At 70.8% G+C, this 54131-nt stretch carries 41 protein-coding genes and 2 pseudogenes; 17 read left to right on the top strand and 26 right to left on the bottom strand.

Annotated elements, in window-relative coordinates; all coding sequences use genetic code 11:
- Window positions 1–106: 106 nt before the first annotated feature.
- Complete coding sequence (locus tag ACFXB5_RS13165; protein ID WP_385206346.1) at window positions 107–811, top strand: hypothetical protein; 705 nt, start codon at window positions 107–109, stop codon at window positions 809–811.
- 7 nt (window positions 812–818) lie between these two features.
- Here the strand turns inward: ACFXB5_RS13165 and ACFXB5_RS13170 are convergent, their stop codons facing one another.
- Window positions 819–2162: a nitrous oxide reductase family maturation protein NosD gene (locus ACFXB5_RS13170; RefSeq protein ID WP_385206348.1), complete on the bottom strand. Its 1344-nt coding sequence runs from the start codon at window positions 2160–2162 to the stop codon at window positions 819–821.
- A 100-nt stretch (window positions 2163–2262) separates the two neighbouring features.
- Here ACFXB5_RS13170 and ACFXB5_RS13175 point away from each other — a divergent pair, with 100 nt between their 5' ends.
- Complete coding sequence (locus ACFXB5_RS13175) at window positions 2263–3381, top strand: Dyp-type peroxidase (protein ID WP_385206440.1); 1119 nt, start codon at window positions 2263–2265, stop codon at window positions 3379–3381.
- 36 nt (window positions 3382–3417) lie between these two features.
- Here ACFXB5_RS13175 and ACFXB5_RS13180 read toward each other — a convergent pair whose 3' ends face one another.
- Window positions 3418–5577, bottom strand: coding sequence for a SpoIIE family protein phosphatase (locus tag ACFXB5_RS13180; RefSeq protein WP_385206351.1), 2160 nt, complete (start codon window positions 5575–5577; stop codon window positions 3418–3420).
- A gap of 119 nt (window positions 5578–5696) precedes the next feature.
- Between ACFXB5_RS13180 and aspS the strand changes: the two genes are divergently transcribed.
- Entirely contained in the window at window positions 5697–7505 is a 1809-nt protein-coding gene (aspS, locus tag ACFXB5_RS13185; protein ID WP_385206442.1) for an aspartate--tRNA ligase, read from the top strand.
- Window positions 7506–7864: 359 nt separating this feature from the next.
- Window positions 7865–9085, top strand: a pseudogene (locus ACFXB5_RS13190) (RNA-guided endonuclease InsQ/TnpB family protein).
- Window positions 9086–9119: 34 nt separating this feature from the next.
- On the opposite strand, the gene ACFXB5_RS13195 reads toward ACFXB5_RS13190, so the two are convergent.
- The 3 genes from ACFXB5_RS13195 to ACFXB5_RS13205 all read right to left on the bottom strand — a co-directional run bounded on the left by ACFXB5_RS13195 (window position 9120) and on the right by ACFXB5_RS13205 (window position 13861).
- The gene (locus ACFXB5_RS13195; protein ID WP_385206354.1) at window positions 9120–9515 is read right to left on the bottom strand and encodes a DNA-binding response regulator; all 396 of its coding nucleotides are present in this window, start codon (window positions 9513–9515) and stop codon (window positions 9120–9122) included.
- A gap of 158 nt (window positions 9516–9673) precedes the next feature.
- Complete coding sequence (gene metG / locus ACFXB5_RS13200; RefSeq protein WP_385206357.1) at window positions 9674–11407, bottom strand: methionine--tRNA ligase; 1734 nt, start codon at window positions 11405–11407, stop codon at window positions 9674–9676.
- 147 nt (window positions 11408–11554) lie between these two features.
- Window positions 11555–13861 carry a VWA domain-containing protein gene (locus ACFXB5_RS13205; protein ID WP_385206360.1) on the bottom strand — a complete coding sequence of 769 codons (2307 nt, stop codon included), beginning with the start codon at window positions 13859–13861 and terminating at the stop codon, window positions 11555–11557.
- A 271-nt stretch (window positions 13862–14132) separates the two neighbouring features.
- Here ACFXB5_RS13205 and ACFXB5_RS13210 point away from each other — a divergent pair, with 271 nt between their 5' ends.
- The gene (locus ACFXB5_RS13210) at window positions 14133–16220 is read left to right on the top strand and encodes a PhoX family protein (RefSeq protein WP_385206363.1); all 2088 of its coding nucleotides are present in this window, start codon (window positions 14133–14135) and stop codon (window positions 16218–16220) included.
- 73 nt (window positions 16221–16293) lie between these two features.
- Here ACFXB5_RS13210 and ligD read toward each other — a convergent pair whose 3' ends face one another.
- Window positions 16294–17232 (bottom strand): non-homologous end-joining DNA ligase, encoded by a 939-nt coding sequence (gene ligD, locus ACFXB5_RS13215; RefSeq protein ID WP_385206366.1) that lies wholly within the window; start codon window positions 17230–17232, stop codon window positions 16294–16296.
- 168 nt (window positions 17233–17400) lie between these two features.
- Here ligD and ACFXB5_RS13220 point away from each other — a divergent pair, with 168 nt between their 5' ends.
- Window positions 17401–18438, top strand: coding sequence for a LysR family transcriptional regulator (locus ACFXB5_RS13220; protein ID WP_385206443.1), 1038 nt, complete (start codon window positions 17401–17403; stop codon window positions 18436–18438).
- 32 nt (window positions 18439–18470) lie between these two features.
- On the opposite strand, the gene ACFXB5_RS13225 is transcribed toward ACFXB5_RS13220, so the two are convergent.
- Window positions 18471–19556, bottom strand: coding sequence for an endonuclease/exonuclease/phosphatase family protein (locus ACFXB5_RS13225; protein ID WP_385206368.1), 1086 nt, complete (start codon window positions 19554–19556; stop codon window positions 18471–18473).
- 157 nt (window positions 19557–19713) lie between these two features.
- On the opposite strand from ACFXB5_RS13225, the gene ACFXB5_RS13230 reads away from it, so the two are divergent.
- Window positions 19714–20952, top strand: coding sequence for an alginate lyase family protein (locus ACFXB5_RS13230; protein ID WP_385206371.1), 1239 nt, complete (start codon window positions 19714–19716; stop codon window positions 20950–20952).
- A gap of 74 nt (window positions 20953–21026) precedes the next feature.
- On the opposite strand, the gene ACFXB5_RS13235 is transcribed toward ACFXB5_RS13230, so the two are convergent.
- The 4 genes from ACFXB5_RS13235 to ACFXB5_RS13250 all read right to left on the bottom strand — a co-directional run bounded on the left by ACFXB5_RS13235 (window position 21027) and on the right by ACFXB5_RS13250 (window position 26938).
- On the bottom strand, window positions 21027–22157 hold the full coding sequence (locus ACFXB5_RS13235) for an IS30 family transposase (protein WP_385206445.1): 1131 nt from the start codon (window positions 22155–22157) through the stop codon (window positions 21027–21029).
- A 175-nt stretch (window positions 22158–22332) separates the two neighbouring features.
- Entirely contained in the window at window positions 22333–23229 is an 897-nt protein-coding gene (locus tag ACFXB5_RS13240) for a carbohydrate ABC transporter permease (protein WP_385206374.1), read from the bottom strand.
- 145 nt (window positions 23230–23374) lie between these two features.
- Window positions 23375–24661, bottom strand: a complete 1287-nt coding sequence (locus tag ACFXB5_RS13245) for an LCP family protein (RefSeq protein ID WP_385206377.1) — start codon at window positions 24659–24661, stop codon at window positions 23375–23377.
- Window positions 24662–24805: 144 nt separating this feature from the next.
- On the bottom strand, window positions 24806–26938 hold the full coding sequence (locus ACFXB5_RS13250) for a glycosyltransferase (protein WP_385206380.1): 2133 nt from the start codon (window positions 26936–26938) through the stop codon (window positions 24806–24808).
- 156 nt (window positions 26939–27094) lie between these two features.
- Here ACFXB5_RS13250 and ACFXB5_RS13255 point away from each other — a divergent pair, with 156 nt between their 5' ends.
- Window positions 27095–27880, top strand: coding sequence for a methyltransferase domain-containing protein (locus ACFXB5_RS13255; protein WP_385206383.1), 786 nt, complete (start codon window positions 27095–27097; stop codon window positions 27878–27880).
- A 533-nt stretch (window positions 27881–28413) separates the two neighbouring features.
- On the opposite strand, the gene ACFXB5_RS13260 is transcribed toward ACFXB5_RS13255, so the two are convergent.
- Genes ACFXB5_RS13260 through ACFXB5_RS13275 form a run of 4 tightly spaced genes read right to left on the bottom strand, consistent with a single transcriptional unit; the run spans window position 28414 to window position 32212 of the window.
- A complete protein-coding gene (locus ACFXB5_RS13260; protein WP_385206386.1) occupies window positions 28414–29868 on the bottom strand; it encodes an FAD-dependent monooxygenase in 1455 nt (484 codons plus the stop codon).
- Window positions 29865–30509 carry a TetR family transcriptional regulator gene (locus ACFXB5_RS13265; RefSeq protein WP_385206389.1) on the bottom strand — a complete coding sequence of 215 codons (645 nt, stop codon included), beginning with the start codon at window positions 30507–30509 and terminating at the stop codon, window positions 29865–29867. Before ACFXB5_RS13265 ends, ACFXB5_RS13260 begins: the two co-directional genes overlap by 4 nt.
- A 54-nt stretch (window positions 30510–30563) precedes the next feature.
- Window positions 30564–31754, bottom strand: coding sequence for a methyltransferase domain-containing protein (locus tag ACFXB5_RS13270; RefSeq protein WP_385206392.1), 1191 nt, complete (start codon window positions 31752–31754; stop codon window positions 30564–30566).
- Window positions 31751–32212, bottom strand: coding sequence for an ATP-binding protein (locus tag ACFXB5_RS13275; protein WP_385206395.1), 462 nt, complete (start codon window positions 32210–32212; stop codon window positions 31751–31753). Before ACFXB5_RS13275 ends, ACFXB5_RS13270 begins: the two co-directional genes overlap by 4 nt.
- A gap of 193 nt (window positions 32213–32405) precedes the next feature.
- Between ACFXB5_RS13275 and ACFXB5_RS13280 the strand changes: the two genes are divergently transcribed.
- From ACFXB5_RS13280 to ACFXB5_RS13290, 3 genes are all read left to right on the top strand, one after another.
- Complete coding sequence (locus tag ACFXB5_RS13280; protein WP_385206398.1) at window positions 32406–33287, top strand: helix-turn-helix domain-containing protein; 882 nt, start codon at window positions 32406–32408, stop codon at window positions 33285–33287.
- Between the two features lie 3 nt (window positions 33288–33290).
- Window positions 33291–33467 carry a DUF397 domain-containing protein gene (locus ACFXB5_RS13285; protein ID WP_385206401.1) on the top strand — a complete coding sequence of 59 codons (177 nt, stop codon included), beginning with the start codon at window positions 33291–33293 and terminating at the stop codon, window positions 33465–33467.
- Between the two features lie 81 nt (window positions 33468–33548).
- A complete protein-coding gene (locus ACFXB5_RS13290) occupies window positions 33549–33662 on the top strand; it encodes a DUF397 domain-containing protein (protein ID WP_385206448.1) in 114 nt (37 codons plus the stop codon).
- Here ACFXB5_RS13290 and ACFXB5_RS13295 read toward each other — a convergent pair.
- The gene (locus tag ACFXB5_RS13295) at window positions 33643–34386 is read right to left on the bottom strand and encodes an SDR family oxidoreductase (RefSeq protein ID WP_385206403.1); all 744 of its coding nucleotides are present in this window, start codon (window positions 34384–34386) and stop codon (window positions 33643–33645) included. The two genes, ACFXB5_RS13290 and ACFXB5_RS13295, sit on opposite strands and share 20 nt — an antisense overlap.
- Window positions 34387–34418: 32 nt before the next feature.
- Entirely contained in the window at window positions 34419–35432 is a 1014-nt protein-coding gene (locus ACFXB5_RS13300; protein ID WP_385206406.1) for an alpha/beta fold hydrolase, read from the bottom strand.
- A gap of 109 nt (window positions 35433–35541) precedes the next feature.
- On the opposite strand from ACFXB5_RS13300, the gene ACFXB5_RS13305 reads away from it, so the two are divergent.
- The gene (locus ACFXB5_RS13305; RefSeq protein WP_385206409.1) at window positions 35542–36477 is read left to right on the top strand and encodes a LysR family transcriptional regulator; all 936 of its coding nucleotides are present in this window, start codon (window positions 35542–35544) and stop codon (window positions 36475–36477) included.
- On the opposite strand, the gene pip is transcribed toward ACFXB5_RS13305, so the two are convergent.
- Together pip and ACFXB5_RS13315 are read right to left on the bottom strand one after the other, a co-directional pair.
- Window positions 36464–37438 carry a prolyl aminopeptidase gene (pip, locus tag ACFXB5_RS13310; protein WP_385206412.1) on the bottom strand — a complete coding sequence of 325 codons (975 nt, stop codon included), beginning with the start codon at window positions 37436–37438 and terminating at the stop codon, window positions 36464–36466. The two genes, ACFXB5_RS13305 and pip, sit on opposite strands and share 14 nt — an antisense overlap.
- Window positions 37439–37543: 105 nt before the next feature.
- A complete protein-coding gene (locus tag ACFXB5_RS13315; RefSeq protein WP_385206415.1) occupies window positions 37544–38440 on the bottom strand; it encodes an NmrA/HSCARG family protein in 897 nt (298 codons plus the stop codon).
- 120 nt (window positions 38441–38560) lie between these two features.
- Between ACFXB5_RS13315 and ACFXB5_RS13320 the strand changes: the two genes are divergently transcribed.
- The 3 genes and pseudogenes from ACFXB5_RS13320 to ACFXB5_RS13330 all read left to right on the top strand — a co-directional run.
- Window positions 38561–39379, top strand: coding sequence for a TetR/AcrR family transcriptional regulator (locus tag ACFXB5_RS13320; protein ID WP_385206416.1), 819 nt, complete (start codon window positions 38561–38563; stop codon window positions 39377–39379).
- Between the two features lie 86 nt (window positions 39380–39465).
- Window positions 39466–39774 carry a hypothetical protein gene (locus tag ACFXB5_RS13325; RefSeq protein WP_385206418.1) on the top strand — a complete coding sequence of 103 codons (309 nt, stop codon included), beginning with the start codon at window positions 39466–39468 and terminating at the stop codon, window positions 39772–39774.
- Between the two features lie 376 nt (window positions 39775–40150).
- A pseudogene (locus ACFXB5_RS13330) lies at window positions 40151–40633 on the top strand (TSUP family transporter); the annotation flags it as partial.
- An 85-nt stretch (window positions 40634–40718) separates the two neighbouring features.
- On the opposite strand, the gene ACFXB5_RS13335 reads toward ACFXB5_RS13330, so the two are convergent.
- The 3 genes from ACFXB5_RS13335 to ACFXB5_RS13345 form a co-directional block, all read right to left on the bottom strand.
- Window positions 40719–41636: a carbohydrate ABC transporter permease gene (locus tag ACFXB5_RS13335; protein WP_385206420.1), complete on the bottom strand. Its 918-nt coding sequence runs from the start codon at window positions 41634–41636 to the stop codon at window positions 40719–40721.
- Between the two features lie 16 nt (window positions 41637–41652).
- Window positions 41653–43029 (bottom strand): ABC transporter substrate-binding protein, encoded by a 1377-nt coding sequence (locus ACFXB5_RS13340; RefSeq protein WP_385206422.1) that lies wholly within the window; start codon window positions 43027–43029, stop codon window positions 41653–41655.
- Window positions 43030–43173: 144 nt separating this feature from the next.
- Entirely contained in the window at window positions 43174–44184 is a 1011-nt protein-coding gene (locus tag ACFXB5_RS13345) for a chitinase (protein ID WP_385206424.1), read from the bottom strand.
- A 274-nt stretch (window positions 44185–44458) separates the two neighbouring features.
- Between ACFXB5_RS13345 and ACFXB5_RS13350 the strand changes: the two genes are divergently transcribed.
- Entirely contained in the window at window positions 44459–45478 is a 1020-nt protein-coding gene (locus tag ACFXB5_RS13350; protein WP_385206426.1) for a GlxA family transcriptional regulator, read from the top strand.
- A gap of 60 nt (window positions 45479–45538) precedes the next feature.
- On the opposite strand, the gene ACFXB5_RS13355 is transcribed toward ACFXB5_RS13350, so the two are convergent.
- The 4 genes from ACFXB5_RS13355 to ACFXB5_RS13370 all read right to left on the bottom strand — a co-directional run bounded on the left by ACFXB5_RS13355 (window position 45539) and on the right by ACFXB5_RS13370 (window position 52217).
- Window positions 45539–48271, bottom strand: a complete 2733-nt coding sequence (locus ACFXB5_RS13355) for a multifunctional oxoglutarate decarboxylase/oxoglutarate dehydrogenase thiamine pyrophosphate-binding subunit/dihydrolipoyllysine-residue succinyltransferase subunit (RefSeq protein ID WP_385206428.1) — start codon at window positions 48269–48271, stop codon at window positions 45539–45541.
- Between the two features lie 130 nt (window positions 48272–48401).
- The gene (locus ACFXB5_RS13360; RefSeq protein WP_385206430.1) at window positions 48402–49532 is read right to left on the bottom strand and encodes a TDT family transporter; all 1131 of its coding nucleotides are present in this window, start codon (window positions 49530–49532) and stop codon (window positions 48402–48404) included.
- Window positions 49533–49640: 108 nt separating this feature from the next.
- Complete coding sequence (locus ACFXB5_RS13365) at window positions 49641–50351, bottom strand: response regulator (RefSeq protein WP_385206432.1); 711 nt, start codon at window positions 50349–50351, stop codon at window positions 49641–49643.
- Window positions 50352–50594: 243 nt separating this feature from the next.
- Window positions 50595–52217: an ATP-binding protein gene (locus ACFXB5_RS13370; protein WP_385206434.1), complete on the bottom strand. Its 1623-nt coding sequence runs from the start codon at window positions 52215–52217 to the stop codon at window positions 50595–50597.
- Between the two features lie 163 nt (window positions 52218–52380).
- Here ACFXB5_RS13370 and ACFXB5_RS13375 point away from each other — a divergent pair, with 163 nt between their 5' ends.
- Window positions 52381–53820 carry a cation:dicarboxylate symporter family transporter gene (locus ACFXB5_RS13375; protein WP_385206436.1) on the top strand — a complete coding sequence of 480 codons (1440 nt, stop codon included), beginning with the start codon at window positions 52381–52383 and terminating at the stop codon, window positions 53818–53820.
- The last annotated feature ends 311 nt before the right edge of the window (window positions 53821–54131 follow it).

The raw sequence follows: 54131 nt of genomic DNA on the forward strand, positions 1-54131 counted from the left end.
AGTCTCTGTCTCTCTCTCTCCCGCCTGTCTGTGGCCCGCGCGCCCCCGCGCCCGCGCCCGCGGCCCCCCCCGCGCCGAGCGCGCCCCCCCCCCCCCCGTCGGCGGTGTGGCCGTCGCGGTGGCCACGTTCCTGGTCGCGAGCGGCGGCTCCGACCCCACCGGTCCAAGGGAATTGACCTCGGACCAGGCGGGCCGGCTGGCGGTCACGCGGTTCCTCAACTACCAGGCGGGCGGGCGCGCCGTGACGATCAACGTGCCGGGTACCGCCGGTGGGCTGACCATCACCGGATCCATCGACTACCGCGGCAAGATCGGTTACGGCGCGGTGCGCGGCACCGGGCGCGATACGTCCAGCGACGGGCTGATCCAGTGGACGGCCACCACCGTGTTCGTCCACCCGATGGCGAACACCCCGGCGAAGGCACCGGCACGGCCGCCGGGTTCGGGCTGGTACAGCCGCCCGCTGCAAAGGCACGGCAGTTCGCTGGACAGTTCGCTGGCCATCGCGCTGAAGCTCGGCAGCGACCGGCCGGACAATGCCGAACTGCTGCCGCAGAACGGCGCCGCCTGGGTTGGACAGGACCGGTTGGACGGCCATCGGGTGGACATCATGACTGGGCCGAGCGCCGGGCCGAGCGCCGGTGCCACGTCCGGTCCGGCGGGTGCCGTGCGCTACTGGATCGGCTCGGACGGCACCATGTACCGGGTTCGCGTCGGCGTGGCATCCGCATCGCGGCCGGTGGTCATCGATTTCGACACCCAGAAGTACGTTCCGGTCCGGCCGGTACCCGGAGTCACCCCGACGCGGTAGCCGCCGCTCAGGACGTCCCCACCAGCGCGCCCGCGGCGAGCAGTGACGCCGACGGCAGCCGGATGCCCGCCGTGTCCGGTAGCGCCGGAACGGAGGGAACAGCGGTGGCGCCCGTGGTCGTGGCGTTCGGGAACCGCGGCTGTCGCTTGGGCGCCGCCACCTCGGTGAACGGGATACCGCCAGGTGCCGTCGGCTTCGACCAGGTGCCGGACGGCGAGAGCGACCGGGCGGGACGCGGGCAGGACGCGGTGGTCGCGAGCCGGGCGGGCACCGTCGTTCGTAGATCGTTGCCGCGCAGGCAGTTGCCCCGTCCCTTGGTGGCGGTGGGGAACGTCCAGCCGACGTCAACGCTGTTGGCGGCGAAGGCGTTGTCCAGGATCCGGTTGCCGTTCGGCGGTATGTCGGCGGTCGCGGTGATCACCAGCCCGGCGTTGCTGTTGCCCGTGACCCGGTTGCGGACGAACTGGTTGTCGGTGCCGCCGTCGACGCCGATGCCGATGCCCCACCCGCCATCGGCCTGTTCGGGGGTGGCCGCCTGCTGGTTGGCCGCGATCAGGTTGCCCGCGATGACGGCATCCCGCTGCGGGAGCAACTTCTCCTGGTGGTCGGAGTTGGTGGTGAGCCCGACCCGGTTACCGACAAGGCGGTTACCGACCACGTACATGTCGCCACTGGCGTTGGTGCCTTCGTAACCGACCGCGTTGAGTTCGGCGATGTTGTCCCGCACCACGACGCGACAGGGCTTGCACTGTCCGACATAGATCCCCGAGTCGGCCGAGCCCGACGTGTACGAGTGCTCGATGACACCGTTTTGCGCGGAGAACGCGTAGATGCCGTACAGCCCGTTGCGGGTCGCGGTCACGTGGGAGACCAGGAACGACTTCAGGAAGGTGACGGGCTCATCGCCGGTGTCGTAGCCGCCGGACTGCCCCGGCGATCCGGCGGCCGCCTTCGCCGAGCCGGTGACCAGGACCCCGTTCTGTGTGTTGTTCTCCACGGTCAGGTTCTCCACGGCCACCCCGGGAGCGGCGACGACGATGCCGTTCGGCTGCCGTAAGCGCCCGTCGATGACGACCTTGTCCCGGGACTCGCCGCGCAGGGTGATGCGGGCCGTCGATATCTTCACCGACTCGTGGTACGTGCCCGGCGCGACCAGCACGAGATCGCCGGGCCGGGCCAGAGACACCGCGGCCGAGATCGTCGGGGCATCGGCCGGCACTTTGATCGTCACATTCTCACCGGACGGTCGCCGGCCGTCGTCCGGTCCGTCATCGTCCGCGCCGCAGCCGACCAGTACGGGGGCCAGGGTGCCGAGCACCGCGGCCATCAGGCGAAGACGGAGACGAGGCATGGCCTCATCCTGGCACGGACGCCGACCGGGTCGCAGGCGCCGATACGGATATGGCACAGTTCACACTGTGTGCCAAGCCGACTCCCGCCCGTCACGCCGCATGTTCCTCGGTGCCACCGGCACCGTGACCGCCGTCGGCCTCTCCGCCGGGTGCCAATCGCGTTCCGCCCCGCCGGACCGGGACGATGCCCCCGCGCCGACCCCGCCGGTGTCACCAACGGGCCGGTACCAGGCGGGCATCACGCTTCCACAGCCGGCCCAGCGGAACCTGCTGGCCGTGGTGGCCGACCTCGTTGACACCGGGCCCGTCCGTCCGCTGCTGGCCGAACTCGGCGAGGCCATCCGCACACTCACCGCGGGGACCGACGCACGACTGATGGGCCTGGAGCCGGGCGATCTGACCGTGACGATCGGGGTGGGCCCCCGGCTGGTGCGCGAGGTCGATCCCGCCCTGCCCGGGGCGAAGGACCTCCCGCGGTTCTCCCGCGAACAGATCGCCTCCCGGGCACGCGGCGGCGACCTGCTGATACAGATCTGCGCCGACGACGCCTTGGTGATACCGGCCGTGGCCGCCGCGCTTCTGGAGCAGGCCGGTGACCGGATACGGGAACGCTGGCGGCAGTCCGGAGTCCGTGGTTCGAACGTGCCGGTGGATCACGGCCTCGCCGCGCCCCGAAACCTGTTCGGTTTCGTCGACGGCATCGTGGGCCCCCACACGAGGGCCGAACAACGACGCCACCTGTGGTTGGCCGGGCCGGCTCCGGTCGCCGGCGGCACCCTCGCCGTACTGCGGCGCATGGACCTCGACCTGCCGCGGTTCGCCAAGCTGTCCGTCGCCGAACAGGAAGCGGTCTTCGGCCGCCGCCGGGCCAGTGGCGTGCCCCTTTCCGGTGGCACCATCGCCTCGGGCCCGAACCTCGGCGCCAAAACGCCGGACGGGCGCTACCTCGTCCCGGTGGACGCCCACGCCCGCAGAGCGCACGCCACCGCGGTCGGCGTCGGCCTCATGCTCCGTCGTTCCTACAGCATCGACGGACCGGCCCCCGGGCTGCTCTTCATGAGCTTCCAGAACGACATACGGACATTCACCAACACCCTCACCCGTATGGACGATTCCGACGCCCTGCTGGAATACACGACCACGACCGCCAGTGCGACCTTCCTGATCCTTCCCGGTTTCGACGGGAAGCACCCGCTTGGTTCCCGGCTCTTCCGCTGAACGGCCCGGCCGCCCCGGCGCCATCCCGGCCGAGGGCTAGGCCCCGTCGGGCGAGGGCGAGGCCGCGTCCTCCGGCGCGGCCTCGTACAGCTCGTACCAGATGCACTTGCCGTCGCCGCGCGGATCCACCCCCCAGTTGTCCGCCAGCAGCTCCATCAGCAGCAGCCCGCGCCCGGATGAGGCCAGCTCGCCCGGACGGCGGCGGTGCGGCAGCTCGTCGCTGCTGTCGGCGACGTCCAGCCGCAGCCGCCGGGCCCCGTGCCGCCCGCTGACCTCGGCCACCAGCAGGGCGTCCCCGTCGGTGTGCACCAGCACGTTGGTGACCATCTCGGAGAGCATCAGCACCGCCGACTCCACCTGGTCCGGGTCCGCCCAGTCGTGCAGCATGTCGCGCAGCTGCTGCCGGGCGTCCGCTATCCGCTCCGACTCGGCCTGCGCGACCGTGACCGCCGTACGCCGCACCGGCGCCGAACCGGGCCCGACCAGGCACACCTCCGCGTCCCGGCGGATCAGCAGCAGCGCTATGTCGTCCTCGCGCCGGTCCGCGAGCGGACCGGTGGTGTGGTGGGAGGGCGGCCCGTGCACCGCCTGCACCAGGGAGTCGGCGAGGGCCTCGAGGTCGTCCGGGTCGAGCTCGCCGGATCCGGCGCTGGGGGCGGCGGGCCGCTCGAAGACCTCCCGGATCCGGTCCCAGCCGGTCTCCAGATCGTGCCCGCCGGTCTCGATCAGCCCGTCGGTGCACATCAGCAGCGTCTCACCGGGCTCCAGCACCACCCGGGTGGTCGGATAGTCGGTGTCCGGGTCGATGCCCAGCGGCAGCCCGCCCGCCGTGGGCCGGAGCATCATCGTGCCGTCGGCCAGCCGGACCGCCGGGTCGGGATGGCCCGCGCGGGCGATGTCCAGGGTGCCCGCCACCGGGTCCACCTCCATGTAGAGGCAGGTGGCGAACCTCGGGTCGTAGCGGCCGTCCGGGCCCTCGGGCTCGGCGAGACCGGCCAGGAAGCGGGAGGCGCGGGAGAGCACCGCGTCGGGGTGGTGGCCCTCGGAGGCGTACGCCCGGACCGCGATCCTCAGCTGCCCCATGATCCCCGCGGCGCGCACATCGTGGCCCTGTACATCGCCGATCACCAGCGCCGTGCGCCCCGAGGGCAGCCCGATCACGTCGTACCAGTCGCCGCCGACCTGGAGTCCGCCGCCGGTCGGCACATAGCGCGCGGCCACCGTCAGCCCCGGGATATCGGGCTTGCTGGCGGGCAGCATCGAGCGCTGGAGCCCGTCCGCCAGCTCCCGCTCGGTCTCCTGGAGCGCGGTGCGGGACAGCGCCTGGGCCAGCATCCGCGCGATCGTGGTCAGCACCGAGCGCTCGTCGGGCGAGAACGACACCGGATGGGCGAATCCGGCCATCCACGCGCCGATGGTGCGGCCCGCGACGATCAGCGGCAGAAACGCCCATGATCGGCGCTTGCGGGGCCGGCCCGGCGACCACGCGGCCGGAAACCGGCCGCGGTACTCCTCCGGTGTGGGCAGATAGACCGCCCGGCCGGTGCGCACCACCTCGGCCGCCGGATGGTCGGTGCTCAGCGCGATGTCGTTAAGGGGGCGGTCGGCGCCCGCCCGCGGCCCGTGGTGGCCGATCACCGAGATCCGCTCGCCCTCGACACCGAAGACCGCGAGCCCGTCCGGGGAGAAGCCCGGCATGGACAGCCCCGCCGCCACCCGCAGCACCTCGGAGGTGGACATCGCCTCCGCCAGCGCCCGCCCCGCGTCCAGCAGGAACGCCTCGCGGTTGCGGCGCCAGTCGCCGGTGATCGGCGGGCCGCCGGCCGCGGTGCCCGGCAGCGGGTCGGGGACCTCCTGGAGGGTGCCGAGCAGGTAGTAGCCGTCGTCGCTGCCGCCCCGCGCTATCGGCCGGGAGCGGGTGCGCACGGTCCGCAGTACGGTGCCCTTCTCGTCCACGATGCGCAGCCGGGCCTCGGCCAGGGTGCCCTCGGCCACCGCGAGCTGGACTATCGCCTTGACCTCCAGCCAGTCCGCGGGGTGGAAGCAGGCGCGGGCGGCGGCCTCGGGGAGGGTGACGGCCTCGGCGGGAAGGCCCACCAGCCGGGCGGCCTCCGCGTCATAGGTGACGGCGCCCGAGACACTGGCCCAGCGCCATAGGCCGGTCGCTATGGCGGCCAGTAGGTCCTCGGTGCGCATTGCACTACCTTATGGGGATTTGCCAACGGCTTACCAGCGAGGGTCGCGGCGCCGGTAGGCTTGGCCGGAGCTTCCCGAGGGTTACGTACGCCTCCCGATCGACACGACTTGGATGAATGATGCATCGGTACCGGTCCCACACGTGTGGTCAGCTCCGCGCCGCTGACGTCGGCACCGACGTCCGGCTCTCCGGATGGCTCCACAATCGACGGAACCTGGGCGGCATCCTCTTCATCGATCTCCGCGACCACTATGGCCTGGTCCAGCTGGTGGTGCGACCCGACACTCCCGCCAACGAGGCCCTGAGCTCCATCAGCAAGGAGACCGTCGTCCGCGTGGACGGCCGGGTCATCGAGCGCGGCGCGGACAACGTCAACCCCGAGCTGCCGACCGGCGAGATCGAGGTCGAGGTCACCGACGTCGAGGTGCTCGGCGCCGCCGACCCGCTGCCCTTCACCGTCTTCCCCGAGGACGGGGTCGGCGAGGAGCGGCGGCTGGAGTACCGCTTCCTGGACCTGCGCCGCGAGCGTATGCACCGCAACATCATGCTGCGCTCCGCGGTCATCTCCGCCATCCGGCAGAAGATGACCGCGCAGGGCTTCAACGAGCTGGCGACCCCGATCCTGTCCGCCACCTCGCCCGAGGGCGCCCGGGACTTCCTGGTCCCCTCCCGGCTGCACGCGGGCAAGTTCTACGCGCTGCCGCAGGCCCCGCAGCAGTTCAAGCAGCTGCTGATGATCGCGGGCTTCGACCGCTACTTCCAGATCGCGCCCTGCTTCCGCGACGAGGACGCCCGCGCCGACCGCTCGCCGGGCGAGTTCTACCAGCTCGACGTCGAGATGAGCTTCGTCGAGCAGGAGGACGTCTTCGGCGTCATCGAGAAGGTCATGACCGAGCTCTTCGAGGAGTTCGGCGGCGGCCGCCATGTGACCTCGCCGTTCCTGCGCATCCCGTTCCGCGAGGCCATGCTCAAGTACGGCTCGGACAAGCCGGATCTGCGGGCCCGGTTGGAGCTGCGGGACGTCAGCCACATCTTCGAGGGCTCCGGCTTCAAGGCGTTCGCGGACAAGCACGTGCGCGCGCTGGCCGTGCCGGACACCGCCGAGCAGCCCCGGAAGTTCTTCGACCAGCTCGGTGAGTTCGCCGCTCTGCAGGGCGCCAAGGGGCTGGCCTGGGTCCGGATCGGCGAGGACTCCAAGCTGACCGGCCCGATCGCGAAGTTCCTCACCGACGAGGACGTCGAGAAGCTGATCGCCGAGGTCGAGGGCAAGCCCGGCACGTCGATCTTCTTCGGCGCGGGCGACTTCGACGAGGTCTCCAAGATCATGGGCGCGGTGCGGGTCGAGGCCGCCAAGCGGGCCGGCCACTTCGAGGAGAACGTCTTCCGCTTCTGCTGGATCGTGGACTTCCCGATGTTCGAGCGGAACGAGGACACCGGGCAGATCGAGTTCTCCCACAACCCCTTCTCCATGCCGCAGGGCGGTCTGGAGGCACTCCGGACGAAGGACCCGCTGGACATCCTCGCCTGGCAGTACGACATCGTCTGCAACGGTGTGGAGCTGTCCTCCGGCGCCGTCCGGAACCACGAGCCGGACGTCATGTACGAGGCGTTCGAGATCGCGGGCTACTCCCGGGAAGAGGTCGAGCGCGAATTCGGCGGCATGCTGCGCGCGTTCCACTTCGGCGCCCCGCCGCACGGCGGTATCGCCCCCGGCGTCGACCGCATCGTGATGCTGCTGGCCGATGAGCCCAACATCCGCGAGACCATCGCCTTCCCGCTCAACGGCAACGCCCAGGACCTGCTGATGGGCGCGCCCAGCGAGGTGGACGACACCCGGCTGCGCGAGCTGCACCTGTCGCTGCGGAAGCCGCCGCAGGTCAAGCAGGCCGAGAAGGCGGGCGAGAAGGCCGAGAAGCCCGCCGAGTAGGCGGGGGCCGGACGAGACCCACAGGGCGGGGGGGCGCCCCACCCCCCGCCCCCCCCCCCCCCCCGAGATCAACCCCCACAGAACGGCGCGCCCCCGCCCTGCGTACGAGAGCTCCAGCAGCGGTGGCGGCGGCACTCCGCCCACCGACGCCCCGGCAGGCGCGCCGACCGGCCGCTGGGCGATCCGGCGTCCGCTCGGGGAGCGGTGAGGGCGACCTCGGTGAGGGCGACCTCCAAGAGAGGTGGTGGTTCTCCCGGAGTTGAGGAACCGCCGGCCCGCAGCGGCTTAGACGGTCACCCGTTCGAGTAGTGCTGTCGGAATACGGAGTGGGAACCGAACGATGACGCTACGTTGGCAGCATGACCACGCTAAGTGAAGCCGAGGGAATCGGGTATGCCCGGTACACGTACCGGCTTCGCGTGTCGTCCACCGCCCATACGATGCTGCTGGCGGAATGGGACCGGTGCCGGTGGATCTGGAACGAATGTGTGCCAAGTCCAGAGCCACCCACCTGGACAACAAGACCACGGGTGAGAAGCGGGCGTGTGGCCCGGCGCAGCTCGACGGGATGCTGACAAAGGCGCGGAATCGTACGCCGTGGCTGCGCGAGGGCTCCAGCGTTCCGCAGCAGCAGGTGATCCGGGACTTCGGCAAGTCCCGTGCCAAGGCGCACAAGGACATCCGGGAGCGTGTGCCTCAGCGGCGGCGGGCGGGTATGCCGAGGTGAAAGAAGAAGCGTGAAAGCGTTGCCGACGCTGAACTACACCCGACGCGGGTTCCGGCTGAGGGACGGTCGCCTGCACCTGGCGGGCGGGATCGTGCTGAGGGTGGTGTGGTCGCGGGACCTGCCCGCCGAACCGTCTTCGGTGCGCGTGTATCAGGACAGTGTCGGCCACTGGTACTGCTCGTTCGTGGTCCCTACCCAAATGCGGCCGCTGCCGGAGACCGGCCGAGTGCTGGGTGTGGACTGGGGCGTGAGGGAGACTGCGACCACCACCTCGAACGCCCATGACCTCCCGCACGCGCAGTACGGACGCAAGGCCCAGGCCAGGCTGACGCGGTACGACCGGATGATGGCCCGCCGCAGGCCGAAGAAGGGGCAGGCCGCCTCGCAGGGCTACCGCGAGGCGAAGAAGTGGCGGGCGAAGACCTACGCGAAGATCGCCCGGCAGCGTCAGGACACCGGCCGCAAGTGGGCGAAGAAGGTCGTGACCGACCACGACACCATCGCTGTGGAGGACTTCAAGCCGAAATTCCTGGCCAGGACCAGCATGGCGCGCAAGGCGGCGGACGCCGCGATCGGCGCCACGAAGAAGGCCCTGATCGAGATGGGCCGCAAGCACGGGCGGGACATCCGGCTCGTGCATCCCGCGCACACCACCATGGACTGCGCATTGTACGGAGCGAGAACCAAGCACGCATTCCCGCTGTCCGAACGCACCTACACCTGCACCGCATGCGGATCCGTGTCCTCCAGGGATAAGAACTCCGCCCGCGTGATGCTGGTCCGGGCTGGTCTCGACCCGGCTGGTGCTGAGGGCGTAAGACCTGCGGGAACGCTGCTCCCGCAGGCAGCCTGAGCCAGAAATCCCCTCCCCTGAGGGACGGGAGGATTCAAAGCCTCCGGTCCACGCCGCACGGTGTGGACCGGTCCGCGCGGGCAGCCCGGTGCACGGCGCGCAGCAGCCGCTTCGGCGTGGTCCGGTGCTGCCATAAGACGGCTTGGACGCCGTACTCCATCACCGCCATCAGCTCCGTCTCCCGGAGCTCACCCGCGATCAGCACCACCCGCTGCCGGCCGCCCCGCACCAGACGGCGCAGCTCCGCCCCGGCGCGGTCGTCGAGGCGCTCGGCGAGCATGACGGCGACGGCGCCGCGGGGTTCGTCGCCGAGCGGGCATGGCCGGTCGACCAGCTCGACGCTGGGCTGATGCTGCAGATGACGCACGACCCCGGCCCGGCTGAGCGGGTCGGGGCCGTGGACCGTCACCGTGACACGCGCGTCCGGCACTGTGTTCCTCGATTTCCCGGTGGCTATGGACTCCACAGGGTCATCGAGGGGGCTAAACGAACGGTTGTCGCGCGATCAACACGTGCGTGGGGGGGCTTGCGCGGCGTCGGCGGATGCTGACGCCTGCGGCGGGCGGCACGGTCCGCCGGACACCCTGGCTAGGCTGCGCCGTTCCCGTTCTGCTCATCGCCGCCGAAGCGCTGCCGGAAGGAGTCCAGGTCCTCCTCGGTGATCTTCGCGAAAAGCACCGGGGGAACCGTGAAGGCCGTGCCCGCCGGGACCGACGCCAGCGCCTTCGCCCCCTCCTGGCCGACCCAGACCGCGGTGTCCTCGCCCAGCGCGAACGCCGACCGCATGGCCCGCGCCGAGGCCGGGATGAACGGCTCGGAGACGATCGCGTAGAGGTGGATGAGGTTCATCGCCGTACGGAGGGTGAGGGCCGCGGCCTCCTGGTCGGTCTTGATCTCCAGCCAGGGGGCCTTCTCCTCCAGGTAGGAGTTGCCCGCGCTCCACAGGGCGCGCAGCGCCGCCGCGGCTTTGCGGAACTGGAGCGCGTCCATGTGCTCCTCGTACTCCGCCAGCAGCCGCGCGATCTCCTCGCCCAGGCGCTCCTCCGCCTCCCCGGCGGCCTTTCCGGCCGGGACCTCGTCGCCGAACCGCTTGCGGGAGAAGGACAGCACGCGGTTGACGAAGTTGCCGAGGGTGTCGGCCAGGTCCTTGTTGACGGTGGCGGTGAAGTGCTCCCAGGTGAAGGAGGTGTCGTCGGACTCCGGGGCGTTCGCCATCAGGAAGTAGCGCCAGTAGTCGGCGGGCAGCACCTCGAGCGCGGCGTCGGTGAACACCCCGCGCTTGGCGGAGGTGGAGAACTTCCCGCCGTAGTACGTCAGCCAGTTGAACGCCTTGACGTAGTCGACCTTCTTCCAGGCGTCCCGGGTGCCGAGGAGGGTGGCCGGGAACATCACCGTGTGGAACGGGACGTTGTCCTTGGCCATGAACTCCGTGTAGCGGACCGTCCGGTCCACGTCGTACCACCACGACTTCCAGTCGCGGTTCGCCGGGTCCAGGTCGGCCCACTCCTTCGTGGCTCCGATGTACTCGATCGGCGCGTCGAACCAGACGTAGAAGACCTTGCCCTCGGCCGCCAGGTCCGGCCAGGTGTCGGCCGGCACGGGCACGCCCCAGTCCAGGTCACGGGTGATCGCCCGGTCCTGGAGCCCCTCGTTCAGCCACTTGCGGGCGATCGAGGAGGCCAGCGTCGGCCAGTCCTTGCCGTGCTCGTCGACCCAGGCGGCGACCTCGCCCGCCAGCTTGGACTGGAGGAGGAAGAGGTGCTTGGTCTCCCGGACCTCCAGATCGCTGCTGCCGCTGATCGCGGAGCGGGCGTCGATCAGATCGGTCGGGTCGAGCACCCGGGTGCAGTTCTCGCACTGGTCGCCGCGGGCCCGGTCGTAGCCGCAGTGCGGGCAGGTGCCCTCGATGTAGCGGTCCGGGAGGAAGCGGCCGTCGGCGTTGGAGTACACCTGGCGGATCGAGCGCTCCTCGATGAAGCCGTTCGCCTTGAGCTCCCGTGCGATCGTCTGGGTGATCTGCACGTTCTGCGCGGAGGAGCTGCGGCCGAAGTAGTCGAAGGCGAGGCCGAAGCCGTCGTAGATCGCCTTCTGCGCCTCATGCTGCTGGGCGCAGAACTCGTCGACCGGCAGCCCGGCCTCCTTGGCGGCCAGCTCGGCGGGGGTGCCGTGCTCGTCGGTGGCGCAGATGTAGAGGACGTCATGGCCGCGCTGGCGCATATAGCGGGAGTAGACGTCGGCCGGGAGCATGGACCCCACCATGTTGCCCAGGTGCTTGATCCCGTTGATGTAGGGAAGGGCGCTGGTGATGAGGTGTCGAGCCATTGCAGGCTGCTCCCGAGTCGATACGGTAAGTGACAATTCGCTCTGCTGAGCCGCCCATATCGTATCCGAGTGACGGGGGCCACCCGCGCGGCGTTTTCTCCGCGGCGGATGGCCCCCGTGTTGTGCCCGGTCGGGTGCGGTCGCTGGTCAGCCCTGCGCGCGGGCGGCCAGCCAGCCCGGGAACTTCTTCAGCAGCTCCCGGTACAGGTCGGCGTCGGCGACCGTACGGGGGTCGAGCCCGGCGTGGAAGAAGCCGGTGTTGTCGACCGCCCGCTTCTCCGGGACGGCGAGGGCGGGCGAGGTGTCCAGCTTCCGCAGGAAGTCGAACCCCTTCGCCTCCGGGTCCCCGAACGCCAGGAACTGCCAGAACAGCGGCAGCCCCGCCGCCTCGCACAGCGCCTTCTCGGCGGCGGTCTTGGTGGTGGGCGCGCCGTCCGTCTGGAAGATCACGAACGCGGGGTCGGTGGTGCCGGACGCCTTGTAGTGCTCGATGACGGCGTTGACGGCGGTGTGGTAGTTCGTCCGCCCCATATGCCCCAGCGAGCCGTGCAGCTCCTCGATCCGGCCGGTGTGCTGGTCCAGCTCGAGGTCGGCGGTGCCGTCGATGTCGGTGGAGAAGAACACGACCGGCACGGTGCCGCCGGTGTCGAACTGCGCGGACAGGGCGAGCGCCTGCTCGGCGAGGTGCTGAACGGTGCCGTCCTTGAAGTACCCCCGCATCGACCCGGACCGGTCCAGCACGAGGTAGACGACGGCCCGCTGCCCACCCAGCCCACTCTCCTGAACGGCCTCCCCGGCCGCGCCATACGCCCCGACCAGCCCAGGCGCCCGCGACGTGAGGTCGGCGAGGGGAATGGCGGCCGCGGGTGCGTCGGCCTTGGCGGCGGTGGCGGGTGCGTCGGCCTTGGCCGCGGTGGCGGCGGCCGCCGCCGCCGCCACGGGCTCGGCCTTGGCCTCGGGGTCGGCCTCGGGCTCGCTCGCGGCTGCGGGCTCGTCCTCCGCCTCGGCGGGCTCGTCGGCCACGGTGGCGTCGTCGTCAGCCTCTACCTCCGCCGCGGCGTCGGCCTTGGGCTCGGCGTCGGCACGCGCGTCCGCCACCGGGGCCGCCTTGGAGTCGGCCGTCGGCTCGGTGTCGGCACTTGCCTCCGCCACCGGGGCCGCCGTGGCATCGCCGTCTGCCGAGGGCTCGGGGGCGCTCGCGGCTGCGGGCGTGGCCTCCGCCGTGGACTCCGGTTCGGCTTCCGTCTTGGATTCGGCCTCTGCCTCTGCCTTGGCGGACTTGTCGTCGCTCTTGGCGGCGGGCGCGGCCTCGCCGGCAGCCTCTGCCGCTGCCTCGGCGGAGGCCTTCGGCTCGGCGTCGGCACTCGCGTCCGCCACCGGGGCCGCCGCGGCGTCGTCATCAGCCTCTGCGGCTGCCTCAGCCTCAGCCTTGGGCTTGGACTTGGCCTTGGGCTCGGGCGCCGCAGCGGGCTCCGGCGCGGGGTCCTCCGCAACCTCGGCCTTGGCCGTGGTGTCGGCCTCCGCCACTGGCGCCGTGGCCTCGACCTCGGCCTCGGGGGCGCTCGCGGCTGCGGGTTCGGCCTTCGCCTTGGCGGACTCGTCGCCAGCCTCTGTGGCTGCCTCATCTTCGGGCTCGGCCTTGGCCGTGGGCTCCGGCGCGGGGTCCTCCGCAACCTCGGCCTTGGCCGTGGTGTCGGCCTCTGCCGGAGATGCGTTGGCGGCTTCCGCCACCGGCTCGGCGACCTCCGGGGCGGGAGCGGTTGCGGTTTCGGGCTCAGGCTCGGCTGCAGCCTTCGCTGCGGCGGGCTTGTCGTCGGCCTTGGGCTCGGCGTCGGCACTCGCCTCGGCGGCTGCGGCCGCCTTAGGCGCGGTGGCGGGCTCCGCCTCGGCCTCGGCCGTCGGTTCGACGTCGGCTGCGGGGGCGGGCTGGGCGTCAGCGCCAGCGTCGGACGCGGCCGTGGCCTCCGTCTTGGTGGCGGGCGCTTTCTTCTCGTCGGTCGCTGCCGCTGCCTCAACCGGAGTCTCTTCGACGGACGTTGACGTGCCCCCGTGCGCGGGGGACTTCAGGATCTCGTCGAGGGACTTCAGCGGGGCGGACAGGGCCGGGTCGTGCCCGGATTCGTCGTTCGGGGAGTCCGGGGAGTCCGGGGCCGAGGCCTTGGTGTCCGTGTCCGTGTCCGCGTCCGCGGTCGGCTCGGGCTCCGGCTCAGCCTTCGGCTCAGGCGCAGGCTCCGGCGCGGGCTCGGGCTTGGCGTCCGACCCGGCCTTCCGCTCGGCCTTCTGGTCCACCGTCGGCTTCGCCGACTTGCGCTCCGCCGACTTGCGCTTCGCCGACTCGGCCGACTCCGGCTGGGGGTCCGGGACAACCGCCGCCTCCGGCGCAGCAGAAGAATCGTCCACCCCCGTGGTTCGGGAGCGGCCGAAAACTTTGCGCAGTAGGTCCCGTATGCCCATGGGAGATACCTCTCACGTGTCGAGTGCGGTGCATGGCGGTGCATGTCCGTGGTGCCGAAAGGCTAGCGGGCCATTCGGCGGCCCTCTTCCGCCGATTCCGCTCGCGCTTCGTTCACCTCTGGTTCAGGCGTTCGTCGCCACCATGCGGTTCTACGCCCATAGCTTCGCCGCCAAAGGATCCCGACGTCATGTCGGCCCGGACCGCGTCGGAGTGCTGCCCATGCGGGGCCCGGCGAAGCCCATACGTGAACACCCTTACGGAGGGGAAGACGTGCGCAACCTCCTGCCGCTCATCAGCTCACACCCGGGCGGCCGTTCCGCGCTGACGTGCCGGTACCGCTGTGGCGACGCCTGCCTTCACGAGACGCCGAACACCAGCGACAACGCCTATGTGGGCGATGTCATCGCCGGTGCCGCCTCGCGTCGTGCCCTGCTGCGGGCCGGTGCCGTGGTGACCGTGGCGGCCGCGACCGGTGCGGTGGCGGTGGAGCGGGCGCCGGGGGCGTCCGCCGCGACGGGCGGTGCCGCCGCGGAGCACAAGGCCGCCGCGGAGAGTGCCGCGAAGGGCAAGGCCGCCCGCGGCCTCCGCTTCGCGCCGGTCGCCCCCAACACCGAGGACTCCGTGGTCGTCGCCGACGGCCATGACCAGAACGTGGTGATCCGCTGGGGCGACCCGATCCTGCGCGGCGCGCCCGCGTTCGACCCGGACCGGCAGAGCGCCAAGGCTCAGGCGGGCCAGTTCGGTTACAACAACGACTACATGGCGGTCCTGGACGTCCCCGGTGAGCGCGACCATCAGCTGCTCGTGGTCAACCATGAGTACACGGACGAGGTGCTGATGTTCGCCGGGTACGACCCGGAGAACCCCACCCGCGAGCAGGCCGAGATCGGCTGGGCCGCGCACGGCCTGTCCGTGGTCGTGACGGCCGAGGAGCGCGGTCTGGGCCGGCTCACCGCGCTGTCCCGCCACCGCCTCAACCGCCGTATCACCGCGACCACTCCGTTCGAGGTCACCGGGCCGGCGGCGGGCAGCGAGCTGCTGCGCACCGCCGCCGACCCGACCGGCAAGCGGATCCTCGGCACGCTGAACAACTGCGGCGGCGGCATCACGCCGTGGGGCACGGTGCTCTCCGGCGAGGAGAACTTCAACCAGTACTTCGCCAACGGTGGTTCGGTCGCCGACCCGGCCACCGCGGCCCGCCTCAAGCGTTACGGCATCACCGGCGCCGCCTCCGAGCGCAAGTGGGAACGGTTCGACGACCGTTTCGACGTGGCCAAGGAGCCGAACGAGACCAACCGCTTCGGCTGGGTGATCGAGATCGACCCGTTCGACCCCGAGTCCACCCCGCGCAAGCTCACCGCGCTGGGCCGTTTCAAGCACGAGGCCGCCGAGCCCCGGCTGACCAGCGACGGCCGTCCGGTCCTCTACATGGGCGACGACGAGAAGTTCGACTACTTCTACAAGTTCGTCTCCGCCAAGCGGATGATGAAGGGCAACAGCCGCATCGCCCGCGAGCACAACCGCACGCTGCTGGACGAGGGCACGCTGTACGTCGCCAAGTTCACCGGTGACAGCCCGTCCGCCGAGATCGACGGCTCCGGAAAGCTGCCCAAGGACGGGGAGTTCGACGGCGCCGGTGAGTGGATCCCGCTGGCCTGCGGCGACCGCTCCTTCGTGGAGGGCATGACCGCCGAGGAGGTGTACGTCTTCACGCGTCTCGCCGCCGACAAGGCGGGCGCGACGAAGATGGACCGCCCCGAGGACGTCGAGCCGAGCCCGCGCACCGGCCGGGTCTACATCGCGCTGACCAACAACAGCGACCGCGGCAAGGACGGCAAGGCCCCCGCCGACGAGGCGAACCCGCGCAACAGCAACAAGCACGGCCAGATCCTGGAGCTGACCGAGCGCTGGAACAACGCGGGCTCCACCCGCTTCAACTGGCGGCTGTTCCTGGTCTGCGGCGACCCCGAGGACCCGAGCACCTACTTCGGCGGCTTCCCCAAGGACCAGGTCAGCCCGATCTCCTGCCCGGACAACATCACCTTCGACGCGTACGGCAACCTGTGGATCTCCACGGACGGCAACGCGCTCGGCAACCACGACGGGCTGTTCGGCGTGGCCACGGCGGGCAGCCGCCGCGGTGAGGTCAAGCAGTTCCTGACCGTGCCGAACGGCGCCGAGACCTGCGGCCCGATCGTGCAGGACCGGCGGGTGCTGGTGGCCGTGCAGCACCCGGGCGAGCTCGACGGCGCGAGCGTGGAGAAGCCCGCGTCCACCTGGCCCGACGGCCCGGGCAAGCTGACCCGGCCGTCCGTGATCAGCGTCTGGCGGCGCGACGGCGACGACATAGGCGCCTGAGCGACGGCGGCGCCTGAGCGACGGCGGCATTGGCGCCTGAGCGGCGGCATCGGCGCCTGACCCGCTCCGGCGGTCAGCTCTCGCCCTCCGCGAGCCGCGTCAGCCGCTCGCGGGGGCCGCGCAGCGAACGGCCCCTGGTGTCCGTACGGGCCCAGGGGTCGTCCGCGAGCCGTTCGCCGACCGTTCGCAGGGTCCAGCGGTCGGCCCTCAGCTCCGGGTCGTCCAGCTCCCGCGCGTCGATGGGCGTGGCCACGGGGGCTCCGGGCCGGGCGCGCACCCCGTACGGGCTGACCGCGGTCTGGGCGTAGGCGTTGCGCTGGGTGTCCAGGTAGAGCCGGCCGCGCCGCTTGGCCTTGCGCGGCTCGGTGGTGAGCCGGTCGGGGTGGCGGGCGGCCAGCAGATCGGCGGCGTCGTGGGCGAACGACCGCACGGTGTCGAAGTCGGCGCGGCGGTCCAGCGGGACGATGACATGCAGCCCGCGCGAGCCGGTGGTCATCAGCAGCCCCGGCAGCCCGAGTTCGCCGAGCAGCCCGCAACAGCGGCGGGCCGTCCAGCGCACCTCCTCGAAGCCGGACTCCCCCGACGAGGGCGGGTCGAGGTCGAGGACCAGCCGGTCGGGGTGGTCGGGCCGGTCGGCGCGGGAGAGCCAGCGGTGCGGGGTGACGCACGCCTGGTCGGCGAGGTAGAGGAGGGTCGCGGTGTCGTCGCAGACCACATGGGTGACCTCGCCGCCCTCCTTGGGGAGCACGGCGCGACGCACCCAGTCCGGAAAGGAGTCGGGGGCGTTCTTCTGCATCAGCGGCTTGCCGCCGATTCCGTCCGGATGGCGTTCCATCATCAAAGGGCGGCCGCGCAACTGCGGAATGATGCGCCGGGAGACCGAGCGGTAGTACTCGACGAGGTCCCACTTCGTGATCCCGTCGTCGGGGAAGAGCTCCTTTTCCGGTCGGCTGACTCGTACGGTGTGGCTCCCGGTCCTGACGTTCCGCGCATCGGTCCGCTTCTCGCTCATATCGGACTCGGGTAACCACATGGATCGCTGACTAAACTCTGGAGTCAGGAAAACGGGAGAAGTTGAAAAGCGGGGGAAATCATGGTGAGACCAGGTTCGCTCGGCCCGCCGACGACGGATCGGCGCGGCCGCTGGGCGCAGAGCCCGCTCGCGCTGATGGACACCACGATGGACCAGTTGCGCACCCTGATCATGGTCCATGAGGCCGGTACGGCGCTGGGGGCGGCACGGATTCTGGGCCGCGAACAGTCCAGTGTGCAAAAGCAGATCGACACCATGAACCGGAACTTTCGCGAGCTTTGCGGCGAACCCCTCATATTCAAGCAGGGGCGGGGCAAGGACGTGCTGTTCACCGGCACCGGAGAAGCCCTGGTCGAATTGGCGCGCGGAACTCTCGGGGACTGGCTGGACGGCATCCATGAGTCACGGCGCCGCCTGGGAAAAACGCTGATGGTGGGCACCACCCGATTTACCCTCAGCTATCTGGCGGGTGCCGGGGAGCGGGTGACCGAGGACTTCCGGCAGCGCGGTATCGAGCTCAAGGTCGGCCATGTGCGCACCCGGGACGTGCTGGCCAAGCTGCGCGCCAAGAATGTGGACCTGGTGTGCGGCTCCGTGGTGACCCGGCCCGAGGGCGACGATGAGCTCGCCGCCTTCGATGTGATGGAGTGGCGGCGCAGCGGGGTCTCGCTGCTGACCAATCTCTCCGAGGCCGAGCTGCCCGGCCCCACCGCCCCGACCAGCGCGCTGCGCACCCTGCCGCTGGTGGTCTCGGCGAGCGGGCTGATGGCCGGGGTGCTGCACACCTGGTTCGGCGGCGACTACCGCGGCAAGCTGCGCATCGCCGCCGAGATCGACACCGTCAACTACGGCTTCGAGCTGCTGCGCTCCGGGCTGCTGCGCGGCTGCATGCTGGTCACCAAGGGGGTCGCGGACGCGGCGGGCGATCCGAGGGTGGTGTACGGACGCGGGCTGCGCGCCGTCGAGCTGGTCAATGACACCGGGCCCCGGCTGGAGGTGCTGCTGGGGGCGTTCACCCGGCGCGGGGAGCGCGCGTCCTATGACCCGGCCCATCCGCTCAATCTGCTCTGGGACGCGCTCGCGCAGGAGAACGCGCGCTGGCAGCGGGAGCAGCGCTGGCCCACGGCGGGTCTGGAGCCCGATCCGTTCGAGCTGGCCAACTCCTACGACCCGAGCGAGAGCTGAGACCCCGGCCGGCCCTCGAGCCCGGCCGGCCCTCAGCCCTGTGGCCCGTACAGGTCCAGCTCCACCAGCAGCGCCCGGTGGTCGGTGTGCGGCAGATCCAGGAAGCGGGCCGTGCGCGGCCGCAAGCCCCGGCTGACCAGGACGTGGTCGATCTGCGCCCCCAGGGCCGGGGTCGTGGCGCTCGGCCAGCTGGGGGTGCGGGACACCCCGGTGACCCGTGCGCTGTCCCGCAGCCCGGTGTCCAGGACGGCCCGGAAGGCGGCGTGGTCCTGGGTGGCGTTGAAGTCGCCCGCGATCAGGGTGGGTTCTTCGCCCCGCCCGTCCGCGTAGGCCCGCAGCCGCCCCAGCTCGGTGCGCCAGAGGTCCAGTTTCCCCGGCATCGGCGGCATGGGGTGGGCGACCTGCGTCCGCAGCCGCTGCCCCGCGACCCGGACGACCACGCCCGGCATCCGCAGCGTTCCGCGCACCCCCTCCGCCCGGGTCAGCGGATGGCGGCTGAGGATCGCCGAGCCCGCGGCGGCGCTGTCGCCGAGAACGACGCTCCGGTACGGGTAGGCCCTGCGGACGGCGGCCGAGTCCAGCGCCTCGGCGCACCGCGTATCGCACTCCTGCACCGCGACCAGGTCCGGCCGCTCCCGGCGCAGCGCGCTCAGCAGCCCCTCCCTGGCCTGGCCGAACTCGAGGTTCGCGGTCATCACCCGCAGCCGGGCGAGGACCGGTCCGCGCGGCTCGGGCGGGGAGCCGCCGTCGTACGGCTGGATGAACCACCCGGTGGCCGCCGCTGCCGCCAGCGCCCAGCCGCACCCCAGCGGCCAGCGCGCGGCCGTGCTCAGCAGCAGCCCGAGCGCCGCCGGGACCAGCAGCCAGGGCAGGAAGGCCAGCAGCTGCGGTATGGGGGTGATGCCGTCGGTGTCCGCGGCCCGGCACAGCACCACCGCGCTGACCACGGCCAGGGGCGGCATCGCGCACCAGGCCGCCCACCGCCGTGCCCGTCCGCCGGGGAGCCGTAGCAGCCGGGCGACGGCGCGTAGCAGCCGGGCGACGGCGCCGCGGGCGCCGCGCGGTGCCGGTGGGCGGCCGGGGCCCGCGGCTTGGTCCTCCGCGACTGTCGTCTCCACGCTGGGCCTCTCGATCGGGGCGGGGGCGCACATTCTCCTATGAACGGAAGGTCTAGACCTTGACGTGTTCATGAGCTAACTTCCCGGAACACCACAGGAGTTCATGTCGGCATCCGTTGTTCACACATACGAACTCACCGTCAGGAGAGCCGCCCCCATGCGCACCAGAGCCCTGTATCTCGCCCTCGCCACAGCGCTGGCCGCGCTGTTCGCGGGCATCCTCAGCGGCCCGGCCACGGCCGGGCAGACCCAGCGGTCCACCGCGCCCGAGGCCACCACCGAAGCGGCGCCCAAGGCCACGCCCAAGGCCGCCTTCACCCACCCCGGCGTCCTCGTCAGCCGCGCCCAGCTCGACTTCGTCCGCTCCAAGGTGAACGCCGGTGCCCAACCCTGGAAGGGCGCGTACGACGCGATGCTGGCGAGCCCGTACGCCTCGCTGTCGCGCACCCCCAAGCCCCGCGCGGTCGTCGAATGCGGTCCGTACTCCGACCCCAACATCGGCTGCACCGATGAGCGCCAGGACGCGCTCGCCGCCTACTCGCTCTCGCTGGCCTGGTACATCACCCGCGACAGCCGCTACGCCGACAAGGCCATCCAGATCATGGACGCCTGGTCGGCCACCATCAAGGACCACACCAACAGCAACGCCCCGCTGCAGACCGGCTGGGCCGGATCCTCCTGGCCCCGGGCGGCCGAGATCATCCGCTACAGCTACGACGGCTGGTCCGCCGCCTCGATCGACCGCTTCAAGACCATGCTGCGCACCGTCTACCTGCCGAAGGTCATCGGCGGCTCGAACTCCAACGGCAACTGGGAGCTGGTGATGGTGGAGGCCGCCGCCGGCATCTCCGTCTTCCTGGACGACCGGACCAGCTACGACAAGGCGATCGCGAAGTACCGCGGCCGCGTCCCCGCGTATGTCTACCTGGAGTCCGACGGCTCCCTGCCCAAGACCGCGCCCGGCAGCGGCCTCGACACCCGCGACAAGATCATCAAGTACTGGCAGGGCCAGTCGACCTTCGTCACCGGGCTCACCCAGGAGACCTGCCGCGACTTCACCCACACCGGATACGGCATCGCCTCCATCGCGCACGTCGCCGAGACCAGCCGCATCCAGGGCCAGGACCTCTACCCCGAGGTGGGCGAGCGGCTGCGGCAGGCGCTGGGCTTCCAGTCGAAGTACGAGCTGGGCGAGGCCCCGCCGTCCTGGCTGTGCGGCGGCAGCGTCAAGCGCGGCCTCGGCCCGATCACCGAGGTCGGCTACAACGCCCTCCACAACCGGCTCGGCATCGCCATGGCCAACACCCAGAAGCTCACCGAGCAACAGCGCCCGGCGGGCACCAACAGCCTCTTCCTGGGCTGGGAGACCCTGACCCACGCGGACAACCCGTCCTGAGCCCCGACAGCTCTTGATGCCTGCGGCGGGCTGTTGGCGGTTTCTGGCGGTCGTTGCAACACGTGGTCGGTTGTCTAGGCCGTGAGCAGTTTATGCAGGCGTTCGGCTGGGGTTTCCCAGCCGAGCGTTTTGCGTGGGCGGCGGTTGAGCTGGTCGGCGACGACGATGAGGTGTTCGGGGCTGTGGTGGGACAGGTCGGTGCCCTTGGGGAAGTACTGCCGCAGCAGGCCGTTGGTGTTTTCGTTCGAGCCGCGTTGCCAGGGGCTGGCGGGATCGCAGAAGTAGACCGGGATGTCTGTGGTGAGCGTGAACTCGCCGTGGCGGGCCATCTCGCTGCCCTGGTCCCAGGTCAGGGACCGCATCAGCTGGGCGGGCAGCATCTGGACGGTGGCGGTCAGGGCTCCCAGGACGGCTTGCGCGCTGTGATCGCCGGGCAGGTGCAGGAGCATCACGTAGCGGGTGGCGCGTTCGACCAGGGTGCCGATCGCGGACTTCCCGTCCTTGCCGATGATCAGGTCGCCCTCCCAGTGGCCCGGGACGGCCCGGTCCGCGGCCTCGGCGGGGCGTTCGCTGATCATCACCATGGGTGTGGTGAAGCGTGGCCGGCGGCGGTTGGCCTGCCGCTGGGGCCTGCGGCGGGCGCGTCCGGAGCGCAGGGCGCCGGCCAGCTCGCGCCGCAATTGGCCCCTGCCCTGGACGTAGAGGGCCTGGTAGACGGTCTCGTGGACCACGTGCATCTCCGGCCGGTCGGGAAACCTTGCCCGCAGAGCGTGGCATATCTGTTCCGGGCTCCACTTCTCCTCCAGCATCCCCTGGACCTCATCACGCAGCTCGGGGTTCTCGCTGATCCTGCGGGGCTTGGGGCGGGGACGGCGGGCGTCGGCGCGGGCCTGGGCGGCGTGCGGCCGGTAGTGCCACTGGCCGCGCGTGCCCATGGTGCGGTTGCGGCGGACTTCCCGGCTGACCGTGGACGGACTGCGGCCCAGTTCGGCAGCGATCACACGGATCGTGGCCTTCTCCCGGAGCCGGTCGGCGATGTGGATGCGGTCCGCCTCGCGCAGATACCGGGACGCCCCGGAAGGCGCTGCCACCGCGTTTATCGGTGGCAGTGCCTTCCGGTTCCCGTATGCGTGACGCCCGTTGCGCCACTTCTGGCCGGTCCGCTCGTCGATCCCGACGATCCGGCACGCTTCCCGGTTGCTCACGCCCTGCTGCATGAGCCGGGAGTATCCCTCCCGCTCCCGGGTGAGCTTCTTCCGCCCCTGAGGCTTCGCCCGGTCCTTACGGATCTCGAAGTCCATTGCATCCCCTGAACTGGGGTGTTGCAACGACTCCTAGAACCCAAGAAGACCGGCCGGATACCCCGTGGCGACCGCGCCGTCAGCCCTTGACGGCGCCGCCCAGGGCGAAGCCGCCGCCCAGACGGCGGGAGATCAGGATGTAGAGCAGGAGCACGGGTGTGGAGTAGAGGATCGAGAAGGCGGCCAGCTGGCCGTAGACCACCTGGCCGTAGTTGCCGAAGAAGGTGAAGATCGAGACGGACGCGGGGAGTTGTTCGGGGGAGAGCAGCAGCATGAAGGGGACGAAGAAGTTGCCCCACATCATGATGAAGCTGTAGATCATCACGACCGTGATGCCCGGGCCCATCAGCGGCAGGATCACCCGGATCAGGCTCTGCAGCCAGGACGCGCCGTCGGTCCACGCCGCCTCCTCCAGGATCACCGGCACGCCGTCCATGAAGTTCTTCATCAGCCAGATGGCGAACGGGAGTTGGGAGGCGGCGAGGAAGAGGGCCGTGCCGGACATGGTGTCGATGAGGTCCACCTGGACGAAGAGTCCGTAGACCGGAACCATGATCGCGGTGATCGGCAGACAGGTGGTGAAGAGCACCGTCAGCAGATACGGGCGCACGACGCGGGAGCGGAAGCGGGAGAGCGGGTAGGCGGCGAGGGCCGCGCAGGCGACGGTCAGGACGGTGGCGCCGCCGCACAGGAGCAGGCTGTTGAGCATCGGCGTGAAGGTGATCTCGTCCGTCCACACCGCCGAGAAGTTGTCCATCGTGGGCGAGCCGGGCGCCGAGACCCGCAGGGTGGCATCGTTGTCGATCGAGGCCAGGACCAGCCAGGCGAGCGGGAGCAGGAACGCGGCGGCGATGAGCAGCAGCGCGGCGTCGGCGGCCAGCCGGCGGCGCAGCCGTGGGGACCAGCGGGGGCTGCCGGTACGGCTCTTGGCGGAGCGGGGCCAGGGGCGGGCGGTGCGGGCGGAGAGCGCGGACAACCTCGGACCTCCTCGCGCGCTTGCGAGCGCAGTCGATCAGCGTCCGTCCATGAAACCCGTTGCCAGTCGGCTTGGGGAAGACGCGTGCGCGGTTCGCTCCCTAACGCTTCGCGCCTTAACGCTTCGCGCCTTAACGCTTCGCGCCTTAACGCTTCGCCGCCGGTGCGGGTGGGGCGACAGTCACCGGCTGGTCGTTCCGCAGCTGGTCGAAGAGACGCCGCGCCTGCGTCTCGTTCCACTGCACCGCGCTGCCCTTGGAGGTCCGGAGGTTGGTGTTGGACACCGGGACGTTGAGCTGCTTGCCGTTGCCCGAGGTGACGCCCTTCACCGCCTCGAACAGGGACATCAGGGTGGGCAGGCCCATGTCCTTGTCCACGATCAGCGTGTCCAGACCCGCGCGCACGGTCGGGAAGGCCGCGAACGGGTTGGCCAGGACGCCCGGTGTGGCGGCCTTGCTGGCGAGCGCGGCCAGGAACTTCTGCTGGTTCTGGGTGCGGCCCAGGTCGCCCTTGGCCTCCTGCTTGCGCTGGCGGACGAACGCGAGCGCCTTGGCGCCGTCGAGGGTGTGGCAGCCCTTCTTCAGGTCCAGCCCGGACTTGGGGTCCTTGATGTCGCGGTCCACGCACATCCGTACCCCGCCGACCGCGTCCACGACGTCCACGAACCCGGAGAAGCCGATCTCCGCGTAGTGGTCAATGCGCAGCCCGGTGTTGCGCTCGATGGTCGAGACGAGCAGATCGGGGCCGCCCATCGAATAGGCGGCGTTCAGCTTGTTCTGGGACGGGTTGTAGCGCCTGCCGGTCTCCGGGCGGACGAAACCGGGGACGTTCACCCAGGAGTCGCGCGGCAGGCTCATCATCGTGGTGCCGTTGGAGCCGGTGTGCAGCACCATCATCGAGTCGGTGCGGCGGCCCTCGGCCGAGCCGGTGCGCAGGCTCTTCCTGGCCTCCTCGGAAAGGCCCTCCCGGCTGTCGGAGCCCACGATGAGGTAGTTGGTGCCCTTGCCGGGCGGTGGGCGGTCCGGGGCCCTGCCGAGGTCGACCTCGCGGTTGAGCTGGGTGTCGGCCCAGACGTAGGCGCTGCCGGAGGCGAGGAGCAGCGCGGAGACCGCCACGATGGCCAGCCGGACGATCCGGCGGCGCCTGCTGAGCGGCTCCTTGGGGGCTCGGCGCCGGACGGTGGGGGTGGGCACGGGTGGGGGTACGGGCTCGAGGGTGCCGGTCTCGTCGCCCGTCCGGTAGGGGGCCGGTTTGGTGGGTACGCCGTGGGGTGCGTGGACGCCATGGGGCGCGGGGACACCTTGAGGTCCCGCTGCGGGCATGCCCTGGGCGGCCCCCTGCACGGGGATGCTCTGCGTGTCCGCCGTGGAGATCTCCCAGGCCCGCCCCGACGGCCGGTCCCCGGCGGCCCACCCGTCCAACCGATCGCTCATGGACGGCAGTCTGCCGAGCGGCCGGAGGCGCCCGCCGTCCATTCGTTGAGGTATGACAACTTCGGCGCCGCGTTGAACGCGGACCCGGTCGCCGTACGTTCACCGCGACGTACGGAACCCCTCCGTACGTCACCCCGCCGTACGTCACCTCGGTGTCAGGCTCCGGTGCGCGGGTGCCTCGCCGAGCGCCTGGGCGGCCGTCCCGGAGCGCTGGATGCGGTGCCACCGCAGCCGCGTCCCGAGCAGGAGGGCGACCACGGACTGGATGACCACCAGATACATCAGCTGCCGGTAGACGAAGAGCTGGAACGGCAGGGACCACAGCGCCCGCATCCGCTCCCCGTCCAGCCGCAGCGCGTACCCGGCGCAGACCACCTGGATGGTGAGATAGCCGAACCACACCCCGGCCGCCTCCGCCGGGTCGAGGAAGAGCGCCCCGTACAGGGCGAAGAGGTCGATCACGGGCGCCAGCAGCGGCAGCAGCACCTGGAAGAGCGTGAGATAGCTGAGCCCCCGGCGGCCGAACCGCCCCACCGAGCCCAGCGAGATCACCGCCCGGCGGTGTTTCCACATGGCCTGGAGCGTGCCGTAGCCCCAGCGGTACCGCTGCCGCCACAGCTGGCGCAGCGAGGTGGGCACCTCGGTCCAGGCGACGGCGGTCTCCTCGTACACCACCCGCCAGCCCGCCCGCCACAGCGCCATGGTGAGGTCGGTGTCCTCCGCGAGGGTGTCCTCGCTGACCCCGCCGACGCCCATCACCGCGTCCCGCCGGAAGGCCCCGATGGCGCCGGGCACGGTCGGCATGCACTCCAGCACCTCGAACATCCGCCGGTCGAGGTTGAACCCGAAGACGTACTCCAGGTGCTGCCACCTGCCCAGCAGACTGCGCCGGTTGCCCACCTTGGTGTTGCCGCTGACCGCGCCGATGGCCGGGTGGGCGAGCGGCTGGATGAGCTGATGGATGGCGTCCGGTTCGAAGACGGTGTCGGCGTCGACCATCACCACGATGTCGTGCTTGGTGTGCGCCAGACCGGTGTTGAGGGCGGCCGCCTTGCCCGCGTTGGGCTGGCGGACCACCAGCACCCGGCGGTCCTTGACGCTCGCGGCGATATCGGCCGTACGGTCCGTCGAGCCGTCGTCGATCACGACGATCTGCAGCCGCTGATGGGTGGAGGCGAGCAGCGAGCGGATGGTGGCCTCGATGCCCGCTTCCTCGTTGTACGCGGGGATGAGCACCGTCACCGGCTCGTTCACCTCCCGCAGCCAGGGCGCGCCCGGCCGGAAGCGGGTGAGCCGCCGGACATGGGTGCGCGCGAACAGCACGAGCATCAGCAGCCGCAGCACCCCCAGCGCCCCCGCGATCCCCAGCACCCATGCCATGGTGGACACAAAGCCTCGGCCGATGGCCGCGACCCAGATCAGCGCCTTGCCCTCCCAGCGCTCCATGCCGGAGACCGGGACCTCGACCGGGGGCACGCCGAGCCCGCCGGTCACGGTGGTGAACTTCTTGGCGCGCGGGTCCTTGAGCAGCTTCTCCGTCTCCTGGTACGCGGTGTCCGTCTGGCTGAGCTGCCGGACCATCCCCTGCGAGGGCTTCGTGCCCGACCGGTCGGCGGCCACCAGCGCATAGCCCTCCGCCGCCACGCGCCGCGCCGCCTGCCACTCGTCGCCGCACAGCGTGTCCACATCGGTGGTCAGCGGCAGCCGCAGCAGCCTCGGCTGAACCCCCACCGAGCCCGCCAGCGCGGACTCGGTCAGGGACAGCTCCATCCGGGAGCGACTGGCGGACGCCGTGCCCATGTCGGCGCCGGTGTAGGTGTTCGACCCGATCTCATGGCCCTCGGCGCGGATCCGGCGTACGAGGTCGGGGTACTGGGCCGCCTTGGCACCGGAGACGAAGAACGTGGCCCGCGCGTCGTACCGGCGCAACAAGTCCAGCAGCCGAGGCGTCTGGACCGGGTCCGGCCCGCCGTCGTAGGTCAGCGCCACCGTCCCGGCGGGCATCCCCACGGTCCGCACCCGGCCCCCGTTGATCTGCACCACCGGCCCGCCGTCGGCCAGCGCCCGGGGCACCGGGCTGACGCACGGCCGCCGCGCCTTCGCCGCGTCGACCTCGTGGTTGGTCCAGCCCTGGAACATCAGCAGGCCGAACATGGCCGGAAGGACGAGGAGAAGGAGCAGCCAGTGCGCGCGCGGATCACGGGCCGCCTTGTGCCGACCTCCCCGGGACAGGTGGTGTGGTTCCTGGCGTTTTTTCGACCGGTTGCCCTCAAACATGGTTGGTCGCACCGTAGTTGTCGGGTGCGCGGCGGATCCGGTGAAGCAGCGTGAATGGATAAGAATTCCCGGGACGCTCCCCACCGCGTGGCCGGATCGCGTAGTGGGCCCGCGGAAGGCCCGCCTCCGCGGGGTCGGCTCTGCTTGACTGACGTGGTGACCTCTCCCGTTTCCTCCGTCTTCGAGACCACCAGGCCCGCGTCCGCCGACTACCTCACCCGGTTCGCCGTGAGTGACGCGGGGCGCGACTACAAGGCGCGGATGCTGGACGCCCTCGACCTCCGGGCCGGACTGGCCGTCCTGGACGCGGGCTGCGGCCCGGGGGCCGATCTCCCGGCCCTCGCCGAGGCGGTGGCCCCCGGTGGTACGGTCATCGGGGTCGACCGTGACCAGGAGATGCTGGACGCGGCGGCGCCGCGCACCGCCGCGCATCCATGCGTCGAGCTGCGGCGGGGCGATATCCAGGCCCTCCCTCTGGACGATGATGCGGTGGACCGCGCCCGCACCGACCGGGTGCTGCAGTGGGTGAACGACCCGGCCCGCGCCCTCGCCGAGTTCCACCGGGTCCTGCGGCCTGGCGGGCGGCTGGTGATGGGCGAGCCCGACTGGGACACCCTCGCCGTCGACCACCCCCACCCGGCGCTCTCCCGCGCCTACACCCGCCACATCACCGAGCGGGTGATCCGCAACGCCGCCATCGGCCGCCAGCTCGCCCGTCTCGCCACCGACGCCGGGTTCCGCGTGCCGGAGGTCATTCCGGTCACCCAGGTCTTCCGCGACGTCCGCGCGGCGGACCGGATCTTCGGATTCGAGCGCACCACCCGCCGGGCCGTCGAGGCCGGTTACCTCTCCGACTACCAGGCGACCGTCTGGCTGCACCACCTCGCCCACCGCCCGTTCTTCGCCTCGGCGACGCTGTACGTGGTGGTGGCGGAGGTGTAGCCGACGGGTGGCCGCGCGACAACCCTCGCCAGAGCCTGTCCGGGGGATCGGATGAGCCTTCGGCGATCAGTCACCGGCCGCACAGGTATCCACGCCGCGAAGCGGACCGAGGCACGGCCAGCCCCGGCACGGGCGCCCACCGGCCGCGGTGTGCCCGGTGCCGCGGCGGACCGTACGGCGACTGCCAGGCCGGCCGCTCGGTTCGTCGGTGGAGAATGATGGGTAGGCGGGTGGGCACGACCGCCCAGTTCTTGGACATAGAGATACACCGGTTCCAGTGAGAAGACCGCAGCGAAAAGGAGCACGGCGCACAGGTGCGACGCGCGACGGATCAGCGCTTGGGGGAGCTCACTTGGTGTACAACGGAACGTCCTTGACAGGGTGACTGTGGGCGGGAGCACGGTAACGGCACACGGGAGTGCGGTTCCACTGATTTTCGGGCGGGCGGCGTTGCGCGGCGGTGGGCGCCCAGCCGGATCGCGGCAACGGTGACGGTGACCGTGCCGTGAAAGACGTAGGCAGCCGCGGCGGCCTCAGGTGACCCGGAACCAGGTGGCCAGGGCCTCGTGCAGACCGTCGTTCGTGGTGCCCTGCCAGGCGATGTAGCAGTCGGGGCGGAGCAGCAGGGCGGTGTCGAGGCCGGGGACGGTCGCGGTGTCGACGTGGGCGGACCAGGGGCCCGGGTCGAGGGTGCCGGTGGGGTCCAGGAGGAGGGGGCGGGCGGTGCGGGTCAGGTCGCGGAGGCCCGGGAGGTCCGGCGCCCAGTGGCCGACGAGGGGGCCGGTCGCCGGTCCCATGGCGTAGGTGATGTCCGCGCCGGAGAGCAGCCCCGCGATGTGCCGCCGGGTCGTGGGCTGGCCCAGCAGCTCGCCGAACAGCGCGCGCAGCGCCGTCACATCGCCGCCCGGCCTGGTCAGCAGCGACTGGGCCTGCGTGTGCATGGCTACCCGCCGGGCCGCGGGGTGCCGCTCCGACTCGTATGTGTCGAGCAGCCCCTCCGCCGCGTGGCCACGCACCTCGGCGGCCAGCTTCCAGCCGAGGTTCACCGCGTCCTGGAGGCCCAGGTTGAGCCCCGGGCCGCCGATCGCCGAGTGCACATGCGCGGCGTCGCCGAGCAGCAGGACGCGGCCCGCGCGGTATCGCTCGGCGATGCGGGTGTTGCCGCCGAAGAGCCGCCGCATCAGATGGGGTCCCGGCCCGGTCGGTGGGGAGAGGGCGATGTCCGCGCCGAGCACCCGGCGGGCGCTGGCCCGCAGCTCGTCAAGCGATGCCTCGCCCTCGGCCGGCTGCCCCCATTCCACGGTGGTCAGCTTGTGGGCACCGTCCGGGGACGGCGCCCAGGCGATCAGCCCCTGCTCGGTCCGCAGATGCCGGTACGGCGGTATGACGCCGAAACCGGGCACGGTCAGGCCGCCATCGGCACCGATCGCGTCCGGGGACACGCCCACATGTCCGGTGCGCGACACCGAGTCGTCCGTCGTCACGCCGGGGAACGCGATCCCGGCGAGCTTACGGACCGCGCTGCGCCCGCCATCGGCGCCGACCACGAACTCCGCCTCGATCGGGGCCTGTTCGCGCAGCTCGACCGTCACCGACTTCTCGCCCTGCGTCAGCCCGATGACCTCATGGCCGCGCCGGATGTCGACGCCCAGCTCCGCCGCGCGCTCGGCGAGCATGCGCTCGATCCGGAGCTGCGGCACCAGGAGCGTGTAGAGCGGGTTGTCCGGCAGGTCGCTCAGGTGGAGCGGGAACGCCCCGAAGGTGAAACCGGGCGCTGGTTTCGGGGTGGTGCCGGGCTCGGTCAGCCGCTCGTACAGTCCGCGCCGGTCGAGCATACGGATGACCTGGCCCACAAGGCCGTTCGCGCGCTGCGTGTCGGTTGGTTCGGTGAGGCGCTCCAGGACGACCGGGCGCACACCGGCCAGGGCGAGTTCGCAGGCGAGCATCAGGCCGTTGGGCCCCGCGCCTGCGATGACGACCTCGATCATGAATTCCCCTTCGGGGCAGGTTGGTTGAGGGCATACGGGATGGAAAGCCCCGCCGCGATCTGGGCGAGGGCATCCGTGAGCAGGCGGCGGACCGGCACGGCCGCGTCGGTGCGGAGATGGTGGGCGATGGCGGTGTTGACCGCGCCCATGACCGCCGAGGCGACGAGGTGCGGGTACAGGTCCTGCTCCAGGTCGCCGCCGGTACGTTCCGCGACGGCCGCCGCGATCTCGGCCTCGGCGGTGGCCCCGGCCCGCAACATCTCGCCCCGGAGTGCCGGTTCCGCGATCATCACCCGCACCCCCTCCGTCCACTGCGCCGCGTCGGCGACGGGCGGATGGGCGATCGCCTCCGCGTCCGGCGCGAACTGCCGCAGCACGGAGCCGGTGATCGCGTCCCACAGCGGCTCGCCCGGCCGTTCGCGCACCTCGTCCGCGACGCGCAGACAGCGGTCGAGGTGGCGGAACGCGATCGCCTCGGCCTTGCTCGAGAAGTAGTTGTTGAACGTACGCGGCGAGACCCCGGCGGCCTCGGCGATGTCCTCCACCTTGACCTTGTCGAACCCGCGCTCCACGGTCAGCCGCGCGGCGGCCCAGCTGAGCGCGGCATGCGTCTGGGCCTTCTTCCGCTCTCGCAGTCCCATGCGGTGAGCGTAGCAAAACTTGCGTGCCCCGCAAATGTGCGGGGCCCGCAAGTTTTAGAGTTCGAGAGGCCAGCGATGTTGTCCGTCCGGAATGTGCCACGCGTAGTGGTGACCGTCGGCTTCGCGCGCATAGCCGAAACGGTCCTGAGCGGGGCGGTCGTGGTCGTTCCACCACCGCCAGGCGGCCTCCGCCCGCCGCCACAGGTCGGCGCTCCCGCCGTACGTGACGGTGGTGGTGTGTTCATCGGCGATCGACGCGCGTGCCCATGTGCCGTCGCGCCCCTGGAGCTGGAGCGACATGGCCCCGGTGTCGTCGTCCATGTGATAGACCAGCTCGGCGCCGGGAAGGTGGAAGGCGAGCAGCAGCCGGAACGGGTAGTGCGCGCGGATGTCGGCAGCGGTGAGCGAGGCGGAACGGGCCCCGGCTCGGGGCGCGTAAGGCGCCCGCCCGGGGTGCCGGTAGGCATGCGCGTCACTGCGGGCGGCCATGAACCGGCCGGTTGTGGTGGTGAAGTGGCCCACGGCACGTCCGTCTTCGTCCACGGTCAGGCGGACCAGGCCACCCTCGATGCCCAGGGACACGTCGGCGAGGATCGCGCCGCCGGGTCGCGTCTGCTCGATCCAGGCAGCCGGGATACGGGGGACCGAGCAGGTCGCGATGATCCGGTCGAACGGTGCCGGGTGCCCCGGGAAGCCCTGCTGCCCGTCCCCGGCGGCGAGGTGCGGCCGGTACCCGGTGGAGGCGAGCCGGCCACGGGCGACTTCCACGAGATCGGGGGAGACGTCGACGGAGTACACGAGGCGATCACCCAGCCGGGCGCACAGGAGTGCGGCGTTGTACCCCGTACCGGTGCCGACTTCCAGCACTCGGTGGCCGTCCGCCACGCCCAGGTCCTCCAGCATCTGCGCCATGAGGCTGGGCAGTGTGCTGGAGGATGTCGGAATACCGGTCCACGCTCGCTCGCCGACGCGTTCGGCGGTGTCGGGGTCGAGCGCCGTGACGAGGGTCTGGTCGCTGTAGACAGCGGCTTCCCAGGCATCACGGTCGGCCGCGTCATGTCGGAGCCATACGGTGATGCCCCTGCTGTCGGCCTCCTGCCCGTACCACTCGGGCACGAAGACATGACGCGGCACTTTGGCGAACGCCTCGGCCCAGGCGGCCGAACGGATCGCCCCCGCCCGCCGCAAGTCGTCGACCAGGGAGCGCAGTCGCGCTGGCGCGCCGTCGAGGCGGGGGGTGCTCACGTGGGTACTCCTTTTCCCTGCGACGCGGTCAGGTCCAGCTCGGCCCAGATCTCCTTGCCGACGGTGCGTTCGCGGACGCCCCAGCGGTGGGCGAGGGCGCGGACGATGAGCAGGCCGCGGCCGTGCTTGTCGCGGGGCGACGGGCGGCGGGGCCGGGGGAGTCGCTCGCCCCGGGGGTCGGATACGGCGATGCGCAGGCGGGTTTTGGTGAGGGTGAGCTCCACGCGGAAGAGCCGCCCGGGTACGTGTCCGTGCCGTAAGGCGTTGGTGGCCAGCTCCGACACGATGAGCGCCGTGTCGTCGGCGAGTGCGGGGTGCCCCCACTCGGAGATCAGCCGTGTGGCGTGCTGGCGGGCCCTGGTCACGCTTATCGGTGTCGGGACGTAGTCGACGCGGCCCTCGTTGATGACGGGGTCGCTGGGGTCCGGGATCCGGGGGTCTCGGGGCGCGAATGCCATCGCGTACCTCCAGTGGGCAGGGCAGGGCGGAGTCCATCCGCCAACTGACGTCCCTGTGCGAGCGGTTCATTACGGACCGTAGCCCCGCGATGGTGATCGGTTCAACTCCACTGAGGAAAATTCAACCGATCTCGCTTGCGAGGCGCCCCGCTACGCTCCAGACTGGCGTCACATCACGGAGGAGAGGTACGCGGTGACAGAGGGTCAGTCCACCCAAGGGAACAGCACATCAAGCGTCTTGGGGAGGAGACTGGGCGCCGAGCTGATGAGCCTCCGGACCAGAGCGGGCCTGACGCAGACGCACGCGGCGAAGGCGCTCAGCGCTTCGACGGGCAAGGTCGCGAAGATGGAGGGCGGGTGGGTTCCCATCCGGGACCCGGACATCCGCGCCCTGTGTGCGCTGTACGGCGCCAACGACCCTGCGACGGTGGGTGCGCTGCTGGAGCTGGCGCGTATCGACCGCGAACGCCGTAAGGCGAAGGGCTGGTGGAATGACGTCGCCCTTACGAGGACGATGAGGGAGTACGTGCCGCTTGAGAACGCGGCCACGGCTGTCAAGGCGTGGCAGGTGTCGTTCATTCCCGGCCTGCTCCAGACTCCGGACTACATGCGGTCGTTGCGGCGTACGTGGGTCCCTGAAGATCAGCCTGATCAGGTCGAGGCGTTTGTCACCTCCAGAGCTGCTCGTCAGCAGAGGCTTTCCGGGGACGAGTCGCTCTCCCTTTGGGCCGTCATCTCGGAGGCGGCGCTGCGTGTCCCCGTGGCCGAGCCCGAGATGTTGCGCAAGCAGTTGGCGAGCCTCCTCGATTGGAGCGAGCGCCCCAATGTCACGATTCAGGTGCTCCCCTTTGACGTCGGGATGACACCGGCGCTCGCGGGCTCCTTCAACGTCCTCTCGTTCGCCGAGTCGGGCGCCATGGACGTGGTGTACCTGGAATTGGCGTTCTCCACAGCGTGGGTCGAGGGTGGCGAAGGTGCGGCACAGCACGTAAGACTGTTCGAGGAGACTGCGCGGGGCGCGCTCCCCGAGGCCGAGTCCCGCACCTTCATCGGGACACTCATCAAGGGACTGTGAGCTGTGACAACCTTCGTCTTCCGCAAGTCGAGCTACAGCAACGGCAAAGAAGAGTGCGTGGAGGTGGCCACGAACGTGCCTGGCACCGTCGCGATACGCGACTCCAAGGACCCCGAAGGGCCGATGCTCCGCTTCGCGCCTGCCGCTTGGGCGGCCTTTCACGCCATGCTGATCAAGTAGGCACGAGCCGTGGCCGATTTCGACTTCCGCAAGTCGAGCCATAGCGACCCTGAGCGCGAATGCGTGGAAGTGGCCACGAACGTGCCCAACGCCGTGGCGGTACGCGATTCCAAGGACCCGGAGGGGCGAATACTCCGGTTCACCCCCGCCGCCTGGGCGGCCTTCCAACGTGCCCTCAGAGCATCGAACGGGTGAGGCCGCCGTCCACGGCGATCGTGGTGCCCGTGACGTACGAGGCCAACGGCGTGGCGAGGAAGCAGACGACGGCCGCGAGTTCGTCCGGTGTGCCGAACCGCCCCATGGGGATGTCGTCCGTGGCGTCGGCAGGCACACCGTCCGGGTAGAGCTCGTGCACTCGGGACGTCAGAATCCGGCCGGGTGCCACGCAGTTGACCGCGATGCCGTCCGGCGCCAGTTCGTTGGCCAGCGTCTTCAGGTATCCGGTCAGCCCGGGGCGGATCAGGTTGGACAGCGCGACCAGGGACGTCGGCTCCTTCACCGTGGTCGTCGTCACCGCGACGATCCGGCCGTACGGGCTGTGCCGTAGATGGGGTACGGCGGCGCCGACCATGCGGACCAGGGGCAGCAGCAGGGTGCGGAACGCGTCGTGCGCGGCGCGCTCGTCGATCTCCAGCGCGCTACCCGGACGCGGCCCTCCCGTGTTCCACACCAGGATGTCGATACCGCCGAAGCGGCTGACGGTGTGGTCGACCACCCGGGCCGCCGCACCTTCCTCGGAGAGGTCGGCGACCAGGGGAACGGCGCCGATACGCATCGCCTCCGACTCCAGGCTCTCCCGGCGCCGGGCGACCGCGACGACGTTGGCGCCCTCGCCGGACAGGCGTTCCGCTATGGCCAGCCCCAGCCCGGACGAGGCGCCGCAGACGATCGCGGTCCGGCCTTTGAGCATGAGATCCATGGTTGTCCTTCCACGAGGGTCAGGGGCGAGGATCAGGACGCCGGTGATCGTCGGACGCGGAGTACCTCGCGCAGGGTGGCGCTGGTCTCCTCGGGGCTCTCCAGGGGCCAGAAGTGCCCCCCGGTGACGTAGCGAACCTCGACGCCGGCCGCATGGGGGATGTGCTCGGCGGCGTCGGCGTAGAACTCGCGGGGCTGGCTGCGCGAGTCCCGGCCCTGCATCAAGGTCACCGGAGCGCGCCAGCGTGGGATCAGGTCGGTGCGCCGCTCGATCCACTCCTTCCGGAAGGTGGAGGCCATGTTGTAGCGCGGGACGGCGCGGGTGATCCCGGGATACGAGTACTCCTGGATGACGCGGCGCATGTCCTCGTCGGCCACCGGCAGATTCCCGACGGAGGCGTACGCCCAGACGACGAACCGTTTCGGGTCCTCCATCATCCCGCTCCACGGTGCCTCGGCGAGGAGGTCGTCCTGCGGGGCGAGGTCGGGGTGGAAGTGGTGGAGGTGCTGCTCGCCGCGCACATAGTGGCGGACTCGTCCGGGATGGGCGGCGGCGATGTGGTCGCCCTGTACGGTGCCCCGGTCGTGGGTGACCAGGGTGAACCGATCCACCCCGATCGCGTCGAGCAGCGCGACGAGTTGCCCGGCCGCGCCGGAGTGCCGGTAGTCGCCTCGCCCCTTCTCCGACTGCCCATAGCCTTTGAGGTCGATGGCGATGCAACGGTACGAGTCCGACAGCGCGGCCATCTGGTGGTGCCAGAGGAACCAGGAGTCGGGCATCCCGTGCAGGAACACCACGGGCTCCCCGGTCCCGGTCTCGACGTAGTGCCACCGGACCGTTTCGTGATCGCCCGGGACGTCCTCGAAGCGGTGGGTGAACACGGCCCCGTCGAGCTTCTCGGTGTCCCCGTCGTGATCCGCGGGGCGGGGCCGCAGATCGGCGAAGCGCTCCAGCTGTTGGGCCACGAGGGCGTCGGGCGGAACGAAGCCCTCGATGGCCTGCCGTGCCCGCACGGGCAGCTCGGTGTAGCGCCACTCATGGTCCATCGACGTTTCCTCCGGTGGTCGGCGTTCGAGTCGGCCTGTCCACCCTCACGCGGGTGTGCCCAGCACGTCCAACGATGTCTGCTGCTGGGCACCAGCACGATTGGTGATAATGGAAGGCGTGGAACTGCGCCATCTCGAGTACTTCCTCGCCGTCGCCGACACCGGCAGCTTCACCCGCGCGGCGAAGACGCTGCACGTCGTCCAGTCAGGCGTGTCGGCGACGGTCAGGGCACTGGAACGGGAGTTGGGATCGACCCTGTTCACCCGGAGCCCCCAGGAAGTCACCCTGACGGCGGCCGGACGGGCCTTCCTGCCCCGGGCGCGAGAGACCCTCGACGCCGCGCGCGCCGCCAAGGACGCCGTTCACCGGACGCAGGGCGCCTTGCACGGCACGGTCACGGTCGGCACCCAGACCTCGATCGACCTCGTCGATCTGCCCGGTCTTCTGGCCGCGCTGCGCGCCCGGCATCCCGGTGTCACGGTGCGGCTGCGAGCGGCCATGGCGGGATCGGCGGGCCTGGCGGAGCATCTGCGCGACGGGCGACTCGACGTCGCCTTCCTCTCCCTGCCCGAGCCGCCACCGGCCGATCTCACCACCCGGCTGCTGGCCACCGCACCCATGGTCGTGTACGTGGCCGACTCACATCCGCTGGCCGGGGCGGGCCGGGTGCCACTGGCGCGACTGGCCGAGTTCCCGTTCATCGACTCCCCGCCGGGCTTCGGCAACCGCACCGTGGTCGACCGGGCCTTCGCCGCCGCGGGGGTGGAGAGGGAGGTATCCGTCGAGGTCGCGGACGTCGGCACCGCCGTCAACTACATCCGGGTGGGGCTGGGCATCGGCTTTCTCGGCGATCTCCTGGTCCCCGACCGGACCGGCCTCGACACGGTGGGGGTCGCGGACCACGAACTGCGCTGGCAGTTCACCGTCGCCACCGCGTCGACCCGACGCCCCAGCGCGGCCACCGAGGCGTTCCTGGACCTGCTCGCCGAACGCCATCCCGTACCGCTCCGGGGTGCCTCCACCCAGGGTCTCAACCCGGGGTGACCCGCCCGAAACCGGCGATCGCGTCCAGGACCGCGCCCCGCATCGTCGGACTGCCCGTGTGCCCCGAGTCGTCGATCACCTTCAGCTCCGCGTCCGGCCAGGCCTTGGACAGCTCCCACGCGCTCTTGAGCGGGCTGCCCAGGTCGAGTCGCCCGTGGATCAGCACCGCCGGGATGCCGGACAACCGGTGTGCGTCAGGGAGGAGTTGTCCGTCTTCGAGCCATGCGTCATGGGCGAAGTAGTGGGCGCAGATCCGGACGAAGGCCATCAGCGCGTCGTCAGTCTTGTCGCTGTAGTAGCCCGGACTTCCCAGTGTCTCGTGGGCGATGACCGCGTCCTCCCAAGCGCACCAGTCCCGCGCCGCCTTGACCCTGACCGCCTCGTCCGGGCTGTTCACCAGCCGGTTGTACGCCGCGACGAGACCGCCGCCCCGCTCCGCCTCCGCCTCCGGCACCGCGTCGCGGAACGTCTCCCAGGCGCCGGGCAGCAGGCGTCCGACACCGCGGTAGAGCCAGTCGGTCTCCTCCGGCCGGGTCATGGTGACGCCCGAGATGACGATCTCGGAGACCCGCTCGGGGTGGCGCTCGGCGTAGGCGAGGATCAGCGTCGAGCCCCAGGAGCCGCCGTAGAGGAGCCAGCGGTCGATGCCCAAGTGCTCGCGCAGTTGCTCCATGTCGGCGATGAGGTGGTCGGTGGTGTTGTGGTCGAGGCTGACGGACGGATCGGAGGCGTGCGGCAGGCTTTCACCGCAGCCACGCTGGTCGAACAGGACGATCCGGAAGACCTCGGGATCGAACATGGTGCGACCGCCGCGACGCCCTCCGCTGCCGGGGCCTCCGTGTACGCACAGGGCCGCCTTGCCCTGGGGATTCCCGCTGGTCTCCCAGTAGATCCGGTTTCCGTCGCCGACCTCGAGGAGGCCGTGCGCGTACGGTTCGACGGGCGGGAACGGCTCGGCCACGGCGGTCTCCTCCTGAAGGCGGCGAAGAGCAACCTCGCGAGGCTAGTCCATGGTCGAGACGGCGTCTCCTGATTTGTCCTCAGCTCGTGTGGAACCGCCGGTCGGCTATGTGTTCAGCAGGGCCTTGAGGCGGGCCGCGCCGTGGTGGGTCAGCCAGTCCTCGAAGGTGAACAGGCCGGGGTGGAGAGCGCGCAGGGGCTCGATGTCGACCAAGGGGTAGATGCCGTCGTTGAGGGACTGGATGCCGCGGGCCGCCTCCTCGCTCTGGGCGCGTACGGCGTCGAGGGGGATGTGGACGTACGGGACCTCCTGGCCCGTGGCACGGCTGATGGCGGCGGCGGTCTCCGGTGGGGTGAGGGTGTCGCCCGCCAGGTCGAAGGCGCGGGAGCGGAAGCGGCCGGGGTCGTGGAAGGCGAGAGCGGCGAAGGCCGCGATGTCGGACAGTGCGATGAACTGCTGGCGGGTGTCCGGGTTGTAGGGGGTGGCCAGGGCGCCGTCCCGCAGACCCCAGGTGGGGTGGAGGAGGTTTTCCATGAAGGACGTGGGGCGCAGGACGGTCGCGGGCATGCCGATCGCGTTGATGTGCTCCTCGATGCGCCGCTTGCTCTCCAGAGTCGACAGCCCGCTGTCGCTGTCGGCGCCGAACGCGGAGGTGTAGACGAGGAGTTGGGCCCCGGCGGCCAGCGCGGCGTCCGCCACGTTCCTGCCCCGCCGTACCTCGTCGTCCGGTCCGTATTCCGCGGGCAGGCCCGGCATGCCGGGGGTGGGCTGGACGCTGAACACACCGTGGGCTCCGCGGGCCGCCGCGTCGAGCGAGGCGCGGTCGTCCAGGTCGCCCGCGGCCAATTCGGCGCCTGAGGAGGCGAGGGCGACTGCCGCGGGGCTGGTGGTGTCCCGGGTGAGCGCGCGTACGTGCCAGCCGTCCGCGAGCAGTCGCCTCGCGGTGGCGCCGCCCTGCTGACCGGTCGCGCCGGTCACCAGGATGATGCGTTTCGACGTCATGGGGGTCATGGGGGTCATAGGGGTCATGGCGGAAGGCTCCCGAGTAGAATCGGAACGAGTAACCCGGTTAACGTACCGGAACGACCGACCCGCTTGTCAATCAGGGGGATGTGGACGGAGATGGCGAGGGAAGCGGCGCACGGCGCGGCAGAGGGTGAAGGGCCGCCCCCGGGCGGGCCGCCTCCGGAAGGGCTGCCCTCGCGGGCCGACGCGCGGCGGAACAGGGCGCGGGTACTGGCCGCGGCCAGGGCCTCGTTTGCGGCGGAGGGCGGCATGGCGCCGCTCGGCGCCATCGCCGAGCGGGCCGGGGTGGGCGCCGGGACGGTGTACCGCCACTTCTCCTCCAAGGAGGACCTCTTCGAAGCGGTGATCGCCGACAGCGTGGAGGGGTTCGTCGCCGAGGGGCGGGCGTTGGCCGCGGCCGTGGATCCAGGGGCGGCGTTCTTCGGTTTCCTTGAGCGCGTGGTCAGGGAGGCGTCGCTCAACCGTGCGCTGTGCGAGGCCTTCGCCCGTGAGGCGCCCGGCCGCATCCCCGATGCGGCGGCCGGTGCCAGGCGCGAGTTCGGTGATGTGCTGAGTGTGCTGCTCCGGCGTTCCCAGGAGGCCGGAGCGGTCAGGGCGGATGTCGAAGCGGCGGACGTGCAGGCGCTGGTGGCGGGGTGCGCGGCCATGGAGCAGGGACGCGGCCCCGGCGCCGGGGTGCTGACGGCGGTGGTGTGCGACGGATTGCGAGCGGAGCAAGCCGTAACGAAATTCCGTAACGGAATGGAGGAGGGTGACGGCGGGGCCGCCGGTCCGCGTGACGAAATCGGTCGGTGCGAGATGTGCGGTGACCCGCTGCCCGGCGACCGCACCAGCCGCGCGGGCCGCCCCGCGCGGTTCTGCGGGGCGGCGTGCAGGCAGAAGGCCCACCGGCGGCGCACACGCGACAGTGGCTGACCGCCTGCCCGTGACCGATCGGCCGCGCGGTCGGCTGGGTGACGTACGTCATGTGAACATCGCCGTCCCCGCGGACAGTTGAGGGTGTGACCACAGAAAGGGACATCGGCCTGGCCTCGCGCACAGGACCGTCGGCGAGCGCCACGGCGGCGGTGTGCGCCCTGCTGGTCGCGGCGGTGCTGACGGGGACCGCGCTCACGGCCCCCGGTTCCGGCCTCGGCGTGCGGACGGAGGGTCCCGCCACCACCGCCGAGGGAGCCGCGACCGGGGGACCGGCCAGGTCCATCGCCCCGGCGACCCGGTCATCCGGCGCGCCCAACGGCTCGACCGGGCGGTGGGCCGTATGTGCGACGGTGCACGCCCCGTCGAGCCAGGGCTGGTCGACCTGCCGTTGACCTCACGCCTTGAGGCCGTCCGCGACGGCTAAGCAGGTCAGAGGAAGTCCGCTTCGGTTCGGGCAGCGCCCCGAAGGGGCGCGGGGCCGTGTCGATGTGCGGCTCCGCCGCGCGGGCGCGACCAGCCACGACGGCGCCGCAGTCGGCCGACGACGCATCCCGACAATTCCCGCGGAGCGCTTAGCTGGACCTGGCGCTGGTACGGGGGGCGATGCACGACGTGATCCTCGGCGTCCTGCCCATGGCGCCGGACCACGCCGACGGCGTATCGGACCACGCCCATCGATTTGCCGGTTCGGCAAGGCTATTTCCGGCTCATGGACATGTGCGCGCAGGCTGCGTTCAGAAAGTGCTGGCTCGCACCCCAGAGCCGGTAGCCGCCGCCGCGCATGTGCCCCAAGCCGTCCTCACCATCGCCTTCGCCGCCACAGCCATCCTCTCCGCCGTCAAAATGCTCCGGCCCGCTGACACCGTCCGCTCCGGGAGCGGCGACGTACGGCCGGGCAGGGCGGCCGGGGCCGGTGCCGGCCTGGGCACGCTGACCGGACTGCTCGGTGTGGGCGGCGGCTTTCTCGCCGTGCCCGCCCTGGTCACCGTCCTGGCCTTCGAGATGGAGGCCGCGGTCGGCACCAGCCTGCTGGTCATCACGGTCAACTCACTGGCTTCCCTGGCCACTCGCTCCGGCGCCGCCGCCTCGCTGGACTGGGCGGTGATCGGCTCATTCATCGGAACCGCGATCCTGGGCGCCTGGGACGGCAAGCGCATGGCCGCGAAGGTCTCCGGGCCCCGCCTGCAGCGCGTTTTCGCGGTGGTCCTGCTGGCCGTGGCCGCCTTCATGCTCGCCGACGCCGTGACGTGACGTGTAATGACGGCAGCTCAGGCCGCTCCGGGCCACAGCCCGGACCGTGGCCCCGAGCGGTCTGCGGTGCGGCGGTGCGGCGGGGTCAGACCTCTTCCTTCATCAGCCGCAGATACACCACCGAGAACAGCGCGCCCACCAGCAGCAACAGCAGTGCCACCGCCGTGCCGTAGCCGATCAGGGACTTGTTGAACGCCTGGTCGTACATGAAGACCGGGAGGGTCTGGCTGCGGTTTCCCGGGCCGCCTCGGGTCATGGCCCAGATGAGGCCGAACACCGACAGCGTCTGCAGGGTGTTCAGCATCAGATTGGTGCCGATGGAGCGGCGGATCATCGGCAGGGTGATGTGCCAGAAGCGGCCGAGGCCGCCGGCGCCGTCGACCTCCGCCGCCTCGGTGATCTCCTTGGGGATCTCCGACAGCGCCGCGGAGTAGACGAGCATCGAGAAGGCCGTGCCGCGCCAGACGTTGGCGAAGGAGACGGCGAGGATGGGCAGGGTGTAGAGCCAGTTCTGGGACGGCAGCCCCAGCCAGTCCAGCAGCGCGTTGAGCGTGCCCTCACGGCGGAAGAACGCGTACAGCAGGAAGCCCGCCACGATCTCGGGGACGACCCAGGCCGCGATGACGATCGAGCCGGTCAGTGTGCGCACCGGCCGGGAGGCGCGCTGCATCAGGGCGGCCAGGGCCAGGCCCAGGGTGTTCTGGCCGACGAGGGAGGAGAGGAGGGTGAAGACGAGGGTGAGGACGACCGCGTTGCGGAAGTCGTCGTCCCCGAAGGCGCGCTGGAAGTTGTCCAGGCCCACGAAGTCCGTGGAGGACGCGCCCGTGAGCTGCATATTGGTGAAGGCGATATAGACGCAGTAGGCGATCGGGCCACCGAGGAAGAGCAGCAGCATGACGGTGGCGGGGGCGAGCGGAAGCCAGCGCAGGGGGCGGCCGCGACGGGGGCCCGGCCGGGCCGGGGTCTCCGTCGGGGCCGCCGCCACCTTGGTCGCGGTTGCCATCGGGGGGGGGCGGCCCTCAGCCCTGGCCGCCCGCCGCCACCGTGGCGCCGTCGGCGATGGACTTCAGCTGGTCGTCGTAACCCTTCGCGGCCTTCTCCGGTGAGGCGTCACCCGTGGTCGCCGCCTCCATCGCCTCGCCGATCGCCGTGGACACCTGCGGATAGACGGGGGTGGTGGGGCGGTAGTGGGTGTACTTCACCAGGCCCGTGAAGAAGGTGATCCCGGGCATGGAGGAGGTGTACTTCGGGTCCTGCGCGACGTCCTTGCGGACCGCGATCTGCGCGTCGACGATGTCCCAGGTGACCGCGTTGTCCTTGGTCTGGAGCCGCTCGATGAACTTCCAGGCCAGATCCGGGTTCTTGGACTTCGCGGTGATCGCCCACGTCCAGCCGCCGGACATGCTGACCTTGCCGGGCGCCTGGCCGTTCTGCGTGGGCATCGGGGCCTGACCGAGGGTCTTGGACCACTCGGGCCAGGGCTTGCCGCCGGTCTTCAGCCAGTTCTGGCCGAGCCAGGAGCCGTCGAGGGCGATGGCCAGCTTGCCCTCGGGGAGCCATTCGCTGAAGACGGTGGTGCCGACGTTGGGGTCGAGCGCGTCGGAGATGTCCGGGCCGAGCTTCTCCGAGTAGACGGTCCTGAGGAAGCCGAGGGCGTCGCTGAAGCCCTTGCCGCCAGTGACCCACTTCTTGGCGCCGGGGTCGTAGAGCGGGTTTCCGCCCGCCTCGCCCGTGCCGTACAGCAGCATCTCGAAGCCCTGCATCACGGAGGTCTCGCCCGGGGCCTTGCCGGTGTAGACGTTGAGCGGGGTGACGCCGGGGACCTTCTTCTTGATCGTGCGCGCCGCCTCGAGGATCTCGTTCCAGTTCTTGGGGGACCAGTCGGCGGGCAGCCCGGCCTTGGCGAAGATCTTCTTGTTGAACCACAGGCCGCGGGTGTCGGTGCCGTCCGGGACGCCGTACGTCTTGCCGTCCTCGGCCTTGGCCGCGGCCTTCGCGGTGTCGACGAACTGGCCCCAGGTCTTCCACTTGTCCAGATAGTCGTCGAGGGGGCGCAGATAGCCCGCCTTGATGTCGGAGTTGATCCGGAAGGTGTCCTCGTAGACCAGGTCCGGGGCGGTCTTGGGGGACCGCATCATCTGCTGGACCTTGGTGGCGTAGTCGTTGTCCTGCGCCTGGATCGGGATCAGCTTGACCTTCTTGCCGGGGTTGGCCTTCTCGAACTGCTTCTTGACCTCGGCCAGATGGTTGTCCTTGAAGCGGATCTTGTTGTCGGTGGAGCGGTTGTAGGCGACCTTGACGGTGTCCGGGTCGCTGCCCGAACCGCCACCGCAGGATGTGAGTCCGGCGGTGGCGGCGAGGGTGGCGGCGAGGATCAGTGGGGCGGTGGGGCGCACGGGCACGACCTCCTTGCTGGCCTCTGTGGGCTGCGGGCTGACCGTAAGGTCGGCTTCAACGGAAGGTCAATCCCCGTGACCTGGATGGTCACTTGATCGAACGCCGCCACCTCGCGGGGTGGGTGGATTCGGCTCGGTCCGGGGTCAGCCGTTGTAGCCCGCGAGCGCCTTGGTGAAGTCGTACGTGCCCTGGTCGATACCGCTGCACGCGTCCCCGTCCGTGCCGGAGCCGCACTTGCGGTCGCGGTTGAGCGACCAGAAGCTGACGCGGGCCAGGTGGTGGCTCTTGGCGTAGGAGACCATGTCCTTGAAGTTGTTCAGGGATATGGTCTCGCCCGCGACATCGGTCTTGCCGTTCATCGAGGAGAAGCCGGCCTTGCGGTAGGCGGCGTCGGAGGAGAGGCCGTACGCGCTCGCCACCGTGTTCTTCAGGCCGTCCACCGCGGACTTGGTGGCCGCCGCCATGTCGATCGAGCCCTGGCCGAAGTCGAACGGCATGACCGCCCAGCCGTCCACGTCGAGCCCGGCGGTGGCACCGCGCTTGACCAGGTCCTTCCCGTTGGAGTCGGGGCCGCTCGTGGTGGTGCCGAAGGTGACGTACACCTTGATGCCGCTGTTCTTCTGCTTGACCGTCTTGAGCGCGTCGATCACCCGCTGGCGGACCGTCGCGTTCTCGAACTCGGTCGACTCGATGTCGATGTCGATCGACTTGAGCTTGTAGGCGTCGATGACCTTCTGGTACGCGCCGGCGAGCGCGGACGCGGAGGAGCACTTCTCGCCCAGCTTGTTACCGCTCCAGCCGCCGAAGGAGACGGTGACATCGCCGCCCGCCGAGCGGATGGAGTTGATCGTGGACTGGTCGTTGCCGCCGGTGAGCGCGCGGGAGCCGTCCCACTTGGGGGTGCACCCGCCGTCGGACAGCATGAAGGCCATCGTGAACTGCTGGGTGCCGGTGGCCGACATGACATCCGTGGCCTTGGGCGGAGAGCCCCAACCCAGGTACAGGTAGGGGCCGTTGAGCCCGCTGGGCGCGGCGGCGGTGCGCGCCGTCGACGGCGCCGCCTGGGCGGTGGCCGCCGTGGTGGCGCCCGCGGCGAGCAGGCCGATGGCGGCGGCGAGGGCGAGTCTGCGGTGCGTCGGCTTGGAAAGAGGCATGGCTGATGGAGCCTCCTGGGTGGGGGGTGGGAGGAAGTCGAGCGAGGCTGAACCTAGCGAGGCGGCATGGCCGCGACAAGATGTCGGATAGGAAACTTTCCTATCGGGTTCGCGAGTGCCTGGGAGAATGTGCCTCCCAGCAGGGAGGGCGCCGGTCGTAGTCCCGGTTCTGGCCGAAGGCGGACAATGGACCCAGGGAAGACGAGGAAATCGGCCGGCGCTCAACGGGTCGCCAGCGTCTGCTAGGCCCTTGCGCACGGCCCGGAGGCATCTGATGAACCACAAGCGCCCTGGAACGGGCCCGCTCAGTGTGATCGTGTTCGTCTTCCCGGGGGTGCGGCTACTCGATGTGACCGGTCCGATCGAGGTGTTCGCGTCGGCGAACGAGTTCGGCGGGCGCTATCGGGTGCGGACCGTGTCCGAGGACGGGGCGGAGGTGATCACCTCCGCCGGGACCCGCCTCGGCGCTGACCTGCGTGTCGATGATGTGCGTGAGCCGTGCGACGTTCTGCTGATCCCGGGCGGCCCGGAATGGGAAACGCTGATCAAGGACGACGCGTTCCTGGACGTCGTCCGGCGGCTGGACGAGCGGGCCCGCTGCACGGCATCAGTGTGTACGGGAGCGTTTCTGCTGGCGGCGGCCGGACTGCTGGACGGGCGTCGCGCCGCGACGCACTGGCGGCAGTCGCAGCAGCTGGCCCTGCGTTTCCCGTCCGTGCGGGTCAAACCGGACGCCATCTTCGTGCGGGACGGGCGAATGATGACCTCGGCGGGTGTCAGCGCGGGCATCGACCTCTCCCTGGCGCTCGTCGAAGATCACTACGGTGCGGAGGTCGCTCGCGCGGTTGCCAAGGACATGGTCGTCTTCATGCAACGGCCGGGGAGCCAGTCCCAGTTCAGCGTCCGCTCCCAGGTCCCGCACTCTCATCGGGAGACGCTCCGCCGGGTGCTGGACGAGGTCGCCGAGAACCCCGGGGCCAACCACACCCTGTCGGCCATGGCGCGCAAGGCGGGTGTCAGCGTCCGCCATGTGACCCGGCTCTTCGACGAAGAGGTGGGAACCACTCCGGCCCGGTATGTGGAGCAGGTCCGGTTGGAGGCCGCCCGGGTGCTGCTGGAGACGGGTGATGACGCCATGGCGGTGGTGGCGCGGCGTACCGGGTTCGGCTCGCCGGAGTCGATGCGCAGAGCATTCGTGCGACACCTGGGGGTGACGCCCGGTGCCTACCGGACCAGTTTCCGCACGACCGGCGTGGGCGCGGAGGATGCGGCGTCCGAAGCCGTCTCGCCGTAGCCGAGGCGCGCCGGGCCCTTCTGTTGCGTGGCAGGCCGCGCGGTGTGGCAGGCCGCGCGGTCAGCGGAAAGCGGAGGTCACGAGATCCTTCTGCTCGTCGGCATGCCGCCGGGCGGAGCCCACGGCCGGGGCGGGGGCCGGCGGTCGGCTGACGCATCCGACGGGACGGTTCGCCAGCCGCCGCACATAGGGCTCCACGAAGGACCAGGCGCCTTGGTTCTCCGGCTCCTCCTGCACCCACCGCACCTCGGCGTCGGCGGGGAAACGGGCGAGTTCCGCGCCGAACTCCCGCTCCGGGAACGGGTAGAGACGCTCCACGCGGACGATCGCGGTGTCCGGCAGGTTCGAGCTTCGCCGGTGGGCGTCCAGGTCGTAGAAGACCTTGCCCGAGCACACCAGCACGCGCCCGGTCCGGGCGGCATCGGCCGTCTCATCCGGCAGGACCGCACGGAACGCGCCCGTGGTGAGCTCGGTCAGTGTGGAGGTGGCCGTCTTCAGCCGCAGCATCGACTTGGGAGCGAACACGACCAGTGGCCTTCCGCGCCCGCGCTCGCCGAGCGCTTGCTGCCTGAGCAGGTGGAAGTAGTTGCCGGGCAGGGAGGGCATGGCGACGCTCATGTTCCCCTGCGCGCACAGCTGGAGGAATCGCTCGATCCTGCCGGAGGAGTGGTCCGGTCCCTGCCCCTCCAAGCCGTGCGGCAGCAGCAGCGTCACCCCGGAGCGCTGCCCCCATTTCTGCTCGGATGACGCGATGTACTCGTCGATGACGGTCTGGGCGCCGTTGGCGAAGTCGCCGAACTGGGCCTCCCACAGCACCAGAGCCTCCGGCCGTGCCAGGGAGTAGCCGTATTCGAAGGCCAGCGCCGCCAGTTCGGACAGCATCGAGTCGTGGGGTGCGAAGTCCGCGGCCGACGCGCCGAGGGAGTTCAGCGGTGTGTACTCCACGCCGGTGCGCCGGTCGGTGAGCACGGCGTGCCGTTGCCCGAACGTGCCGCGGCGGGAGTCCTGCCCGGCCAGCCGTACCGGCACCCCGTCCAGCAGCAGGGAGCCGATGGCGAGAGTTTCCGCGGTGGCCCAGTCGATCGTTCCCGCGTCCAGCATCGTGGCCCGTCGGCGCAGCTGCGGCAGAACGCGCGGGTGCACGGTGAAGTCGTGCGGCGGACTGGTCTGGGACGCGATGACTCGCCGGGCGGTCGCCTCAGTGATCGCGGTGGTCGCTCGAGGGGCGGCCGCGTCCTCGGCGTCCCCGGGAATGACGCGTTCCGGGGAGTGGCCGGGAGCCGACAGCGCCTGGGTCTCGACGAAGGCACGCTCAAGGCGTTCCCGGTAGTCCCGCAGGGCGCCCTCCACCTGCCGTTCGCTGGTGTCTCCCCGGCGGATCAGCGCCTCGGCGTACAGCTTGCGCACCGAATGCCTGGCGACGATGCGGTCGTACATCGCCGGCTGCGTGATGGATGGATCATCGACCTCGCTGTGGCCGTGGCGCCGATAGCAGATCAGATCGATGACGACGTCCTTGTGGAACGCCTGACGGTAGTCGAAGGCCAACCGTGCGATGCGGACGACGGCCTCGGGGTCGTCTCCGTTGACGTGGAAGATCGGGGCTTCGACGGTCCGTGCCGCATCGGTGGCGTAGCCGCTGGTACGGCCGTAGGCGGGTGCGGTCGTGAAGCCGAGCTGGTTGTTGATGACGATGTGAACCGTCCCACCGGTGCGGTAGCCGGGCAGCTGTGACATGTTGAGCGTCTCGCCGACCACACCCTGACCGGCGAACGCGGCATCCCCGTGGAGGACGATGGGCAGGACGGGGAAGGTGTCGGCACCGTCCGCGGCCACCTCCTGCTTGGCGCGGACCACTCCCTGCGCCACCGGCCCCACGATCTCCAGGTGCGAGGGGTTCGCCACGACGGAGACGGCGATGGTGCCGCCGTTCAGGGCGCGATAGGTCCCCTCCGCACCGAGGTGGTACTTCACATCCCCGGATCCCTGGACCGACCGGATGTCCATCGCGTCCTCGAACTCGTGGAAGATCTCCGCGTAGGACTTGCCGACGATGTTGGCGAGAACATTGAGCCGGCCGCGGTGCGCCATACCGATGACGGCTTCCCTCACCCCGGTGCTGATGGAGCGGTGCAGCAGGGCGTCGAGCAGCACGATCGCGGACTCGCCGCCTTCGAGCGAATACCGTTTCTGGCCCACGTATTTGGTGTGCAGGAACGTCTCGAGGGCCTCCGCCGCGCCCAGCCGGTAGAGGATCTGCAATTGTTCGGCGCGGTCCGCCCCCGGGTGAGGCGATTCGATCCGCTGCTGGACCCAGCGACGTTCTTCGGAGCTTTGGATGTGCATGTACTGGGTGCCGACGGTCCGGCAGTAGGAGTCCCGCAGGACCCGCAGAACGTCGCGAAGGGGCATGGTGACCCGCCCGGCGAAGCCGTCGACGACGAACGTCCGCTCCAGGTCCTCGTCGCCGAGCCCGAATGCCGTGATGTCGAGCTCCGGGTGCGAGCCCCTCCGCTCCGCCGCGAGCGGGTCGGTGTCGGCCATCAGATGTCCGCGCACGCGATACGCGTGGATGAGCGCCGCGACGCGGACCGCCTTGACCGCCACCTCGTCCGCGTCGTCACTCACAGCGCTCGTCTCGTCGCGCCCCCGCCGCTCCGTCGCGGTGGCGGGAGCGGCGAAGAAGTCCCTCCACGCCTGGTCGACCGAGCGCGGGTCGTGCAGATACCGCTCGTGCTGTTCGTCCACAAGCCATTCGTTGAGGCCGAATTCCAGCCCGTACGACTGAGTCATATCATCCACGCTAAAACAGTGAGGAAATAAGGAAAGACAGGTGAATGTGCCATAAGAACATCACATGAGGACATGCGGTGTCATGCGGTGTCATGCGGGATGGAGCGGACCCGTCGCGACAGGGAGCCGTTCAGCCCTCCTCGGTGGTGAGTGGGTCGCCGACGGCATCGCCCGCCGGGTCGAGCAGGATGTGCCGGGCGGCATGGCGCAGGGAGTGGCCGGTCACCACCACCCAGGCGATGACGAGCAGCCCATAGAACACCACGGCGATCCAGACGAACATGTCAGAACCGGTCCGCTCCGCGAGGGCGCTGGTGGCCGTCACACAGGCGCCGACCGGGAAGATGAAAGACCACCAGGTGGGCGCGAACGGCAGCCCGGCCCGGATCGTCCGTACCGTCAGTCCTGTGGCCAGCGCCACCCACAGCATGGTGAAGCCCCACACCGCGATCCCGCCCAGCAGCGCGAACACCTCGGCGCCCCGCGCGTAGGGTGCGGGCAGCGCGCTCGGCGCCACCGTGGCCAGCGCGCCGAGCGCCGTCACCGACTGGCTCAACGCCCCCACCCCGATCCACACCGTGGGCACCACCGTCCCGGCGGGGACCTCATGGTGTACCAGGCGGCCGTAGATCATGGCCAGCACCAGCAGCGCCGCGACCAGGCCGAGCCCGAGCATCGCGTAGCAGCCCAGCAGCAGGGCGAGCCGCAACTGCCCCGCCGGTGCGTGAGGGATGAGCAGCGCGCCCGTCGCGGCCGAGACCATCGGCGGCACCACCGGCATCAGCCAGCCCCCGAACGCCGCGTCCGGCGCGAAGCGGTGCCGGGTGACCATGAGATAGGGCACCGTGCAGGCCGTGACAAGACCGAGCACGGTACCGAGCGACCACAGCACCCAGTCCACGTCCAGCGCCATCCCGGGCCCGAACAGCGGGCGGCCGAGCAGCAGCGCCCCGGCCCCCACCGTGAGCAGCGCCATCGGCGGCGCGCCGAAGAACTGGGCGGTCACCGGATCACCGGCGTGCGACCGCAGCGCCCGCTGCCGGAGGTAACCGACGGCCAGCAGGACCAGCAGCAGCGCGGCGCCCAGCCAGACCACCGTGGCGGCGGTCCGCAGCACGGGGGAGCTCCGTGGCAGGGTGACCGCCGCATTGGCGACGATGCCGGTGCCCATCACGGCCGCGAACCAACTGGGGCCGAGGAGCGGACGCCGCTTGCTGTCTGCCGTGGGTGCCGAAGGGTCGGTGTACGGGGAACAATGCATTCCGCAAACGTAGGCGCGGATCGAGGCGGCACTGTCGTGCATGTCCTGATGTAAGCGCCGCATGGCAGACATCGAGCGACCACCGCGGCGGGTTCCAGCCGGTAACTCCTAGTGCTCGCTGAGCCAGCGGTACAGCAGCTCGGGCCGGCCGATCTGCCCGTAGTGCGGGGCGCGGGCGGCCCGCCCGGCCTCCACCAGGTGCTCCAGATAGCGGCGGGCGGTGATCCGGGAGATCCCCACGGACTCGGCGGTGGCCGCGGCCGAGATGCCCTCCTCCGCCGCGCCGCGCAGCGCCTCGGTGACCGCGTGCAGGGTGGCCTGGGTCAGCCCCTTCGGCATCGCGGCGGGCTGCGGCGCCCGCAGCGCGCCCAGCGCCCGGTCCACCTCGTCCTGCCCGCTGGCCTCGCCCGCGGTCGCGCGGAACTCGGCGTACCGGAGGAGGCGGTCCCGGAGGGTGGAGAAGGTGAACGGTTTCAGCACGTACTGCACGACCCCGAGGGAGACCCCGTCGCGGACCACCGCGAGGTCCCGGGCCGAGGTGACCGCGATCACATCCGCGCCGTTCCCGGCCGCGCGCAGCGCCCGTACGAGCTGGAGGCCGTGCCCGTCGGGGAGGTAGAGGTCCAGCAGCACGAGATCGGCGGGCGTCCGCTCCAGCAACCGCTGCGCGTCCCCGCCACTCCGCGCCGCCCCGACGACGGCGAAGCCGGGAACGCGCTCGACGTACATCCGGTGCGCGTCCGCCGCGACGGGGTCGTCTTCGACGACGAGAACCCGGATCGGCGCCGGATCCCCCGGTCTCGCCTGCGGCGGGCTCATGAACGGATTCCTCTCGAAACGCGGTCGAAACGCGGTGGACGCGGAAGCTCAGGGCTCCAATTTACGGAGGGTAACCGCAAGTGGCCAGATCCCTACGGCGACGATTCCCCTAGGCCCCGTCTCCCAGGGCCTCCGCCCCCGGGCCCCCGCCCCCGGACGGCCGGATATGGCCGCCCGGCACTGCCCGGCTGTTGCCGGGCGCTGCTGGGGCCCGTGGGGGGCCGCCCCTGCGCGATGTGGGGGTCAAGGCGTGGCGGCCGGGGTTGTCAGTGGTAGGCGGGCGGTGAATTCGGCGCCGCCATCCGGGGAGGTTGTGACCTCGACCGTGCCGGCGTTGCGGCGGGCGGCCTGCTGGACCAGGGCCAGGCCGATGCCGCGGCCCGGGGACTTCGTGCTCCAGCCGCGGCGGAAGACCTCCTCGGACGCCGCCGGGTCGAGCCCGGCGCCGGTGTCCGATACACGCAGGGTCAGCTCGCCGGCGTCCGCGCGGGCGGTGACCGTGACGCGGGCGCTGCGCGGGGCCGACTCGTTGCCGACGCCCTCGGCGGCCGCGTCCGTGGCGTTGTCGATGAGGTTGCCGAGGATGGTCACCAGGTCGCGGGCGGGCAGGCCGGGCGGGAGGAGGCCGTCGTCGATGCGGCTGTCGGGGGCCAGGACGAGTTCGACGCCGCGCTCGCTGGCCTGGGCCGCTTTGCCCAGCAGCAGGGCGGCCAGCACCGGCTCGGCGACGGCCGCCACCACCTGGTCGGTCAGCGCCTGGGCCAGCTCCAGCTCGGCGGTGGCGAAGTCGACCGCCTCGTCCTCCCGGCCCAGTTCGATCAGCGAGACGACGGCATGCAGCCGATTCGCGGCCTCATGGGCCTGCGAGCGCAGCGCCTCCGCGAAGCCGCGCAGCGAGTCCAGTTCGCCGGAGAGCGCCTGGAGCTCGGTGTGGTCGCGCAGTGTGACGACGGTGCCGCGCTGTTCGCCGCTGCTCACCGGTGAGGTGTTGACGACCACGACCCGCTCCGCGGTCAGATGCAGCTCGTCCACGCGTGGCTCGGCGGCCAGCAGGGCGCCGGTCAGCGCGGGCGGCAGGCCCAGGTCGGAGGCGTAGCGGCCGACGGAGTCCTCGGGCAGGCCGAGCAGCTCCCGCCCGCCGTCGTTGATCAGCGCGATCCGCCGCTGCCCGTCGAGCATCAGCAGCCCCTCGCGCACGGCGTGCAGCGCGGCCTGGTGGTAGTCGTGCATCCGGCTCAGCTCGGCCGCGTTCATCCCGTGGGTATGGCGGCGCAGCCGGGCGTTGATCACATACGCGCACAGGCCGCCGGCCGCGAGCGCCGCGGCCGCGACGGCGAGCAGCGCGAGCAGCTGGCGGCGCACCTGGGCGCTGATGGTGTCCACCGTGATGCCCGCGCTGACCAGCGCGGTGATCCGGCCGCCGGCGCGGGCGTCGCGCACGGGGGCCACGACCCGCACGGAGGAGCCGAGGGTGCCGGTGTACGTCTCGTCGAAGATCCGCCCACGCAGCGCGGGCTTGATGTGGCCGAGATAGGTGGCGCCGATCTGGCGCGGATCGGGGTGCGCCCAGCGCACCCCGTGGGTATCCATGATCGTGACGAAGGTGACGCCGGTGTCCCGGCGCACCTTCTCCGCGTACGGCTGGAGCCGGGCCGTGGGGTCCTTGGACCGCGCGGCCTCGGCGACCGACGGGGAGTCGGCGACGGCCACCGCGGCGGCGGTCGCCCGCTGTCGCGCGGCCACCACCGCCTGCTCGCGGTCGGTGACGTAGGCGAAGACGGCGCATCCGGCCACCAGGGCGGCGACCAGCACGACCTGCATCGCGAAGAGCTGGCCCGCCAGGCTCCGGGGGTGGGGAATGCGCATGGTCATCAGTCTGCACACGCATCTTTGTATGAACGAAATGAACGGAAGGGTGACCCCCGTCACAGGCTGGGGCATAGTCGCCGGGACCGTTCAAGGCGGTGTGCGAGCCGCACACAGTACAGCGCCGGGACAGTTGGACGGCAGAACAGAAGGAGGCAGCACCGTGGCTGCGGACACCTCGCCGCCCGTATCCGGGCGTACGGAACCGGATGGGACGAAGCCGAAGAAGGAAAGGATTCACTACCTCTACCTCGCCGTCATCGGCGCGGTGGCGCTCGGTATCCTCGTGGGCTTCGTGGCCCCCGATACGGCGGTGGAGCTCAAGCCCATCGGCGAAGGCTTCGTCAACCTCATCAAGATGCTGATCTCGCCGATCATCTTCTGCACGATCGTGCTCGGCGTCGGCTCGGTGCGCAAGGCGGCGAAGGTCGGCGCGGTCGGCGGTCTGGCGCTTGGCTACTTCATGGTGATGTCGACCGTGGCCCTCGCCATCGGCCTGGTCGTCGGCAACTTCCTCGAGCCCGGCAGCGGCCTGCACATGAGCCATGACGCGGCCCAGGCCGGACAGAGCCAGGCCGAGGGCGCCTCCGAGTCGACGGCGGACTTCCTGCTCGGGATCATCCCGAAGACGCTGGTCTCCGCCTTCACCGAGGGCGAGGTGCTGCAGACCCTGTTCGTGGCTCTCCTCGCGGGCTTCGCCCTGCAGGCGATGGGCAAGGCGGGCCAGCCGGTGCTGCGTGGCATAGGCCACATACAGCAGCTCGTCTTCAAGCTGCTGTCGATGGTCATGTGGGCGGCCCCGGTCGGCGCCTTCGGCGCGATCGCCGCCGTGGTCGGCGAGACCGGTCTGGACGCGCTCAAGGCGCTCGCGGTCATCATGATCGGCTTCTATGTGACCTGCGCGCTGTTCGTGTTCCTCGTCCTCGGGACGATCCTGCGGCTGGTCGCGGGCATCAACATCCTCCTGCTGCTGAAGTACCTGGCTCGGGAGTTCCTGCTGATCCTGTCGACGTCCTCCTCCGAGTCGGCGCTGCCGCTGCTGATCGCGAAGATGGAGCACGCGGGCGTCAGTAAACCGGTCGTCGGCATCACCGTCCCCACGGGCTACTCCTTCAACCTGGACGGCACCGCCATCTACCTGACGATGGCCTCGCTGTTCATCGCCCAGGCCATGGGCGACCCGCTCTCCATAGGCCAGCAGATATCCCTCCTCGTCTTCATGATCGTCGCGTCGAAGGGCGCCGCCGGTGTGACCGGCGCGGGCATGGCGACGCTGGCGGGCGGTCTCCAGTCGCACCGGCCCGAACTCGTGGACGGCGTCGGCCTGATCGTCGGCATCGACCGCTTCATGAGCGAGGCCCGCGCCCTCACCAACTTCGCGGGCAACGCGGTCGCGACCGTGCTGGTCGGCACCTGGACCAAGGAGATCGACAAGGAGCGGATGAACGAAGTCCTCGCCGGACGGCTGCCGTTCGACGCGGAGGGCTTCGCCCGCAACGGTGGCGGCCACGGCCCGGCCGAGGACGACTCCGAGGCGGCCGAGGGCAAGTCCCTCCCCGAGCGGCGTGACGGTGACACGGCGAAGGAGCACGTGCCCGCCTGACACCCCACGCGCAACGCGGCCCTGCCCTCCTGAATCGGGGCAGGGCCGTGCGCGTTACACGGGACCGGACCGTGGCCGTACGACGGTCACGTGACGAATGGCGCCCCGCGTCTTCCCCCCGTTGGTATACGCGAGACGCCGGCATTGGCCCCGGCCGCCAACGGCCCCTTGGCGGTCCTGGGCTGGTCCTCGGCGCCGAATGCGCCGAGGCGCCTTGCGGGGTGTCCGGCGGGCCACCCGGCGGAGCCGCATAGCGGTGCTTGGTGGGGGCCGCCCCCCCCCCCGCCGCCCGGGGTGGGGCGCGGGCGCGC

Origin of the sequence: Streptomyces sp. NPDC059455 (genome assembly GCF_042750115.1) — a bacterium.
Lineage (GTDB): Bacteria > Actinomycetota > Actinomycetes > Streptomycetales > Streptomycetaceae > Streptomyces > Streptomyces endocoffeicus.

Excerpts from the sequence above, each read along its gene's own strand:
- ACFXB5_RS13170 (WP_385206348.1), bottom strand. The coding sequence starts at position 2,162 with ATGCCTCGTCTCCGTCTTCGCCTGATGGCCGCGGTGCTCGGCACCCTG.
- ACFXB5_RS13175 (WP_385206440.1), top strand. The coding sequence starts at position 2,263 with ATGTTCCTCGGTGCCACCGGCACCGTGACCGCCGTCGGCCTCTCCGCC.
- ACFXB5_RS13180 (WP_385206351.1), bottom strand. The coding sequence starts at position 5,577 with ATGCGCACCGAGGACCTACTGGCCGCCATAGCGACCGGCCTATGGCGC.
- aspS (WP_385206442.1), top strand. The coding sequence starts at position 5,697 with ATGCATCGGTACCGGTCCCACACGTGTGGTCAGCTCCGCGCCGCTGAC.
- metG (WP_385206357.1), bottom strand. The coding sequence starts at position 11,407 with ATGGCTCGACACCTCATCACCAGCGCCCTTCCCTACATCAACGGGATC.
- ACFXB5_RS13205 (WP_385206360.1), bottom strand. The coding sequence starts at position 13,861 with ATGGGCATACGGGACCTACTGCGCAAAGTTTTCGGCCGCTCCCGAACC.
- ligD (WP_385206366.1), bottom strand. The coding sequence starts at position 17,232 with ATGAGCGAGAAGCGGACCGATGCGCGGAACGTCAGGACCGGGAGCCAC.
- ACFXB5_RS13220 (WP_385206443.1), top strand. The coding sequence starts at position 17,401 with ATGGACCAGTTGCGCACCCTGATCATGGTCCATGAGGCCGGTACGGCG.
- ACFXB5_RS13230 (WP_385206371.1), top strand. The coding sequence starts at position 19,714 with ATGCGCACCAGAGCCCTGTATCTCGCCCTCGCCACAGCGCTGGCCGCG.
- ACFXB5_RS13245 (WP_385206377.1), bottom strand. The coding sequence starts at position 24,661 with ATGAGCGATCGGTTGGACGGGTGGGCCGCCGGGGACCGGCCGTCGGGG.
- ACFXB5_RS13250 (WP_385206380.1), bottom strand. The coding sequence starts at position 26,938 with ATGTTTGAGGGCAACCGGTCGAAAAAACGCCAGGAACCACACCACCTG.
- ACFXB5_RS13260 (WP_385206386.1), bottom strand. The coding sequence starts at position 29,868 with ATGATCGAGGTCGTCATCGCAGGCGCGGGGCCCAACGGCCTGATGCTC.
- ACFXB5_RS13265 (WP_385206389.1), bottom strand. The coding sequence starts at position 30,509 with ATGGGACTGCGAGAGCGGAAGAAGGCCCAGACGCATGCCGCGCTCAGC.
- ACFXB5_RS13275 (WP_385206395.1), bottom strand. The coding sequence starts at position 32,212 with ATGGCATTCGCGCCCCGAGACCCCCGGATCCCGGACCCCAGCGACCCC.
- ACFXB5_RS13295 (WP_385206403.1), bottom strand. The coding sequence starts at position 34,386 with ATGGATCTCATGCTCAAAGGCCGGACCGCGATCGTCTGCGGCGCCTCG.
- ACFXB5_RS13300 (WP_385206406.1), bottom strand. The coding sequence starts at position 35,432 with ATGGACCATGAGTGGCGCTACACCGAGCTGCCCGTGCGGGCACGGCAG.
- ACFXB5_RS13305 (WP_385206409.1), top strand. The coding sequence starts at position 35,542 with ATGGAAGGCGTGGAACTGCGCCATCTCGAGTACTTCCTCGCCGTCGCC.
- ACFXB5_RS13315 (WP_385206415.1), bottom strand. The coding sequence starts at position 38,440 with ATGACGTCGAAACGCATCATCCTGGTGACCGGCGCGACCGGTCAGCAG.
- ACFXB5_RS13320 (WP_385206416.1), top strand. The coding sequence starts at position 38,561 with ATGGCGAGGGAAGCGGCGCACGGCGCGGCAGAGGGTGAAGGGCCGCCC.
- ACFXB5_RS13335 (WP_385206420.1), bottom strand. The coding sequence starts at position 41,636 with ATGGCAACCGCGACCAAGGTGGCGGCGGCCCCGACGGAGACCCCGGCC.
- ACFXB5_RS13345 (WP_385206424.1), bottom strand. The coding sequence starts at position 44,184 with ATGCCTCTTTCCAAGCCGACGCACCGCAGACTCGCCCTCGCCGCCGCC.
- ACFXB5_RS13350 (WP_385206426.1), top strand. The coding sequence starts at position 44,459 with ATGAACCACAAGCGCCCTGGAACGGGCCCGCTCAGTGTGATCGTGTTC.
- ACFXB5_RS13355 (WP_385206428.1), bottom strand. The coding sequence starts at position 48,271 with ATGACTCAGTCGTACGGGCTGGAATTCGGCCTCAACGAATGGCTTGTG.
- ACFXB5_RS13360 (WP_385206430.1), bottom strand. The coding sequence starts at position 49,532 with ATGCATTGTTCCCCGTACACCGACCCTTCGGCACCCACGGCAGACAGC.
- ACFXB5_RS13365 (WP_385206432.1), bottom strand. The coding sequence starts at position 50,351 with ATGAGCCCGCCGCAGGCGAGACCGGGGGATCCGGCGCCGATCCGGGTT.
- ACFXB5_RS13370 (WP_385206434.1), bottom strand. The coding sequence starts at position 52,217 with ATGCGCATTCCCCACCCCCGGAGCCTGGCGGGCCAGCTCTTCGCGATG.